This is a genomic window from Sphaerochaeta sp. UBA5849, assembly GCA_002432715.1.
Taxonomy (GTDB): domain Bacteria; phylum Spirochaetota; class Spirochaetia; order Sphaerochaetales; family Sphaerochaetaceae; genus Sphaerochaeta.
In genome coordinates this window covers 1-56,209 of sequence record DJGJ01000044.1, presented here as the reverse complement: position 1 = coordinate 56,209, position 56,209 = coordinate 1, and the positions used below count along the sequence as shown (strand labels likewise).

Genomic DNA, 56,209 nt, shown 5'->3' with positions numbered 1-56,209 from the left:
GCGTATTTGTACGGACTGACACACACTGCTCACCCAATTGGGTATTTCGAATCTCAAGGAATTTGAGGCGCGGACCTTCACCGATGAAATCTATCATTCACATGAGATAGAGGGGGAGATCCTTGAGCAGCAGAGAATCTACTCATCAATCTGCCGAAGGCTCCAAGTTCCCAATGCATCGATGCAGCTTTCCGGACCTCATATTGAAGGTATTGTCAAAACGTTGTTGGAAGCTTTGGAATGTGCACAGTCGCCGCTCTCGCACCAGAGACTGTGGTCTTGGCACAGAACCTTGTTTCCACAGAATTTGAGTGGACCATTCCTCATTCATGCAGGAGCGTACAGAACAGATGCCATTGCAGTGATTTCTGGATCCTCCAAGAATCAGGAAGTTCTGTTTGAAGCCCCCTCCGCAGATCTTGTACATCAAGAAATGGAGGCTTTCATCGCATGGATCGATGAGCCAAGCAACATCCCCGCTTCAATTCACAGTGCTATAGCTCATCTTTGGTTTCTGACCATCCATCCATTTGAGGACGGAAATGGAAGGATGGCAAGAATCATCGGAGACTATACATTTAATAGGCATCATACAAAAAACCAAGTCTTATTCAGCCTTGCCACCCAGCTCAAGAAGCATCAGAGCGAGTATTATGAACAGCTTCGCCAAGCACAAACGGGAAGTCTTGATTGTACCAACTGGATACGCTGGTATCTTGGACAAATTCGCGAAGCCCAAGAACAGGCAATCCAGAGTTGCGAAAAGACGCTGCATGTAAGACACCTGTTTGAGCGACTGACTTTGAATGAACGCCAGCGTTCCATGATCGTGCGGTTGACTACGGATTTTTATGGATCCTTGACAACCCGGAAATGGGCGAAACTCATGCATTGCAGCCATGATACTGCAATGCGTGATATCAAGGATCTAATACATAAAGGGGTGCTCAAGCAATCCGAACGCGGAGGAAGAAGCACCAGTTACGTTCTGGTGCTCCCACAGTCTCTTCAATAGCGGATCGGTTTTCCTTCTTTCTGGCTGCGGTACATGCCCTCGATGAGCTTGACCGTTTCCCTTCCTTCCTCTCCGCTGCTGATCAGCTCCTCTTTGCCAAGGATCGCTTGTGAGAAATGTTCCTGTTGTTTGGTGAAGAAATACGCTACTGCATCGATTGAGTTGAAAAAAGCTGTGTCCTCATCCTTCCAACGGCCCAGGTTCTGCTGCTCACCCTCAATCGTCCACAGGTCGTTGACCGGCGGTTCCAGGATGCTGCTGCGCCCGGCAATGAACATCGCACCCCCATCGGTCTGCACCCCGACCGAGTAGGCCGATGAGCCGTGGACATGCACCTTGGCATGGATGCCCGGCTTCTGGGAGTTGGATACAAGGATCGAGGCCATGGCGCCGCTTGCAAATCTCACTACTGCGACGGCGCTGTCCTCCACCTCGATATAGGGGTGGTTTATGTTGTCCCACTGGGCATACACCTCCTTGACCGGGCCGAGAAACCAGTGCAGCAGATCAAGTTGATGGGGTGCCTGGTTTATCAGGACTCCACCGCCCTCAAGGCTCCAGCTGCCACGCCAGGGATCACTTGCATAATACGCTTCGTCGCGCCAGCCGAGCATGGTAACCTGGCCGAGCATCGGTGTTCCCAATTTTCCGTCCTCGATGGCTTTGTGGATGCGCAGGCTTGCAGGATACCACCGCCTCTGACTGATCACCGAAAGCAATTTCTTCTCAGCCTTGGCTGTCTCGACCATGGCGTCGCAGTCGCTGACAGTGAGGGCCATCGGCTTTTCCACCAGCACATGGGCACCCGCTCTCAGGGCGGCAATGGTGTGTTCCTTGTGAAGCGGGTGTGGCGTGGTGATGATCACCGCATCGACCTTCGCTTCCTTGACCATGAGGTTGATATCTGTATAGGCAAGAATCCCAAACTCCTGGGCAAAGGCCTGAGCCTTGCCCGAATCGCGACCCCATACTGCAACAAGGGTGCTGTCCTTGGCATCCTTGAGGGCCTTTGCGTGGATGGTAGCCACTTTCCCGTATCCAATCAGAGCATATCGTACCGTATTCATTGCATGCCTCGCCTTATTCAGGGAACCAAGACAACTTTCAGCAGGTTGTCCTCTCGGTTGTACAGCTTGTCGAACCAAACTTTGCCTTCCTTCAGGGGAGCGACCTTGCTGATCAGGTCGGTGACGTCAAGCTTCTTGTCCGCCATCATCTTCAGTACCGTCGGATACTCGCCGTTGATGGCGCATGAACCTTGGAGCCTGATTTGCCGGGTTACCACACTTTGCAGCGGCAAATCGATGGTAGGGGTGACATTGCCCACCAGAACAACCGTTCCTCCCTTGCGCACCAGCGAAATTGCCATATTGATCGGGCTGCTGGCGCCGACCGCTTCATAGACGAGCTGAAACATTTCACAGCTCGTGATGGATTGTACCTTTTCAAGCAATTGGGAATCGCGGGGATCGATGGCAAAGTCGGCACCAATTTCAAGTGCTTTCTTTCTCCGTTGTTCATCCATCTCGATGGCGATGATGTTGCCGCTGGTCATCGTCCTGAGCAGCTTGATCACCAGCAGGCCGATCAGGCCGGCACCGACAACCGCCACATCCTCGCCAAGTTTCGGTGCTGCAAGGCTGATGGCATGGGCAGCAACTCCTGCGGGCTCGGCCATTGCAGCCTCCTCGAAGGAGAGACCTTGAGGAAGGTGAAAGAGCACCCGCTCTTCGATGAGGGCGTACTCGGCAAAGATCCCATCCTGGTGATAATCACTGCAGCTGACTCCGAGCACCCTGCGATTATCACACAAGTTGAACAATCCCTGCTTGCAGAACGGGCAGGAGCCGCAGTAGATGGTTGAATCGAAGGTCACCCGGTCACCAACCTTGAAATTGGCAACCAAAGATCCAACTTCCTCAATAATCCCGCTTCCCTCATGTCCCATGATTATGGGGGGCCTGCGTCTACCGGTCGACCCATCATAGCCGTGGACGTCGCTGCCGCAGATGGATGCAGCCTTGATCCTAACCAATACTTGGGTGGGGGAGAGCAGCTTGGGTTTTGCAACTTCCTGAATCTCCAAATTTTTGTATGCTGTCAATACGAGTGCTTGCATGCTTTACCTCTGAATACGGGCGCTGCCGCCTTGGGCAAGAGCCTCGACCTGGGAGAGAGTCGCCATGGTGGTGTCTCCGGGATAACTGGTCAACAGGGCTCCGTGAGCCCAGCCAAGCCTGAGTGCATCTTCAGGTTCCTTGCCTTCCAACAGGCCGTAGATCAAGCCGCTGGCAAAGCCGTCGCCGCCACCGACGCGGTCATACACATCAAGAACGCAGGTCGGTGCCTGATACCCTTTCCCATCAAGGAAGAGCACGGCGCTCCAGCGATGCCTGTTGGTGGACAGTACCTCACGCATCGTCGTAGCGACTGCCTTGACAGTGGGAAAACGCTTCTGCACCGACTCCATCATGCCGTAGAAGGAGGTGGGGTCGAGCTTGTCGGCCTTGACCACCTCAGGACCTTTCAGTCCGAGTCCAAGCTGCAGGTCCTCTTCATTCCCGAGCAGTACATCGACATGTTCGACGATGGATGAGAGGATTTTCTGTGCGTGTTCTTGAGGTTTGTCGGAAAGGGATTTCCAGAGTTTCTCCCGGTAGTTGAGGTCGAAGGAGACCACCGCTCCCTGATCCTTGGCTTTCTGCATCGCCTTGATGATCAAATCGGGGGTGGAGGGGGAGAGGGCAGAGAATATGCCACCGCTGTGAAACCAACGAACGCCTCCTCCAAACAGTTCATTCCAATCAAAGCTATGCTCGTCCAAGAGGGCTGCAGCCTCATTGCTTCGATTGTAAAACACCACAGGAGGTCTCAACCCTTGTCCGCGGTCGCTGTAGACGTGGGCCATATTCGGGCCGCGGACTCCGTCGTGTGCAAACCGCTTATAGAAGGCTTTCACCCCCATTCGACGTACTTCAGCCTCTATTTTCAACCCGATGGGGTAATCGACCATCGCACTGGCGATGGCTGTTCGCTGTCCAAACGCCCTGCTGAGGTTTGCCGCGACGTTGAACTCCCCGCCGGAGACATGTGTTTCCAGCTGGGAAGCATATTCAAAAGGGATGACTCCAGGATCGAGGCGGACCACAAGAGCTCCGAGTGAGAGCAAATCCAGATGGGCATGCTCCTTGGGAATGAGTGCAAGCTGAGCCATACTATCCTCCTCAGGTCAAATGCTGTACGTAGTGGAAGCGGTGTTGCCGCCGCGGCCGGTCCAATTGGTATGGAAGAACTCACCTCTCGGTCGGTCAACCCGTTCATAGGTGTGTGCGCCAAAGTAATCCCGTTGGGCCTGCAGGAGGTTTGCCGGAAGATTCTCGGTGCGATAGCTGTCAAACCAGGACAGTGCTGCAGACAGCGACGGGGCGGGAATCCCGTTCAGTGCTGCAGCGGCAACCACCTGCCGCAATTGCTGGTGGGTCTTGGTCAGGATACTGGAGAAATAGGGGTCGAGAATGAGGTTCTTCAGTGCCGGATCGGAGCTGAAGGCTTGGCTGATCTTATCCAGGAAAGCCGAGCGAATAATGCATCCGCCTCTCCAAAGAAGGGCGATGCCGCCCAGATTCAGGTCCCACGTGTTCACCTCTCCGGTCGTCTTGATCAGGGAGAAGCCTTGGGCATAGCTGATGATCTTCGCTGCATACAGAGCAGAGCGCAGAGCCTCGATGAAGGCCTTGGTGTCGGCAACCGGTGCAGACGGTTTGAAATCGAAGACCTTGCTTGCAGCAATGCGTTCCTCCTTCTGGCTGGAAACGCTGCGGGCAAAGACCGATTCAACAATCAAGGTGAGAGGGACACCTGCATGCAAGGCGCTGATGCCGGTCCATTTGCCGGTTCCTTTCTGTCCGGCGGTGTCCAGGATCTTGTCCAGGAGAGCCGATCCATCCTCCTCCTTGAATCCAAGGATGTCACGGGTGATTTCAATGAGGTAGGAGTTGAGTTCCCCCTCGTTCCACTCGGAGAAGACAGCTTGCATCTCATCGTTGGAGAGTCTGAGCAATTTTCTCATCAGGTCATACACCTCGCCGATGAGTTGCATGTCCCCATACTCGATGCCGTTGTGCACCATTTTGACAAAGTGACCGGCACCGCCGCTGCCGATCCAATCACAGCAGGGAACATCATCCACATGGGCTGATATGCTCTGAAAAATCGGCTTGACATGCGGCCAAGCCTGAACAGAGCCTCCGGGCATGATGGAAGGGCCTTTCAGGGCTCCCTCTTCACCGCCGGATACACCGGTCCCGATGTACCACATGCCTTGGTTCTCGACATAGGCCATCCTTCTTTGGCTGTCCTCATAGTTGGAGTTGCCTCCGTCGATGATGATGTCTCCCTTGTCCAACAGGGGAAGCAGGGCTTCGATGGTGTCATCCACCGCCTGACCCGCCTTGACCATCATCATAACCTTGCGTGGCTTCTCCAATGCTTCCACAAGCTGACGCAGGCTGTGGGTGCCGATGATCTGCTTTCCCTTTGCCCTGCCTTCGATGAACGAATCCACCTTTTCGATGCTTCGGTTGTATACTGCAACGCTGAATCCCTTGCTCTCAAGATTGAGCACCAGGTTCTCTCCCATTACTGCGAGGCCGATCAGGCCGATGGTTGCTTTCATAGCTATTCTCCTCTAGATGCGCCGCTTTGCGATGACACTTCTCATTTTATTCAAATTCTCAACTCCAGCCTCGCCAAGGTGCTCAAGCACCTCCACATAGAGGACATCGATGAGCACCAGGCTGGTGATTCTTGCGGAAAAGGACTCGGCCACCACCGAAGAGGCGGGACTGCTGACACTCAGCACCAGGTTGCCCAGCTTGGCCAGAGGCGAGCGGGTGTTGCTGGTCAAGACAATCAAAAAGCAGCCGTTGTTGCGAAGCTCCTCGGCAAGAGCCAGGGTATCGTGCCCGACTCCCGTATGGGAGATGAGCAGGGCGACATCGTCCGCTCCCGCTTGGCTTGCAAGCATCAGCTGCATATGGTAATCGGATGCGTATTGGCAGTTCAGCCCGGTGCGGATGAGTTTGTGATATGCATCCTGGGCCAGGATGTTCGACCCCCCGAGACCCATCAGAAAGAGTGCGTGTGAAAGGGCAAACCGCTTGGCCGCTTCCTTGAGGATGCTGCGGTCAAGCTTGGTGTAGGTCTCTTCAAGGTTTTTTCTTGCATTGGCAAAGACCATGTCCGCAGGATCTTCGCCTTTGGAGACTTCGGTTTCAAAGAGTTGTTCGCTGGATGGGATGGTCTCCCGGGCCAAGGCGATGCGAAAGCGCTGGTAGCCGCTGTAGCCGAGTTTGCGGGCAAATCGTACCATTGTTGATTCGCTGATGCCGATCCGCTCGGCAAGTTCCTCAATGCTGGGATTCACCGACTCCTTGGGGTGCTCGAGGATGAAGTCTGCGATTTTCTTCTCTTTGGTGCTGAGTGTTGCATACTTGCTGCGGATGGTATAGATGGCACTGACTTCCTGCATCGGATTCCCTCCCCCCTTGCTTCATAGTATAGTATGAAAAAAATATTCAGGCAATCAGAAATAAATATTCATTTATCGCTTCACTTCTGGAAAAAACGGGGTATACTATAAAAAAGGTGTACAAAGTAAAAGGAGTGTAGTGTAGTATGAAAACGAGAAATGTACTGGTTGTCATGGCACTGGTATTCTGCTTGGCCTTCCCCCTGTTTGCACAGGGCACCGCTGAGACAGCACAAAAACAGGAGATCCGCGTTCTATTGGCAAACCATCCCTATGGCGAGCTCTTGAAGACCAAGATTCCTGAATTCGAAGCAAAGACCGGCATCAAGGTCAACTATGAGAGCTTGCAGGAGAGCCAGCTGACCAACAAACTCACCACCGAGTTTGCCACCAAGAGTTCGACCGTCGATGTATTCATGACCCGTCCTTTGCAGGAAGGTCTGATGTTCATCAAGAATGGTTGGTATGAAGGCCTGGATAGCTACAACTTTGCAGACTACCCGGCCAACTCGGTCGATATCGGCAGAAAAGACGGCACAGCCTACATCGTACCGTTGGTAACCGAGTGGCAGGTACTGTACTATCGCAAGGACCTTTTCAAGCAGGCCGGGCTCTCTGTTCCTACGAACTTCACCGAGCTTGAAGCTGCTGCCAAAGCCTTGAACAAGGACGGCGTAGCTGGCTTTGCTTCCCGCGGAAAGGGTGCTGCAGCCGTTACCCAGCTCTCCAGTTATGTCTATAACTTTGGTGGCAGGTACCTTGATGGCGGCAAGGCTGTATTTGACAGCCCCGAGGCACTTGAGGCCATCCGCTACTACGGCAGGCTCTTGGGCAACTATGGCCCGCAGGGTGTGACCAGCATGTCTTGGGAGAATATCATGCCTGTATTCCAAGCCGGCAAGGTTGCCATGTGGACTGATGCCTCGGTCTTCTACGGCCAGATTGTCGATCCCACCAAGACCCAGATTCCTGCTGCCGACATCGGTATCGCCCAGCTTCCCAGAGGCCCGAAGGACGATAGTCCGTTCATCGTCGTATCTTGGGGCATGGCGATGTCCTCTGCTTCCAAGAACAAGGATGCGGCAAAGCAGTTCCTCGACTGGGCGACCAGCAAGGAACTTGCCATCCAAGGCATGCTTTCCAACATCACCATGGCCCGGGATTCTGCATGGGCTGATGCTGAAGTCAGAAAGGTCATGAACCCTGGACTGGTTGAGACCCAGGCCCACGCTGCAAAGAACGGCTATCCGTATGACCGCCCGTTCATGAGCTCTGTCGGCCAGGCCCGCGATCTTATCGGTGAAGTAATCATCGAGTCCATCAACACCAAGGGAACGAGTACCAAGCTTGCGTCTTTGGCACAAGAGAAGGTAAAGGCGGTGAATGAACTGCTGAAGGCCGACGGTGAATACGGGCTGTAGACCTGATTGAGTCATTTTTGGCCGACCGGATACATCGGTCGGCCACTTGTGCGACAAGGAGTTTTCTATGGTGCGACAAGGATTCTTCGAGAAAAATCTGAGGTACATCTTCCCGCTTCCGGCTGTTCTCTTTGTAGTTGTCCTGATGGTATTTCCTGTGGCTTATACCTTCTTTCTCAGCTTTACGGATTGGACGCTCACCAGCGGCAGGCCGCTGTCGGTGGTTGGACTGAATAGCTACCTGCAGGTTCTGAAGGAGCCTCGTTTCCTGGAAGCTTTGGGAAGAACGTTCTATTTCACGTTCGGATCAGTAATCGTGGAAATGTTGCTCGGTACCGCCTTGGCCCTGATTCTCAACCGTAGCTTCAAGGGAAAGGGCGTGGTAAAGACCCTGCTGCTGCTTCCCTTGGTGGCGACACCCGTTGCCATCGGTATTGTGTGGAACCTGTTTTATGATCCAACCATCGGCATTCTGAACTATGTGCTCAGCGTGCTCAAGCTTCCCCAAAGCGGATGGGTCAGCGATGCCAAGACCGTGATGCCTTCGCTGATCATCGTTGATATTTGGCAGTGGACTCCGATGATCACCATCATTGTGCTCGCAGGTCTTGCCGGCCTTTCCTCCGAACCGTATGAGTCTGCCATGGTGGATGGGGCCAACTCCCGTCAAGTGCTCTTTCGCATCACCCTGCCCATGTTGATGCCTACCATTCTCACTGCCGTGATTCTCAGGGCCATCGACGCCCTCAAGACCTACGACATCATCTATTCCATGACCGGCGGCGGGCCCGGCTATGCTTCGGAGAACCTCAACGTACTTGCTTTCAAGTACAGCTTTGAATATTTCAGGATGGGACAGAGTGCGGTGATGCTCGTATTCCTTTTCATCATCGTCCTGCTCTTCAGCCTTCTGGTTATGCGGCTGCGTAGAGCCTTTGAGCTGTAGGGGAGGTGAGTATGAAGGAAAAACGTGTAACAACCATTCTCTACGGCTTCGTCCTGGTCCTGATCATCATCCCCATTCTTTTCCCTTTCATCTGGATGTTGATGAGTTCATTCAAGACCCAGGTGGATATCATCAGCTGGCCTCCGAAGTTCATCTTCAAGCCGGTGATGCAGAACTATAACCGGGTGTTCGTCGAGCAGAATTTTTTGCAGTACATGCAAAACTCCCTGATTGTTTCGGTGGTCAGTGTTTTCTTCTCCCTTTTGCTGGGCCTGCCTGCCGCCTATTCCATCGCCCGCTACAAGCAGAAGAAGCTTTCGGTTTTCATCCTGGTCGCCCGCCTGATGCCCGGCATCTCCTTCTTGATGCCCTGGTACATTGTCTTCTCTCGTCTGGGGCTGATGGACAGCTATGTCGCCTTGATCCTCAGTCATATGCTCATCGCCCTGCCGTTGGTGGTCTGGGTCATGTCCCCGTACTTCGACTCGGTGCCCAGGGAACTGGAAGAGGCGGCCATGGTTGACGGACTTACGCAACAATCGGCCTTTTTGAAGATCCTGCTTCCTCTCTCCGGACCCGGTGTTGTCACGGCGACTACGCTGAGTTTCATTTTCAGCTGGAACAACTTTATGTTCAGCCAGGTGTTGAGCCAACAGAACACGCGTACGCTTCCTATTGCAGTCTACAACTTCCTCTCGTATGTCGAGGTTGACTGGGGTGCGGTGATGGCTGCGGCAGTGACAATCATGGCCCCTGCAATCGTGCTGACGATGTTCTTCCAGAAGTATGTAGTCAAAGGCCTGACCATGGGCGCCGTTAAAGGCTAGGGCGACTGTTCCGTTTGAGCACCAACTCCCGCATTTTGCCTCCGGTATGTTCCACGATCACCTCACATTTGATGATAAAGAGAAAGAAGATGGGTCCACTTTCTTCTGAGAGTGCCTCGAAGTTTCCTTGGCCCTTGCTGATGATCATATCTGCAGCGTGGTACAATTCCAAAAAGGCGGGGTCGGCTTGGCTGAGAACCAAACCCGGGGTCTTGCTGCCGCTGGAAACCACTGTGGCAACCGTATCGAGTCCGCAGTCCAAAGCATCCTTGACCAGCACATCGTTGAGTATCGGGTAACCCCGGGTGACGAACGTGAGCTCAAGATGTGGGAACTGATCTGCCATGGTCTCCAACAGGACCCGGTCGAAGACGATTTCTCCGGCATTGTCGGCAATGTACAGTACTTGTTTTGCAGACTTGAGAGCTTGCTGGAAGGCATCGAACTCAAAGAGCGACGAGTTCGTTCCTCCTAGTTCCTGTTGCAAAATCTTTGTAATTTCCCCTTGCACGTTTATACCGCTGGGAAACGCTCCATAGTCGATGATATTCCCTGCACATGCGAGTTTGACAGCGGTTTTTAGGGGAGTGGATGAGGTGTGCACCATCGTGCGCAAATCATCGATTACCGCTAGGGCTTCCTTGTTGCTCATGGTTTTGACGTCGAGGTAGGGGTCTTCTCGTCCCGTTTTTTCAACAAACAGACGTTGCATATGATAAGCCATCTCAGGCGGACTCAACTCCAAAGGGAAATGCTTCAGTTCATTTCCGATAACATCCATGATTTGTTTGATCGATTCTGAGGAAAGACCCAGCAGTCTTCCTGATTCCAGGATTTGTTTGAAAAAGCAAGGGAGACAATCAAGTGAAGTATGCATACTACCGACTATACCATAATGAGTAGGCGAAGTAGTAGCGTATACGATGGTTTGCATGAAAGGCTGGCGTCCTGCTACTCCCTCTGGTATACTATACAAAAGGGTGGTAGCGGTATGAGAATAGTCGGCATACACTACACCAGATGGGCTTCAACGGCTGAAGCGGATATCGCTTCCTTGGTCCAGAAGGCCAAGCATCTGTCTTATGACCAGCTCGAAGTCGACGGGATCATCCTCCAACAGATGAGCCCGTGGGGTCGTAAGCGCCTTGGCTTTGAGGCGAGAAACTACCGGATTGATATCTCCTACAGCCTGAATCCTCCGCCTGATTACGATCTTTCCTCCCTTGATGAGGATGTAAGGAGGCACGCCCTCACCCAGTTCCAGAACCTTATCCGTACCATCGGAGAAATGGGGGGAGGAAGCCTCAACGGTCCGCTCTATAGCAGTTTTCCGGTACAACCGCACTTGATTCAGGATAATCAGAGGCTGCTTGAACAGAGTATAAAGAGCCTCAGATCGCTGACTACTCTCGCCCAGGACGAGGATGTGATGCTGAACATCAGGCCGGTCAACCGATATGAGCATTTCCTCATTCCTACAGCCAGCGAAGCTCTGGCCTATGTCCATGCAATCAATCATCCGAATTGCGGCATCGACCTCGATACGTTTGAGATGAATCTCGAAGAGGACGATATGAAAGCTGCCATTCTCCAAGCAGGAATATTTCTTCACTGTCTCCATATCCGGGAGAACAACAAGAAAATGGTAGGATTGGGGGCTCTCGATTGGAAAACCGTCCGCAACGCATTGGATGAAATCTATTACAAGGGGCCTTTGGTTCACATGCCGGCGGTGTTGGAAGAAGGGGTGGAAGGACCACAGGAGAGCCAAAGGATTCGAAACCTGCTGTGTGGTGAAGTCGCTCCCATTTGAAGCCGCTTCCCGCCCATCCCCTGATATGATTCCCTTTTCCGGCAGGGTTTTCCCATCTCTTGCCGATATCCTCCTCTCTTGGTACCTTAAAAATGAAGAGAGGAGGCAGCAATGCACAGTACATTTTATCTTCCAACCAAAATCATCTTTGGTTCTCATTCGCTTGCGAAGCTTTCAGAACAGAAGCTTCCTGGCAAACGGGCCTTGATTGTAATTTCGAGCGGCACATCGACGCGTTCATTCGGATACCTGAAGCAAGTCCAGGACCAATTGGATGCTGCAAAGGTGTCGTATGAGGTGTTTGACAAGATTCTTCCCAACCCCATCCTCGCCCATGTTACAGAGGGTGCCAAGCTTGCAAGACAACAGGGATGTGACTTTGTCATCGGTCTGGGTGGAGGCTCGGTCATCGACTCGGCCAAGGCCATCGCAATTATGGCGACCAACGAGGGCAACCTGTGGGACTATGTCAGCGGCGGCAGCGGCAAAGGGAAGCCGATGCAGCACAAGCCCCTTGGAGTGGTTGCCATCACCACCACCGCCGGCACCGGCACCGAAGCCGATCCTTGGCTGGTCATTACCAAGGAAGAGACTCAGGAAAAAATCGGGTATGGCAATGACGATACCTTTCCTGTCCTGAGTATTGTCGATCCCACCCTGATGGTCTCGGTTCCTCCGCACCTTACCGCATACCAAGGCTTCGATGCTCTTTTCCACAGCACCGAGGGATATCTGAACACGATTGCAAATACGTTCAGCGACCAGTACAGCCTCGAGGCGATCAGGCTCATCGGAAAGAGCCTTCCCACTGCCGTCAAGGATGGCAGGAATTTGAAGGCTCGCGAGGATGTGGCGATGGCCAACACCCTGGCCGGCATGGTGGAAACCTTCAGCGGCTGCATCAGCGAGCATTCGCTTGAACACGCAATGAGTGCCTTTCACCCTGAACTGCCCCACGGGGCGGGCCTGATCATGATCAGCAAAGCCTACTACACCCATATTGCCGAAAACCACATTGCTGAAGAACGCATGATCGCCATGGCAAAGGCCTTGGGAAGGGTTGATGCAACACAGGCAATGGACTTTGTACATGCCCTGGTTGACCTTCAGAAAGCTTGTGGTGTGGACGATTTGAAAATGAGTGCTTACGGCATCAGCGAGTCAGAGCTGCCTGCCATGGTGCAGAATGCCCGAGCGAACATGGGAGGCCTTTTTGGTGTCGACCCCATGACGCTCACCGATGAGGACTGCTTGAAAATCTATCAGGAATCGTTCAGGTAACCAACAAGCTTAGAACACAATACCCGCAACCAAGACGGCAAGGACGATCAAGGGAGCGGGTATTTTCTTTGTTGCAAGCACCACGATGGTCAGCCCGACAACGACGATATGCTCTGCTGTGATCCCGATCTTCTGCAACAACAGGATGGCGGCTGTCGTGATAAGACCGCCGGCGACCGCATTGATTCCTTTCAGTGATACCTTCACCGCCTTGATTCTCTTCAATTCCTCCCAGACAGGGTAGATGAAGAAAATGAGCAGTGTACCCGGCAGGAAAATTCCCACTCCACTGATCAAGGCTGCAAGGACTTGGATGACGGGCCCTTCACTTCTGGCTGCCATGCCGCCGGCATAGGCGCTGAAGCTGAACATGGGGCCGGGAAGCCCTTGTACAAGACCGTACCCGGTGAGGAACTGCTCGTTGGTCAGGTAGCCTTTCGTCTCCACGAGCTCTGCAATCATGACCGGTACCACCACCTGTCCGCCCCCGAAGACCAGGTATCCATACCGATAGAAGGCCTCAAAAAGCGTGACCAGAAGATTGTGCGTTGCCAGGGAGAGAAGCAGGCTGCCCAGGGCGAAGAAGACGAAGAGTATCAGATATCCATACGGTGCTCGTATGGTGATCTTGTTGAACAGGTTTTTCTCTTTGCTCGCAATAATGGAAATAGCTCCTCCGATCAGTAAAACGGCGGGGAAAATCCAGGGAGACCGGATAAAGTAGGTGGCCAGGGAGCCAAAGAGAAAAAGGGTAATGGTCAAGCGGTCGACAAGTACTTTCTTTCCAATCCTGAAGGCCGCAAGAAAGATGAATCCAACTGCCATCGCTGCAATGAAGCGAAGGATGTCCTCCGAGATTTGATGGTCCTTGAGAAACTGGTAGAGGAAGGAGAGTGCGGTCATTCCCAGAATGGGAGGGAAAGCCCAGACAAACAGGGTGAGCAAGGCGAGAAGCGGTCCTCCCATCCGATAGCCGACTGCGGTAATGGTCTGGGTGCTGGTAGGTCCGGGGAGAATGCTGGTCAGGGCCAGCAATTCCACCAGCTCTTCTTCGCTCAGATACTGCTTCTTGCTCACCAGGTGATCGAGAAACACGCCAAAGTGGGCTTCAGGCCCTCCATAGGCACCGAGCGAACAGATGAGCACATCCTTGAGGAATTGTCTGTACGATACGTTGTGCATGGCAGCTCCTGTTGCTCGATGTTACAGAATTGCCATGGTTTACTCAAGAGATGGCGGGAATGCAGAAAAACCGTAAGGCTATTCCGGTTTCATGAAGCCCTTGTCGGGGACAGGCAGTGCTCTAGGAGAGCAACAGCGAGGTTGTCGCAAGCGTCTCGGTCATCTTCAGCTTCAGATGTTCCACCTGCATGGCTGCACGGGTGTACTGCACCCGAATAGCCTTCACCACCTCGGATTTGAGAGGGAATGAAAGCAAGACTTCTTCGTATCGTCTGGCAAGTTCTTTCACCTGGGTTTCTGCCTTTGTATACTCCGTTTTCAAGGTGGACAGCTTGGCGAGCACCCGTTCGAGGTTCATCTGCACAGCATGCTGGTAACCCTGTTCAAGCTCTGCAATCAGTGACTTGACCGGTACGATTTTCTTGATTCGGTACCCATTGGTGCCTACAAATACAAAACCGCTTTGCAAGAGGCCCCTGCGGGCATTGTTGAGGGCGATTGAGATGCAATAGTTGGCTTCTTGAGCTTTACAGGAGGAGAGGCACTTCCATGCGCAACGGAAAGGGGGGCGTTTTCCCTCCTCGCTGTCGGTGATGAAGGTGTTGCGGATGGCTCTGCCGGGCATTCCTACAGGGCTCTTGATCAAGCCGATCTGTTCCTTGGTGCAATTGACGTAAGCTTGTTTGAATCGATTATCGGCATCGCACTCATCGGTGGCAACAAAGCGGGTGGCCATTTGAACAGCAGATGCTCCAAGGGAAAGGACTTTGTACACATCCCTGCCGCTGTAGACGCCTCCTCCTGCGATCAGGGGGATTCTACACCCCTTGCTCTCTTCAAAAGGTTTGAGGGCCTCAACAATCTGAGGGACGATGGCTTCCAATTGATAGGAGGGGTCTTCAAGCTGTTCTTCAGTGAAACCGAGGTGTCCGCCAGCCTTGGGACCTTCGAAGACCACTGCATCGGGAGTGTCGTTGTAGAGTTTTGTCCACATGCGGAAGATCATATCGACTGCACGGGCTGAGCTGACAATCGGGGCGACTTTCACATTGGCCTTTCTGAGCGCCTCAACGGGCATGTTCTTGATCGGCAAGCCAGCTCCCATGAAAACGATGTCAACCTTCTCCTCTATCGCTACATCCAGCAACTGATGGAAGTCGTTGACCGCCACCATGATGTTCACCCCGATAACCCCGCTGCTCAGTTCACGAGCCTTGCGGATCTCCCGCCTGAAGGCCCTGAGGTTTGCAGCCTGACCATCCTCATAGTAATCGGGTTCCAATAATCCGATGCCGTTCGCTGCAATGACTCCGATGCCGCCGTTGTTGGCCACCGCACTTGCAAGTGAGGAGAGAGAGATGCCGACACCCATCCCACCTTGGACGATGGGGGTGGGAGCAACCAGGTCTCCAATTTTCAATGCCGGCCAGGTAGTCCTGGAACCGAGAATACGTTGGATTGTCCGCTCGATGGGAAGGTAGGCCTTACAGGCCTGTACTTCTTCCTTTATCCGGTTCAATATAGTCGAGAGAGATGTTGATTTCATTGGCATTCCTTGGGGACGTGCAAGTCCTTGGCCTTAATTTAACATAAATACAAAATTTGTCAAAGTGTATTGCTTAACTATCTGCAAGCTCTCTGAAGCTCTTCACATTCACCTAAGCTCTGAGTTAGTATCGAAGTACCAGGAGAAAAGAAATGGAACCTGTTGCTGACACAGAACGCAGGCATTCGATTGCCTCGCTCGACTCAAGCATCCGAAAGCTGGAAAAAGCCCTCACCAGCGTGCAACAGAACGTCGCTTCGACCACCGCGGTTTCAAAGAGGTTGCAGGCTCTCAAGATTGGTCTTGCCGCTCTTCAGATGCGCTGGGAAAACCAGGGGTACCCGTATTCAGCAGAAGAAACCAAGTATGTATGCAAATATGTATTTCCTCTCAATTGATGCACAATGCTGCGAGGTATGCAAGGGTCATTTTCAGCTTTGGGGAGTGCAAATATACCAATTGGCACGCTTGCCTACTTGGATGACTTCCACCTGTGAAAAGCAGCGGTCCAGTTCTGCTTTGCACTCTTGGAGTTCCCTTTGTGCATGCTTGATGAAATAAAAGTAGTCACCCCCCTCCAGATACTCAATCAGGGAAGTGAGGACAGAGCGGTTTGCGTTGTAGTCGTGGATGATGACGTAGTGCTTTGCCACCCGGCTCATCTGCCGATAGAGGCTCTTTCTCATCTCTTCTCTCATGCCATGGGCGACATAGCTTGCAAGAACAAGATCGAACTCTTTGCCTGAGAAAGGCAGGGTTTTGGTGGCATCGGCTTGGACAAACGTGATTGCTTCATTCTTCCTTCTTGCTATGTCCAACATTCGGGCAGCAGGATCGACACCGGTAACAGACAAGCCTCTCTCGCTGAGAGCACTGCACAATGCCCCGGTTCCACAGCCGACATCGAGGGCTGTCTCATACTTGAGAAATGACTGCATGGCGGCAAGCGTTTTTGCATACCGTCGTTTTTGATAGGTGAAAAACAGGGCGTAAATAGGAGCAATGAAATTGAAGAGGCCGGTGCTGTCCTGACGATTTACGGCTCTTTTTTTCATTGCGGCTTCTTCTTACGGTACGCTGTATCTTGAAGCGGCAACGAGGTACGGAACTTGCCGTCGTAACGGTAGTATGCATTCTGACACGCCGGGGCGGTGGGGATGGTGGTCAACTCTCCCACTCCCTTTATTCCATAAGCAATGGGGTGCTTGCCTGGTCCTTCAACCAGTTTCACCTCAAGCGGGGGAACATCAGTTGAACGCAAGAGGCCGAGGGTTCCATAGCGCACATCAAGCTGTCCCTCCTTGATCGGGAAGTCCTCGGTAAGGCCGAATCCAAGACCCATGACCACTCCCCCCTCTATCTGCCCGGTAAGGGCCTGATGGTTCACCACCTGCCCTACATCACACGATGCAACCACTTTCTCCAGTTTTCCCTGTTCATCCAGAATGACTACTTGAGCTGAGTAGCTGTACGCCACATGGCTGACGGGATGTTTCTTGGTGGAATTGATAGGATCGGTAATGGATGTATACTCTCCACTGAATTCTTGTCCTTCCAGCTCCTCGAGTTTCTTGGTTTGCAGTGCTTCCTTGAGCTTGAGTGAAGCCCGTCGGACTGCTTCTCCGGTGAATACCGACTGGCGGCTTGCCGTGCTGGTTCCCGAGTCGGGGGTGCGACGGGTATCGGGGTCCTCGACTACAATCTGGTCAGCCTTCAAGGAGCATGTCTGGCCAAGCATCTGGGTACAGACGGTAGCCACCCCTTGGCCCATACAGGCTGCACTGGTACGGATATGAACCTTGCCGTGCTCCACCGAGAGAATACAGCGGCCTGTATCAGGAAATCCCACACCAAGCCCACTATTCTTGAATCCACAGGCAATACCGGCACGCGGTGATGAGTAATAAGCATCCTTTACAGCTTCCAGGCATTCGATGATACCGGTGTCCACACCGGCAATCTGTCCGTTGGCCATGGTATCGCCGGGTTTGAGGGCATTGAGACGGCGAATTTCGTAGTAGTCCATACCTAGTTCATCAGCGAGCAGATTGAGATTGGCCTCCACGGCAAAGCAGCTCTGCGTGACTCCGAAGCCTCTAAAGGCTCCTGCTGGTACCATATTCGTATAGATGGCCCGACCAACAACTTCAAAATTTTGGAAATTGTAAGGTCCTGATGCATGGGTGCAAGCTCGTTGAAGAACCGGGCCGCCTAAGGATGCATAGGCTCCTGTATTGGCATCGATGATTGCGCGCATGGCAGTAATGCGGCCGTTTTCATCGCAGGCAGTAGTCATGTCGATACTCATGGGATGCCGTTTGGGGTGAACCGTCAGGCTCTCCTGACGGCTGAGTTTCACCTTCACCGGCTGCTTGAGAACCCACGCAGCGAGGGCGGCATGGTGCTGTACACTCATGTCCTCCTTGCCTCCGAAGCCACCGCCGACAAGCATGCTGTGACAATGCACCTTCTGCGGCGGAAGTTTCAGCATAACCGAGATTTCATGTTGCTCATCGTAAATTGATTGGCCCGAGGTATGAACCAGCACTCCATCTTCACCCTCGGGAAGCGCTACTGCACACTCAGGTTCCATGAAGGCATGTTCGGTATAGGGAGTGGTGTAGACTCGGGTGATTACATGCTTTGCTTTCTTGATTGCCTCGTCCACATCACCGCGCTTGATATGCTCGCTGCTGAGGACATTGCCTCCGGCATGCAGGTGCGGGGCGTCGTCCTTCAAGGCTTCCTGCATGGAGAGTACAGGTTGTAAGACCTCATAGGAGACCGTAACAAGAGAGGCAATTTTCTCAATGGTTTCAGGATCCTTTCCCACCACCAGACAGATGGCATCCCCGGTATAGCGCGTGATTTCTCCAACGGGAATGAAGACCGGCCAGTCCTGCTTGATGTGTCCGATGATGTTGTGTGGAACATCGGCGCTTGTCAGAATGCGGACAAAGTCGGGATGCTTTTCAGCTTCGCGGCTGTCAATGGAAAGCACCCGCGCCCTCGGATGGGCCGAACGTACCGCTTTGGCATGCAAAAGCCCGTCTATGCGCAGGTCATCGGCATAGAGCCCTTTGCCAAGGGCCTTGATTTTTGCATCGACGCGCTGGTAGCGGGTATCGAGCCTGGGCTCTTCGCTGTGATCGGGAACAGTGAGGTTCTCCCGAAAATAGGTGGCGGCCATCAAGATGGCCTCCTCAATTTTCTTATAGCCGGTACACCGGCAGATATTGCCCTTTATTGCTTTTTTTACATCTTCCAGGCTGGGGTCGGCATTTTTATCCAACAAGCTTTTTGCGCTGATGATCATACCCGGGGTGCAATAGCCGCACTGAACAGCTCCTGCTTCTGCAAAGCAATAGGAATACACTTGTTGCTCACGTTCGCTCAGCCCCTCGATGGTGGTTACCGATTTCCCTTCAAGCTTGGAAAGAGAGATAGTGCAGGCTTTCGTTTTTACCCCATCGACCAGGACGGTACAGGTACCACAGGCACCCTCGCTGCACCCATCCTTGGTGCCGGTAAGGTTAAGGTTCTCACGGAGGAATCGAAGTAATTTCTTGTCCTCTCCATCATATTGTACAGGCTTTCCATTTACGCTGAATGCATACATAGCGTGCTCTCCATTGTCTGTTAAGGGTGGGAACAGGTGCTAGCCGCTTAGCGTCAGCATCCAAGAAGGGATGCCACGGTCTGTGATGCTATACGTTCACATTGTTTCGATGTCTTGTTGAAAAGTCAATATCTTGTTGCAGTATAAGACTTTTGTTGCATTATTTTGTTGCAGGAGTTCCAGTGCAAGGAACAAAGGCAGGAAAATGCAACAATCAATCCTGCCTTTGTTTCAAAACCTAAATTCGCTTCTCCCGGTTGAAGGGTTGCCCAAGAGCGGTCGGGCCGAGCAACTGGCTCTCCCTGCTGAAAGCAAGAACAACGATGACCATGACATACGGCAGCATGACGGCAAACTCATAGGGGAAGTTGATTCCCTGTCCCTGAACGGCCAGCTGGAAGGCTTGCGCCAGACTGAACAGCAGGGCCCCTCCCATAATCTTCACCGGATGCCAGTGACCGAAGTAAACCAATGCTACAGCGATGAACCCACGGCCGGCGATGATCTCGTCACTGAACATTTTTGCCTGGCAGAGGCTCAAGTAGGCTCCGGCAAGACCAGCCAGGGCACCACCGACAGCCAAAGCCTGGTAGCGCACCTTGTTGACTTGGATGCCGATCGAGTCGGCGGCCCTGGGGTTTGTTCCTACCGCCCGTACCCGCAGCCCCCAGGGGGTCTTGAAGAGGATGTACCAAGCGGCAGGGACAAAGAGGAACGCAAGATAGACCAGCAAGTTATGACTGAAGAAAATCGGACCGAGGATGGGAATCTTGGAAAGTCCGGGGATTGGAAGGTTGCCGATGCCGGGAACCGATTGCGTTCCGCCGATGAAGTGGCGGAACAAGGTTCCTGCCGTACCGACTCCGAACATCTGCAACCCGATGCCCGCTATACCCTGCGGAGCACGGAAAGTGACTACGACAAACCCGAAAAGAAGGCCGAAGAGTGCACCCACAGCCATCGCCAGCGCCAGGCCGAGAACGTTGTAAATGCCCGGAGTGGGGCCGCCTTGTCCGATGCTGTACGGAATAAGCATTCCCAAAAAGGCCCCCATGGCCATGATGCCCTCACAACCAAGGTTGAAGATGCCGGATCGCTGGTTGAACATCTCCCCCAGGGAGGCGATAAGCAAGGCGACGGAGAAGGGTATGCCCAAGCTTAGGATGTTTACGATGAAGTTCATGCTTCCACCTCCTTGGATTTGCTGCTTCTTTTCTGCACTTTGCGCCAGACCTTCTCCATGAGATAGGGATCGGCGAGAACCATCTTTGTGGCAACGATGACGAGAATGATGATGCCCTGCAGCACATTTACCATGTTTGCAGGTACACCGACCATGCGCTGAGTCATATCGGCTCCAACGATCAGAAGGCCGAAGAAAAATGAGGCGGGAATGATTCCGGCCGGATGCAGGCCTCCGAAGAGGGCTACGACGATGCCCGAGAAACCGTAGCCGCCGGTAATTCCCTCGATGGCCCTGCGGTGGACGCCTGCAATTTCAATGGCGCCTGCCATACCGGCAAAGGCACCGCTGATCACCATGGCGATCACCAAATACCATGTCACGTTGATACCGCCGTACTTTGCCGCCCGGCTGCTGGCCCCTGCTGCACGCATTTTATATCCGTAGCTGGTTTTCCACAGCAACAAGTAGATGAGCAGGGCGAGGATAAGGGCGAAGAACAAGCCGGTATGCAATCGGGTTCCGGGAAGGAATCGGTCCAGCCAGAGATTGCGCGAAAGGCGCATCGACTGGGGGGTGCCGCTTCCCATGGTGAGTTCGGCGGGGTCGAGCATCGGACCGCGCAGCAAAAAGGTATAGAACTGGGCGGCGATGTAGTTGAGCATTACGGTTGAAAGCAGCTCGCTGACCTGCAGCTTCGCCTTGAGAAATCCAGGAATGAAACCCCAGAGGCCACCGCTGATTGCCCCGGCAAGGATTGCCATCGGCAGCAGGACCGGCTTGGGTAGCTCGGGGAAAGCGAGGGCTACAGCAGTGGTTCCCAAAATTCCCATAGCCATCTGGCCTTCAGCCCCGATATTGATGATGCCGCTGCGATAAGCAACCGAGATGCCCAACGCAATAATGGTCAGCGGTATCGCCCTGAGAAGCACCTCGCTGAGCTGCAAGGTGGTTTTCAATGGTTCAAAGAGGATGACCCGATAGGTTTTGACTACATCGGCACCGATGGTCATCAGGATAATCGATCCAATCGTCATTGCTGCCAGTATGGCCAGAATGATGATGGAAACCTTGTAGAGTACCTTAAACTGTTTGGTCATCTTTCACTCCTGCCATCAAGATCCCCAGGCTGCGGCGGTTGGCATCCTTGCGGTCCAGAACCTGTTGGATCTGCCCCTTGAAAATGACAGCGACGCGGTCGGAGAGGTCAAGGATCTCATCAAGCTCTTCGCTGATGAGCAGTATCCCGATTCCCTCCCTTCGTTTCTCCAGAAGCTGCTTGTGGATGAATTCGGCAGCCCCGAGGTCCAAGCCTCTGATCGGGTAGACGGCTATCAGGAACTTTGGTTTTCGGGAAAGCTCGCGGGCAAGGATGACCTTTTGGATGTTCCCTCCCGACAACGATCCTGCTGCCACAGCGATGTTGGGGCTGCGGATATCGAACTTCACCCTCAGATCATTGGCATTCTTGTCGATTGCCTTGTTGTTGAGGAAGGAGTGCTTGGAGAACTCTTCTCGCTCGGCATCCTTGAGGATCAGGTTCTCCTTCAGCGAGAACGAAGGCACAATTCCCTCGGTGTTACGCTCTTCTGGAATGTAGCCCATCCCTGCCTGGATGATGTAGTGCGGACTCTTATTGGCGATATTCTCCCCGTAGAAGATGATCTCTCCGCTTTCCACCTTGCGCAGTCCATTGATGGCCTCGGCAAGCTCGCGCTGCCCGTTGCCTGAGACACCTGCAAGGCCGACAATCTCGCCACAGCGGATCGTCAGGTTCAAGTCCCTGAGGGCCAAAAAGCCTCGATCGCTCTTGACGTTGAGGTTCTTGATATCCAGCACCGGCGTCCCGTTGCAGGAAGCCTCCTCGTTCAGAGGCAGTTCAACTTCATGGCCGGTCATCAAGGCGGCGATGTCGGAAGGGGAGTGCTCATTGGTGTTCCCTTCAAAGACCACCGCTCCATGGCGGAGTATGGTGATCTTGTCCGAAAGGTCCTTGACCTCCTGCAGCTTGTGGCTGATGAAGATGATGGACAGTTCACTGCTCATGCGCTTGAGCAGCACGATCAGATCATCGGTTTCCTGGGGCGTGAGTGCACTCGTCGGTTCATCGAGGATCAGAAAGCGAGCGCCAAGGCAGAGCGTCTTGACCAGCTCGACACGTTGCTGCTCGCCGACGGAGAGTTGCCAAATATAAGCATCGGGATCCACGAAAAGCCCGTATTTTTTCGATATTTCATCAATGCGGTCTCGGACCATAGCCAAGTCGAGCTTGAAAAACGACCAAGCCTGTTTGTAGCCGAGGGCGATATTTTCCAGAACCGTCATATTGGGAACCAGCATGTATTGCTGGTGCACCATGCCCAAGCCTGCGGCAAAGGCATCATTGGGGGAACGGAAGTGTACTTCTTCCCCGTTGATGAGGATTCTCCCCTCATCCGGCTGGTACAACCCCATCAGGATGTTCATCAGGGTGGTTTTGCCAGCGCCGTTTTCGCCTACCAGTGCCAAAACTTCGCCCTCTCCAATGGAAAGGGTGATGTCGTCACTCGCCAAAACGCCGGGAAAGCGCTTGGTGATGTGTTCCATTCTGAGGCTTGTGATCTTCTTTGTAGTGAGTTCCATGGATTACAACCTCCGTGGGGATTCGAAAAACCAGTCATGCAGGGCTTTCCTGCATGACCGGCAGGGATGTACGATCAAAGCTTGGAGTAATCTACGGAAGTGTAGTTGACGGTACCGGCCTTGGCCTTGAAGGAGGCAATAGCTTCGTTGACCTTGTTCTCAATGGCGCCGGTGTACTTGTCCTTCAAAGCAGCGTTGAATTGGAATACGAATCCGCCGTTGTTGAAGTTCATGGGAATGACTTCGCCGCCCTTCACGCCCTTGTCGAGTTTTTCGACAAAACCGACGATGACCGATGCATAGTTGTAGGAGGAAGCTGCAATTACCTTGTAGCCTTCGGCGATGTTGATCTGGGCGATATCCTGACCAACCCACCAGATGTCCTGGTTTCGGTAGTCGGCAACTGCGCGCAGGGCTCCGAGAGCCTGCTGGCTGGAACCGGTCAGTACGTCGGCACCGGCCCTGATCTGGGACTGGGCAATCTCACCGGCCTTCACGAAATCGCTGAAGGAACCTGAGTGAGCGACCATGACCTTGGCCTTGGGATTGACAGCCTGTACGCCGAGGACGAATCCGCGGTTGTACCGGGCGGCATCACCGGCGTCGACGGGGCCGACCAGACCGATGATATTCTTCTTGGTGGTCATGCCGGCGATGAGGCCGGAGAGGTAACCGGTTTCTTCACTTTCGGGCATATAGGTGAAGACGTTCTTCGGTCCAATCTCTGCAGAAGTACCGAAGGCAAAGGAAACATCTGGATACTCTTCAGCCATTTCAAGGATGAGGTTCTTGTACTGTGCCCCGTGGGCGATGATGATGTCATACCCCTGGGCGACATACTGGCGGGCGGCGGAACCTGCATCGACAGGCTTCATCTTCTCGGTGTAGCTGTACTCGATGCGGCCGGGAAGCTGCTTCTGGGCTGCGAGAATGCCATCATGCATGGCCTGGCACCAGCCCTTGTCGTCAATGGTGTTTTCAATAATCAGTGCAACCTTGACTACGTTTGAGTCCTTTGCGGCTGCGGGTGCTGTTTCAGCTGCACCGGCTGCAAAGATTGCAGAGCCAACGAGCGCGAGACAGAGCACGATTGTCAGAATCTTTTTCATACAAGTTCTCCTCTGTAAATATCCATCCCGCCAGAGCGGGATTTGAAGCTTGATTCAGTATAGAGTGAGAAAGTTTGGCTGTCAAAAGAAATTGCGCGTTTTGCAGTAAATAATTATCTAGTTAATTACGCTAAGTATGATTTTTTACCAATAAAATTGCGAAATTTCATAATTTATTGTTGCAAATTTAGCGATTGCTCAATCTGTGAAAAGTTCTTTGCACCAACAATCTGGGCTGAAAACCTAGAAAATCGTACCCGGTCGGACTGTTTTTGCGTTCTTTGTTGCAACCTTTGTTGCGTACTCTACGGCCTGTTGCAAATTTGTACCCTTGTATAAGGACACCGTCAGGGCTGCGCTCAGACTGTCTCCGCACCCAATGGTATTTACTGCATTCACACGCTCAATCGGTACAGAAAAGAACTGGGCTGCCTGCACCCACGCATCCTCTTTGCCCCGAGAGAGCACGGTTGTCGTATGATAGGAGCGATAGATATCTTCCAAAACAGGCTTGATTGAGATCTCGATCGAGGCCGTATCCTCCTGTTCCCCGACAGTCCGACCGAGGAACGTTTGAGCAGCCTCGCTGAGGTTCGGTTTGATGACATCCGGCCCGAAGGGGAGACAGCGCTTCAGGTCTTCTCCCTTCAAATCGAGTAGTACAAACAGTCCTCGTGTTTTTGCTTCCTTGACAAAATCGGCATAGAGGTTGGGCGAGTACCCGGGCGCCCGCGTTCCACAGATGATGAGGGCATCGCTTCTTTGGATTGCTTCGCTGTAGAGGGCTCTGATCGGCTCTTCAGTGCTGCTGTCGACCGCATATGGTTCTTCCACCAGTTCGGTGGCCTTGCCATCGGCAAGTATGGTGGTACAGGTCCGAATCTCACTCTTGCTGTCCGCCCAAATAATTTCCACCTTGTCTTTCCTGCAAAGGTTCAGCATCTCCTCGACCCGCGGTCCTCCGAGGTGGGTGAGCAACATACTCTGCTCTCCCAACTGGCTTACAATGCGGGCTGTGTTCATACCCTTGCCCGAGGCATCGAGATAGTGCTCAGAGGCACGGTTTACTTCCCCGATCTTGAAGGAGGTAAACCTCAGTGTATTTTGAAAGGTGGGGTTCAGGCAGACAGTCAAAACTTTCATTGAAGCTGTACCAGAATGCTGGCATGCGCCGGTTCGAGTTTGCGGTAGGTCACCCCGGTCTGGTCGAACATCCACTTGGAAGCCTTGGTGTTTTCAGCCTCGGCATACTTGTCGGAGAGGTAGACGACCTCCCTGATGCCGCTTTGGATGATTGCCTTGGCACATTCGTTGCAGGGGAAGAGCCCGACATACAGGGAGCAACCCTTGAGACTACTGCTGATGGCGTTTAAAATTGCATTGAGCTCGGCGTGGCAGACATACGGATACTTGGTGTCCAGCCAAGCTCCTTCGCGTTCCCAAGGGACTTCGTCGTCATTCACTCCTATGGGGAAGCCGTTGTAGCCCACTCCCACAATCTTATGATCGGGATTGACGATGCAAGCCCCCACCTGGGTGTTGGGGTCCTTGCTGCGCATGGACGAAAGGACGGCTACGCCCATGAAGTATTCGTCCCAGCTGATGTAGTCCTTACGTTTGGGCATTCTGATTCTCCTGTAAAAACTCCAAAATGGTATCGGTCAGTGATGCTTGGATTGAGTGGTAGGAGAGCAGGGCATGACGTGAGTGGTTGTAGTCTCCCATTTCAGTGGCCAGAAGACGGAAAGCCTTGCTGTTCTGCTCTCGTTCGATGATCTTCAGGTTTTTGAACGGTATGATGCGGTCGTTGACGTCATGAATGCTGAAAAGCGGGCAGGTGATTTTACCCAAGTCTTTTCTTACCTTGCCCATGGCATGGACCAGGCTGATGCCGGGCCGGATGAATAATCCCCCGTAACCGTACCAATTGTCTGCACCATCGTCCCCCTTGCCGTTGCCTGCAACGATATGGGCGTTTATGGAAGCAACGAACAGCGAAAGGGTGCGTGCGAAGTACTGCCGCCAATCGGTGAAAACCCGCTCCTTGATGCTGTTGTAGACCACCGGGGCTGCGATTGTAACCAGCTTGTCAGGTGCTTTGTCCGTGTTGCAGTAGAGCTCGCCGAGCTTGAAGGTCATCATGCCCCCCATGCTGGTGCCCAAAACATACAGTGTTTGATACCTGGATCGAAGGTCCTCGTAATATCTGCAGAGGTAGTCGAACCACTGGGTGAAGGTGGTCTGCTCCAAATCCTTGGGATCGGTGCCGAAACCCGGCAGCAGCGGAACATATACGTCAAACCCTGCCGATTTGAACCGCTGTGCACTATAGCTGTACATCGCAGGAGTGGTCGGAAATCCATGAACCATAAGGATTGCAGTGGTGCTTCCTTGAGCATGGATTATACTTTTTGCCTCTTCGCAGAACACCTTCGATTCATCGGTTGTCAGCATGTGTGTCTGCTTGTCCCGGTACCCGACGAGGGTGGTGTTCCAGAGCACGAACAAAATGAGCAACAATACAATACTGATCCACATACTCAGTACTATACCCTACCACGAGGATGAAGAAAAGCAGGAATTCAGCGGGATGGGGGGAAGGACAGAGCGTAAAAGCGGTGATATGCTGAAATCATGCATACAAAAAGAGTCATTCTGTCTGGTTTTTATTGGTGGCCCTTCTCCTGCCGGTATTGGGTGATGACGTATTTTCTTCGTATGACCAGGCGTTGGGGGTGCAGGCGGGGCGGCTTGCCGGAATCGGAGCCAGCTATCAAAAGTGGTATCCAGCGTTCGGGGTCCAGGTGGCAGGAGGGGCATTCTTCCATCCGAACATGGAGGAAGGACGGGACCGTTATGCCTGCAACATCGGCTCCGAGGTCCAACTGCCCCTGATAAGCCATACCATCAATTCATTTCTAGCCGGACGTGTATACCTGGTTGCTGGTCTTCATCATCGAAGCTATCAAAAAGCCAAGGATGGTGGCGGCGGGACATATGTGCCGGATGAGGTGGTGGTGCAGTTCGGAGCAGGAGCTGGTTTAGCTGTGGAGACGGTGTTGTTCGAGCACTTTTCCCTGACTACCGAGTTCGTCTATGTCGGGCTGTATACCGTAGAAGGGTCTTTGGATCTGGATATGTACCCGCAAGTAGCCATCCGCTATAGATACTAAAAAAAGGCTGTCTCACACCTGGTGGTATGAAACAGCCTTGAGAACTTTTTGGGAGAAACTAAGCCATCATGAACGGCACAACTGCGAGCAGGACACCTGCTGCTACAGCAGAACCGATGACTCCGGCTACGTTCGGGCCCATGGCGTGCATGAGCAAGAAGTTCTGGGGATCAGATTCCTGGCCGACCTTGCTGGCCACACGGGCTGCCATGGGAACTGCAGAAACGCCTGCACTTCCAATGAGCGGATTGACCGGGTGCTTGGGGTCGAGCTTGTTCATCAGTTTGGCGATCAGCACGCCGGCTCCAGTGCCGATGCCGAAAGCCACCATGCCGAGGACCAGGATTCCAAGCGTATTGAGGTTGAGGAAGTGAGAAGCTTCCATCTTCGAACCGACAGAAAGACCGAGGAAAATCGTTACGATGTTCATCAGGGCGTTCTGCATGGTGTCGGAAAGACGGTTCACTACACCACACTCCTTGGCCAGGTTGCCAAACATCAGCGAGCCGATGAGCGGGGTGGCTGATGGAAGCAAGAAGGCACAGGTGGTCAGAACAAGGATCGGGAAGATGATCTTTTCAAGCTTGGAAACCGGCCTGAGTTGTTGCATTTTGATCAATCTCTCTTCCTTGGTGGTAAGAGCACGCATGATCGGGGGCTGGATGATGGGAACCAAGGCCATGTAGCTGTACGCAGCTACCGCAATGGGTCCCAGCAAGTCTGGGGCCAGTCGGCTGGTTACATAGATGGCCGTAGGACCGTCGGCACCACCGATGATGCCGATGGATGCTGCAGCGTACAGGTCGAAGTTGATCCCGGGGATGAAGCTGAGGGCGAGAGCGCCGATCAGGGCGATAAAGATGCCAGCCTGGGCGGCTGCTCCGAGGAGCAGGGTCTTGGGGTTTGCTATGAGCGGACCGAAGTCGGTCATTGCTCCAACACCCATGAAGATCAAAATCGGGAAGAGACCGGTGTCGATACCCATGTCGAAGAGCAGCTTGATGAAGCCGGCAGCCCCGGTTGCGGGGTCGACGCTGGCGATGAACCCCATGGGGATGTTCGAGAGGATACAACCGAACCCGATCGGTACGAGCAAGAGGGGCTCGAAGCCCTTCTTGATGGCAAGATAGAGGAGGATGAAGCCGACCAGTATCATGACAAGGTTGCCGACACCGAAGCCTTCCACCATCCCCATGAATCCGTACAGTCCGGTGGACTGCCAGAGCTGATTAAACGCAGAACCAATCATCTCAGAGTCTCCTTTAAGCGATCACGAGCAATTCGTCGTCGCTCTGCATCTGCTGGCCTTGGCTTACAGAAATCTTGGTTACCACACCATCGCACGGTGCGAAAATTTCATTCTCCATCTTCATGGCTTCCATGATCATCACGACCTGGTTCTTGGAAACCTTCTGTCCTTCCTTCACCTCAATGCGGAGGATCAAGCCGGGCATCGGAGCCTTGACTGTGACTGCTTCGTGTGAGGGGGCTGCAGCAGCTGCGGGAGCATCGGATGCAACGGCCTTGGAAGCCTCGATGGCTTTCTCATCGATGCCGAAGCCGACGTTCAACGGATAACTCACCCCATTGACGGTGGCATTGTCCTTGCCGAGCTTGACGCCGTATGCCTTGCCGTTGACGGTTACGGTATACTCGCCCTTCTTCTTGGCGGCTTCCTCTTCGCGGTTGATCTTGTACATGCCGTTCACCTGTGACTTGCCGGTGAGGAAGAGGATTCCCTTCTCCTTGCAGGAAGCTGCGATGAAAATATTCTCGTCGGTGATGGGCAGGCCTTCCTTCTCAAGCATGGCCTTTGCAGCGGCAACGCCCTTCTTGGGATCTTTCTCGTTGATGTCCACTACTTTCTCGGTGGTGGGCTTCAGGCCCATGGCTTCGGAGCAAGCCTTCACAACTTGTGGATCGGGAGCGACGGGGGTCTTGCCGAAATAGCCGAGCACCATCTTTCCATAGCCTTCTGCAATCTTCTTCCAAGGTCCGAACATGACGTTGTTGAAAGCCTGCTGGAAGTAGAACTGGGAAACAGGGGTAACGGAGGTTCCGTAACCGCCCTTTGCAACCGTTTCAGCCATGGCTTCAACGATGGCAGGGTACTTGTCCATCAGGTTGTTGTCCCTCAGCATCTGGGTGTTTGCAGTAAGTGCGCCGCCGGGAAGCGGGGAGAAGACGATTTCGGGAGTGACGGTCATGGCTTCGGGGGGGATGATGTAGTCTTTCATGCAATCCTGGAATACAGCCTCGGCTTCACGGATCTTCTTGATATCGATGCCAAGATCGAAGTCGGTGTTGCGCAGGGCATGCCACATGGTGATGATGTCGGGCTGGCAGGTGCCGCCGGAAACAGGCATCATGGACAGGTCGACCTGGTCGGCACCTGCTTGGAGGGCGCTCATGTACTGCTGGATGCAAACTCCGGCGGTATCATGGCTGTGGAATACAATGTTCATGTCCTTACCCAGCATCTTGCGGGCGCGCTTGATGGTTTCGTAGACGTACGCAGGAGTGGAGGTGCCGCTGGCATCCTTGAAACAGACGGACTGGAATTCAATGCCGGCATCAAGAATCTGCTTGAGGGTTGCTTCATAGAAGTCGGGGTCGTGTGCGCCGGTGCTTCCCGGGGGAAGGCTCATCATGGTAACAACCACTTCGTGTCTCAGTCCGGCATTGACGATGGATCGGCCGCTGTCGATGAGGTTGTTGACATCGTTTAAGGCATCAAAGTTGCGGATGGTGGAAATGCCGTGCTTTTTGAAGAGCTTGGCGTGGAGGTCGATGATGTCCCTGGGGTAGGAGTCAAGTCCAACGACGTTGACACCGCGCGACAGTGTCTGCAGGTCTGCATCGGCTCCGGCTACTTTGCGGAACTCGTCCATCATTTCGAAGGCGTCTTCATTTGAGTAGAAGTACGGTGACTGGAAACGGGCACCGCCGCCGGCTTCGAAGTGGGAGATGCCAGCCTCGCGGGCTGCAGCTACTGCAGGCATGAAATCCTTGGTGAATACGCGTGCGCCATAGACAGACTGGAAGCCGTCACGGAACGCGGTGCACATAAACTTGACTTGTTTTTTCATTTGGAATTGTCCTCCGGGTGTTACTTATTCTTTCGACTTGGCGAATGCGGCCACGATGGCGGCTGCAATTTCCGCCTCACTGGCAGGGCTTGCAGAAATGGTGGCGGCAGAGGGACTCACGACGACTGTCGGTTTCTTTGCAGGTGCTATCTTTTTTGCAATGGCGCTCATGCCTTTGGTAAGAAAGACCAGCAACGTAAGAAACACAAACACCGTAGCGATACCCAGAACCATGAGGATAACCCCATTTTCGAGCTGGGCTATTAGCTGCTCTTTCGGTAGTTGCGCTAAGAATACCATACGAACTCCTAAAAAGGTTTATAGTGACCGTAGCCAAGGACTACGAGAAATGCACTAGTACTGAGTATATCGGAATCAGAGGTGGTGTTTCAAGTAAAGGTAGGATAAATGATTAGGTTAATTCTGAAAAACTTGGAACACAATTGCAACAATCCGCAATTTTCACGAAGAGTTTTTCAGTCGGCTCAAGGAATTTTTCTAGTCTGTGAAAGTAGTTGTTCTGTCATACATATGGAGGGACTATCGATTTTCTTACATTTTTGCTTGCTTGTGCAAAGCCGGGTGGGCTTGCAAGCGGCCAGCCTGCCAAGGAGTTCTCTTGTCTGTTTTGGCGGTTTATCGTAAGGTACAAAGGGCTGGATTGCCGAAGGAGAACGAATAAGGAATGTCTGAAGGTGTGGATTTTGCACAGAGGATTGCCGAGGACAAGGCAATCAGAAATCATCTGGATAAAATAGGGCGGAAGATTTTGATCATGAGTGGAAAGGGCGGAGTCGGCAAGACCACGGTAACGGTAAATCTTGCCAATGCCTTGGTCGACAGCGGCTGTACCGTGGGCATCCTCGATACCGACCTGCATGGGCCGAACGTGGCAAAAATGCTGGGTTGCGAAGCAGGAATTCTCACCACTGAAGACGGAGGAGAGACTTTCTATCCCGTAGAGGCTCGTCCGGGTTTGAAGGTCATGAGCCTGGCCTTTGCCATCAGTGAACCGGACAGTCCCATTGTCTGGCGTGGTCCGATGAAAATTGCTGCAATCCGTCAGTTCCTTGCCCAGGCCGACTGGGGCGAGCTGGATTACCTGCTCATTGACTCTCCTCCGGGAACCGGAGATGAGCAACTTACCGTCTGCCAGACCATACCTGAGTTGACCGGCACCATCATTGTTACCACGCCTCAGCAAGTGGCCATTCTCGATGCGCGGCGCAGTGTGAATTTCTCGCGCAAGATGGGTGTCGCCATTTTGGGTGTGGTTGAGAACATGAGCGGTTTGATCTGCCCGGGCTGCAACACCGAGATTCCGATCTTCGGCATCGGCGGCGGCAGGAAAATGGCCGATCAGATGAACGTTCCATTCTTGGGCAGGGTTCCCCTGGAGGTTCCTCTCATGGAAGCAGAGGATGCGGGAAAGAGCTACTTGAGCCTGCAACCCGAGAGCGTTTCGGCCAAGGCAATCAGGGATATCGCCCTTCTGATCAATAGCGGGACTGCAGTTTCTTCGCACCGCAGTACTGAGTTCGCAGGAACCGCTTCCTGCGCCCCTTCGGCCTGCTCGAGCTGCAGCAGCAACTGTCCGTCAAGAAAAGGAGTGTGAGCCATGTTTGATCCGTTTACCCATGATGAGGGAAAGTCCAATACTCATTTACTGTGGAAGTCAGGCAAGCGTGAACGGGTCTTCAAAGGTCCGATCTTTGATATTTGTACGGTACAACGCACCAGCAGTGATGGGCGCAGTTCCACCTTCATCGAGGTTGACTGCCCGAAATGGGTAACGATTATTCCTTGGTTCCGTAACGAGGAGGGCGTGCCGATGTTTGTCATGGTGGATCAGTTCCGCCATGGCTCGGCAACCGTCACCCGGGAGTTCCCGGCCGGGGTCGTGGAAAAGGACGAGGACCCCATGGATGCAGGCCTCAGGGAGCTGAAGGAAGAGACGGGCCTGGTAGGACAGAGGGTGACTGCACTGGGAAATGTGAGTCCGAATTCCGCTTTCATGAACAATAGGTCCTATTTCTATTTGGTTGAGGATGTGAAGCATATCAGCGGTCAGGAGCTCGACCCGAATGAGCAGCTCGAGGTACTCTCCATCCCGGTGCAGACTGTCATCGACCGGATGGGTACGGGAATCTATGACAATGGGATTATGATGATCGCCTTGGGATATTTTCTGCGAGAAGCAAAGAAACGACCTGAGTTGGTCACCATCCAACAGTAAGGAGAGACAATGAAACAGAAACACTTCGCGGTAATCGGTCTTCTGGTTGCAATCGCCCTGCTTTTCAGCTCGTGCATGTCCAACAAGGATTTGGTGCGGACCATCGAGGTGTCGGCAACCGGGGAAGTAACCCTTGTTCCCGATATCGCATCCTTCTCCATCCAGGTCAGCGAGTTGGGAAAAACCACCAGTGAAGCCCAAGCCTTTGCCAATGAAAAAATGGTCCGGTTGCTATCTGTCATGAGAGCCAATGGAATTGAAGAGAAGGATATAAAAACCACCATGCTGAACCTCAGGCCCAGTTACCAGTGGATTGAGGGAAAGCAGTATTTGGAGGGTCAGATCGCCAGCCAGACGCTTTCGGTAACTCTGCGCAAACTGGAAAACCTGGGGACCTTGATCGACCAGCTTGGAGAGGTGAGCGGCATCTACTTGAACTCGGTCATGTTGGACAAGGAAGATAAATCGATAGGTTTGGAGGAAGCTCGACAGCAGGCTGTCCAAAAGGCTCTGTCGAAGGCCGAGCTCTATGCAAAAGAGGCTCGGATGCAGGTCGGAAGACCCATCACGATCAGCGAATATTCAACTGCATCAAACCCCTACAATACCCGGCAGAAGATGGCTATGGCTAGTGAAGCAGCCTATGACATGGCTACAGAGATTCCTGCCGGTACCATGACGGTCACTTCCACGGTCTCAATGGTCTTGGAAATGTATTAGAATTGCATACGCAATTGTTTTTTCTGCAAGCTCTTAGAAATTTTTTGAAAAAAGGCTTAACAGAACATGCAATTGCTGATATAGTGTAGTAGTCCGAACGGTTAGGCGATTGACTTATGTCATGAATGACCTACCGAATGTCCTGTTCGTTTTTTTCCCCCTCATATCTGAGGTAACGGCAGGTACACTCCCGCGCTATTGCGGAACTCCTTCAAGGGTGCAAGCTTGAGGGAGTTTTTTTTTGGCTCTAATCTGCCTAAATATGGTCTTGCGGGGTTATTGTAACGTATATCGTGTCACAATACGTTCCCTCCGGAACAGAATCGACTTGTGATGCAGAGATGCCTTTGACGTATACATTCTGATAATACGTAGTATTGTTGCCGTAAAAACCATCCCACAAAATCCTCTGGCCGCCGATCACATCTTGTCCCAGAAAAAGCAGGTAGTAGTCGATTCCATAGTCACCAATATTATCGTTCCTATGCATACAGAAAGTTTGCGAATTAACATAGTTTGAAAATGTAATATATACTCCATAAGAAATTGCTGTGTTATATGGACTTACTTCTGTAAGATATAGTTGGAATTGGGCTATTTTGGCCTTGCCTGTGGACAATACTTCATCAAGAGAGAATGGGAAGTTGTTTAGAATTGTGAGTATGTATCGCTCAGGATGAAACTCAACAGTACCGGAATCGACTCCTATATAGGGGCTGGTCGCAGAAGGAGAAAGCCCAATAATTGGAAGATCAATCCTCCCGGGGTCCCAGATGGTTTTATTTGGAGCTGCAATTGCAACGGTGAAAGTTCCAAAATCTCCTTCGTCGATGATGTACTTTCCATTGGGTTTCAATTGTGATCCTGAAAATTGTGGATCAACATTTGCTACATAGAGATCGACAATGAATGTAGACTCGTCAATACCGTTGCTACCTGTAGTTGTTAGCGGGACTTTCCCTGCATTGGGTGAAAGTCTATTCAACACTGAGGATCCATCAAGGCGGTATACAGCGTGTGGATATAGATTAATGGTGTAGTTATTGTCATACACCGGGCCGTACGCGTTCGACCACCATGAGTACGGCCCGGTAATATTCCATGTGTTATTAGTTGCTATGGCAATTAATGATGGATCGTAGATGGGTGTTGTATCATCGGCACTACGTTGGAATGTCAATGTTCCTAAATGAGCACCGAAGTTCTGGGGCTCAAATGGCGGAGGCAGTGAGGCTTGAAGGACCAAAGTGGGTTCCATGTCATATGTGACTGTGACAGTAGAAAACAAAGAAGTAGTAATACACAGCAAAATGACAATCAAGTGTATTGACTTTTGCATCCTTCAATAGTGTTGTGATGCCTGCTATCTGTCAATATTATGACTCATAATTTGCATGATTTAGCAAACAATTTCAGATATGGAACAACTATCCACGTTTTACTCTCAATTCGAATACGGTTGTACGAAAGGCTAGCTTCTTATATCCCGTTAGGTTTGTGAAAAGGTTGCAACTCAACGATATGGGTTTGTAAGCGTATTTTCTATCGATATTCACAATGGAAAGGAATCAGCAAGTTACACGCTGTTTCGCTTATAGGCGTTATGCATTTTCCACAGGTGGGCGAACATGAACTTCTCCCCCTGGGCAGTGTCGCGTGCGTCGAGGTAGGCGAGAATTTTCCGGTGTTCGTCCTGTGTCAGTATTTTCCCTTGGTTGGATAACCTCTGGCAAAAAAGCAGGCTGTTGGTGTTCAGGTTCAACCTGCTGAACGTGGTCAACAGGATTGCGTTGTCTGAAGCACGTACCATTTCCAGGTGGAATTGAAAGTGCAGATTGCTGAGGCGCATCACCTCATCTGGTTTGTCCATATGGCAGCGAAGGGGGCGATGTCCACTTCATTCTCGCAATTGAGGCGGAAGGCCAGGCTTTCGAGATAGGTTCGCACCTCCGCAATATGCTGATAATCCTTGAGCGTCAGCTCCTTGACATAGCTGCCGCTCTGGGGGAGGACGGTGACAAAGCCGTCCTATTCAAGACGCTTGATGGCTTCACGCACCGGCGTGCGCGAGCAGTTGTAGTCGACCGAGAGGAAATTCTCGCTGAGCTTGCTGCCCGGGATGTACTCGTTTTTCAGTATCTTGTTCCTGATATCATCGTAAATCTGATCGATTGCTGCAGTCCGTGTTGCCATAGTTTCCTTACCATAACACTGTTGTGCACACTTCTCAAAGACGACTTCTGTGTATTTGACAACAAGGATGCCCCCAGGGCTATAGCAACCATGAAATTGTTATCGACCAAACAGTTGCAGGAGCCTTCCCATATGATCATATTCTGCGTGCTTAAGCATCTGTAGACCCAGCCGGTCCAATGGCAAGGCCCCATTTCATCACTGAGATGGGGCCTTCTTGAATTTAGGCAAACACCGCTGCCATATAGTCGTTGATGCTTTCACCCTCATACATCAACCGATACAGGGCCTGCACCAGGGGATACTCATCCTGCACGCCCTGCTGCCGGGTGGTTTCTCCCATGAGCTTGACGGTTCTGCTGCCTTCGATGACGGTTGCCGAGGTCCCGCTGTTGTCGATGGAGAAGCCCTTCCCCATGAGCAGGCCGAGGGTTCGGTTGCGTGACAGGTCGTTCAGGCTGGTAAGCCCGAGGTCTCCGATACCGCAGTAGCAGAAGATGGTATCGGTACTGCATTCGAAGAGGGCAAGGAACTTCCTCATCTCAGAGACTGCCTTGGTGTAGACAAGGAAGTCGACGTTTGGGGAGTTGAATCTTCCACTGACCAGCCCGATTGCAATGGCGTACATGTTCTTGAGGATGCTCATCAGCTCAACCGAGCGGATATCGCTGGTGTAGTCCAGGTACAAGCCTGTCCCCTTGAGAATGCTCTCCTTGAGCACCAGGTAGTCCTCTTTCCTGCCTCCAAAGGTGAAGGAGGAGGGAAGGCCGTGCAGAACCTCGATGGCGAAGGTCGGACCCTTCATGCTCGCGGTACGGGTGAAGGGAATCTGCTCGGTGATGAAGGCACCGTCGTCGCTCATTCCCTTTGCCAGGTTGATCACCATGCAATCGGGTTTTGTCAGGGCTTTGATCTCTTCGGTGAAGGGGACAATCGCCTTCGAGGGGATGACCAAGAGAATGCAGTCGGCCGAACGGAAGATCTGCTTGTCGCTTGTGGCCCTGATGCTGGTATTCAGAAAGTGCGTGGGAAAATATTTGGTGTTCCGATGATTTTTGTTGATGTCTTCAACAACGTCCTCCTCGATGGACCAAAGGATGACGGTGTTGGTCGTATTCCACGAGAGCCGTTCGGCCATGGCCGTGCCGAAGACACCGGCTCCCGCGATTATGATGGTCTTGTGATGGTACAAGGCAAAACTCCTTTTCCGTGCGGCCAGATCATGGTTTTATGGGGAATGTCAGCTTCGTAAAAGATTGTTTGGTTTTCGGCGACGAAGCCAAGACGTTGGTAGAACCCTTCGCTCTGCACCTGGGCATGGATGTATACCTGCCCCTCGGCCAAGGCCAAGGCACAGCGTACCAGCAACTTTCCCAAACCCTGCTTGCGGTACTCCCGAAGGATTGCAATCCGCTCGAGCTTGGTTCCCTTGCTGGTTGTCCTGATGCGAAGCGTCCCAGCCGCTTCGTCGCCGAAGAGGAGCAACAGGTGTGCACATGAAGGATCGTTTCCATCGAAATCGATGGCTTCACTGACACCTTGTTCTTGTACGAAGACAGAACGGCGTACCTGCTGGCACAGGGCAAGGTACGCTGCATTGGTTGGGAGCGAGGCGGTTCCTGCTTCCAGATATATGACAGTCTGTTCCATTCTGTCCATGATACCGGGAAGCGCCGGTTGCTGGCAAGAGATGTGTCAGTGGAAAAGACCCGGGTAGGCAGGTTCGGCTACGCTCATGGGAATGGTGATTGAGGCGTTGGGATGGTTTTGCAGCAGTGTCACTGGAAAGGTGGCTGTTACTGTCCCACACAATGCTTGCCGCACTACGGCACGGTGCCAATCACGGAAACAGGCAAGATAGATTCGCTTTGCACCGAGTATTTGCTTCATGCCGATGGTCACGCAACGTGTAGGCATGGCCTTGATGGCCCCGTTCAGGTCTCCAACACTGTTGATCGTCCGAGTCTCGGCGGAAATGGTCAGCACCCGTGTAGACCGTTGGCCGAACTCCTCTACTGATACATCCTCTGGTTCGTTGAACGCTACATGACCGGTGATTCCGATCCCCCCGTAACATACATCGATTTTCCCCAACGCTTCCAATTGCCTGTCCAGGGCTGCCGGATCTGCTGGATCGGGAAAGAGCCGCTGCGACGGGGGCATGACCAGATTGGATTCGAGTGCTTCATAGACATGCTTGTTCATGAAGGAGCGGAAACTGAGCCGATGATTGAGAGGCAGGTATTGATCCTTTTCGTCCAGATACTCATCCATGTTCACAAACCACACTCGGTTGAGGCTTAGTTTTTTCCCATTGACCATCTCAACAAAGAGCGGATAGTGTCCCACCGGTCCAACCGGGACTATGAAAACAGTCGGCTCATCCTTGGCATTGTTCTGTTCGATGGTGGTGACCATATCCAAAGCCATTGCATGAAACACCTGCTGTGCAGTGTCAAGAATGGTAAGGTTCATTGCAGCATGTTCTGCGAGCTCTTTGGCGTTATAGGTGAAATAATCGATCATCCTTTTCCCCCTTGCCTAGTGGCTGGATGGACAGCACATATCTTCGGCCACGGTGGCTTGGGACCCTTTCATGCATAGATGCACACTTGCGGTCTTGAATGTTTTCGGCAGGGCCAGTATTGCGGGATTCTCTGGTGTGTACTTTCTCGCATCCAGCAAGGCTTCCTCAAAGGTGGCTCGCGTTTTCATACCCATCGCTCGTGCATACCCGGGCTCCTGAGCTCCTACGATGTATATGGCAGCACACTGCTTCTCAGCAATATGGCCGCAACTGATCATGGAGAAGGCGTGGAATGGATGATATCCATATCCATACCGATAGGCGTCAATATATTCCTTGCGCATCGACATGGACTCTCCGAACCGCTCAATCTCGGGCAGTGTATTGGCATAGTTCTTCTGGAACAGCTCGTAGGTTTCTCGATAGGAGGGGAACTCCTCGTCATGAAAGTATCCGTTGCAGGTGGAGCTGCAGATGATGACCGGATTGTCGCTGAGAATGCGCTTATGCCGGATGATCTGTGCCGAGATTGCCTGCAGCATCAGGATCGGGTTGGTTCCCATCCCATTGCCGTAATGGAATGCTTGGGGCATCCCGAAAACCATGACATCATATTTCTTCTCAGCCCAGTGGACATACGTGCGTTTGTCGGCGACCTTCCACGAAGCCTGCTGCACCAAGTCAGCCTTTCCGGCAAAGACGGCAATCTGGCGCTGGTTGGTATCCAAAACAGCATCACAGACAAAGAAATCTTTTCCCATCATTTGTTCCATGTGCTTGCCGATGGCATCGAACTTGGAACGCATCAAGCTGTTCGTGCTAACCGGTACAAAGTCGCTTCTGTGCATGACGCTGGGATTGTGATGCGCCCCGATGCATTTCCAATGAGTGATGCCGGTGGCACAGTGCTTGTATCCCCCGGAATACCCGCCATAGGGATTGCCTAAGGCGTGCCCGACAAGGATGGCCGCATCGGCATCATAGACTTCCTTGTTCATGATGACACGGGCATTGTATTGTTCCTCGTAGCCAAGGTCCACCAGGTTGTCCCAGTCCTCGCTGTCGTGGTTTGTGATGTTTCCAAGGTCCCAGAACCGATTGAAAATATCATCGCCAAGTATTGAGCGGATCTCCTCCTTGGTGTTCTTGCGGTGAAGGCCGTTTGAGCAGATGAGTTTTATATTGCGATCGCTGACGCCGGCTTTCGCACACTCCTCGATGAGGATGGGGATGGAGACCTTGCGGTGGGAATCGGCTTGAAACCCGCCTTTGACGCGGTCGGGGAAGATGATGACAACCTTGCTGTCGGCATTGACCTGTTCCCCCAACCTTTTCATCCCCATCGGGTGCTCAATTGCTTCTCGTGTTGCAGCCTCGATATTGGGAAGGAACGGGGGGTCTTGTACCGTTTCCCCTGGAATGAAAACATCGGTGGTATCGGGAAGGGTGGCATCCATCAAGCCTTGACCGTATTCGAATGAAAGTTTCATATGTTGTTTACTCCTCCTATATAGTTGCGCACAATTTCCAGGTATTCATCGGGGTAAAACCCAATCTCCCCGCTGAATCGGGTCAAGGCGATTAGTCCGCCATCGATTTCCTCTATGGCTCCGATGGAAGCCGCGTTCTCTTTCTTCAATCCACCGCCGTAGACCAAAGGAGCCGAGTAAAGCTTTTTGACCAAAATAGCGATTTCGCGGATTTTCTCGGCACTAGGGGGTGTTTTCCCAGGCCCGATGGCCCATATGGGCTCATAGGCGAGTACTATGCTGTTGGGATCCACATCCTTCAATCCCTGTCGAAGTTGTTCTACAAGTACTGATTCTGTTCTGTTCACCTCATCAGCTTTCTCCCCGATGCAAAAAAGCACCTTCAACCCGGCTTGCACCGCTTGCTTGACCTGCTGGTTCAAAATCTGATGGATGGCGTGACTGCCATCACAGTGGGCAAGCTGATACATGGCTGCCAGCTTTGAACGCTGCTCGCTGTGACCGATCAGCGTCCAACTGCATCCAAGCTCGACTGCAGCATTGGCAGGAAGACTTGTGGTAAATGCCCCAAAGTTGCCTCCGGCCATCGTGTCCTGGGTATGTACCGATTGACATCCAATTTCAATGGGGCAGGGGACATCAGGTTGTTTGGCTTGGGCGGCACCAAGCAGATGTGCTTCCGGAAAGAACACGGGAAAGACGAAATCCTTGGGCATGCCGGTCAACCGGGACAGTCCCTGCTCAAGTGAGGAGACAATGGTTGAAGCCCAATACTGCATCGGGGCAAGCCTGTTGACACCGGCATGTNNTTTTCCGCCATAAAAAAATTTGGATAAAAGTTGCTGTTTGGATACCTGTGGACAGTATAGGGCTACAATTGTTATGTGTCAAAGAAATATTTGCTAAATAAAAAGAATTTTGTTTCGATTTTTCTTTACAAATACAAAATCTCAAGTAATAATTTCCTTAGGATTGGATTTAGGTAATCCAAATAATTGGATAAAGATTTCACTCAATTGGCAGGAATTTTCACAGCAAGTACTGCCAAAGAAAGGAAAACGGTATGGATAGTACTGCATCTGAAAAGCCGCAACAGAAAGCGCGCAAGCTCAAGGACTTCTCCGATGGAACCAAACGATATCGGTATACCTTGATGGTTGTCTCCATTATCGGAGGGTTTCTGCTCTGGGCTGTCATAACCCTCATTCCGACAATCAATACCTTTTTAGCCAGCCCGAAGCAGGTGTTCGCCGCCTTGATTGCTGAATCAATGGCAAACGGTCGGTATTTCAAGGACATCAGCATTTCATTGCAAAGAGTGCTGGTGGGCTTCGGACTCGCCTTCATTTGTTCGATCCCCGTCGCGTTCCTGATGGGTTGGTATCCGACGGTCCGCAACCTTGTTGAGCCGTGGATTCAGTTTATGCGGACCATTCCCCCGATCGCCCTCATTCCATTGGTAATCCTTGCCATGGGCCTGGGAGAACCACCGAAGTACACCATTATTTTCATTGCCGCCTTTCTGGTCATGGTGGTCACTATCTATCAGGGCGTCAAGGAAGTGGATAAGACCCTGATCAGGGCGGCCTATACCTTCGGCGCTTCAGACAAGGACCTTTTTTTTGATATCGTCATTCCCGCCTCGTTTCCCTACATTCTGGTCGGAGCGCGGTTGGGGATGGCAGCAAGTCTGACCACCCTGATTGCAGCGGAATTGACAGGAACAACATTCGGCCTTGGAGCCCGCATCCAGGGAGCGCAACAGTTCATGGATACCTCGATAGTGCTTTTGGGAATCATCACCATCGGCATCATCGGGTTCGTCCTGGACAAGATACTCCTTCTCATCGAGAAGAAACTCACCAAGTGGAAGTAGGCATATGGCAGAAGCATTGATCAGCATCAAACGTGTCCATAAAGAGTACAAGGTTGAGAAGGGTGCAAACGTAAACGCACTGAACGGGGTGACACTCGATATCGAAAAGAATGAGTTTGTCTGTGTAGTCGGACCCTCCGGTTGCGGAAAGACTACGCTGCTGAACATTATTGCAGGCTTGGAGACCTTTGACAGCGGGTCTGTGTCCATGCATGGTCAGCCCATTGTAGGACCGGCTCCCGAACGTGGTGTCATTTTCCAGCAATATGCACTCTTTCCTTGGATGACCGTACGAAAGAACATCGAATACGGACTGAAGTTCATCCGCAAGCCCGTTCAGGTGGAGCAAACCGATGCATCAGGGAAGAAGGAAATTGTTACGGTAATGCAGAAATTTACGACCGAGGAGAAGCGCAGGCTTTCCGACCACTACATCAAGATGGTCAACCTGAGCGGTTTTGAGAATAGTTTTCCCAAGGCGCTTTCAGGCGGCATGAAGCAACGTGTCGCCATAGCCCGCGGGTATGCACTCAACCCCGAGGTGTTGTTGATGGATGAGCCTTTTGGCGCACTGGATGCCCAGACAAGGGCACAGCTTCAGGAGGATCTGCTCAAAACCTGGGAGAAGGAGAAAAAGACAGTTTTCTTTATCACCCACGATGTGGATGAGGCTGTACTTCTTGCAAGCAAAGTGGTGATCATGAGCGCCCGTCCCGGTCAGATCAAGGAGATTGTCGACATCGATCTTCCCTATCCCCGAACTCAAGCGACCAAACTTGAAGAAGGCTTTATACGCTACAAGAACTATGTATGGGATACTGTATACAAGATGTATTTGGAGATCCCTAAATAAAAGACAGGCACTCCCCGGATGATGGGGAAGTCTATAGATGATCGGAAACAAATTGGAGGACGTAATGAAAAAGACACTACTTGTGGCCCTGATGATCGTAGGTGTGGTTGCATCCGTATGGGCGGCAGCTACTCCTGAAAAGAATGGCAAGGAATTGACCACGGTAAGAATCGGTATCCATGCCAATGAAGGTGGAGCCCCGCTTGCGGCTGTAGCCCAGGAACAGGGGTTTTTTGAAAAACATGGAATTAAAGTCAACTTCACCGTTGTGGAAAGCGGTCCTGCTGAAATGACTGCCATGCGCGCAGACAATCGCACTCTCGATGTTGGATACATCGGAGCCGGTGTTGCCTGGAATCCGATTGACGGCAACGGCAATGGGCTTTCTTTCGTATTCCTCGATTGTCTGAGCAATGCTGAGATGTTCATCGCCAAAAAGGGCTTGTTTATCGATGCAAATGCCAATGGTCGTTTTGATTTTGATGAGATTTACACCGGATTGAAGGGCAAGAAGGTGTATATCGAAGTCGGTACCACTCCCGGCGGCTGGTTCAAGGCTTTACTTGAACTGATCAATGCCGGTAGACCGGTTGCCGAGCAGCTCTGGATCCACAGCGAAACCAGCTCCTACATGGCTGGATACACTGCCCCGAACAGCAATGTTGCCAACCGAATCGAGGTCATCAACACGCTGAACTCCAACCTTCCCGCCGGAATGGCTTCAAACGGAGGAATGGATGTAGTGGTAGGATTCTCTCCAGCTACCAGCACAATTCTCAAAACCAACAAGAACGCCGAGTTGATTGCCACCACTGTAAGTCACTTCCCACCGGAGAAATCTTTCCCCTCCACCTGGGTTGCAAGCAATGCATGGCTGAAAGAAAGTCCAGAAGTCGCCCAAGCGTTCATCAATGCGTTGTATGAAGCTGCTATCTGGAGAGCTGAGAATATCGATGAAGCTATGCGTGCCGGTGAGCGGATCTCCCAGAAGCCTGTTGGAAGTTTCGATCCCACCAACTTGGTTGCTCCCACCAAGGCTATGTATCAACAGTGGTTTGCTTCCAAGGATTCTTTGGGGTACCAGTACATGAAGGCACTCTATCAAGCAAGGGTTCCCAACGTACCGGCCGGCAATAAGGTAAAGAGCTTCGAGGAGTCTTTCGATGATTCCTATCTGCTCAACGCTCTGAAGAGTTTCTAAGAGCTACTGATTGAATGTGAAGGGGCTCGATGAGCCCCTTCCATACTTATAGGAGAAATTGATGACCATCACGTGCAATGTACGCCCTGCCTCCTTTTTGGTAAGCAGGGGTGAGATTCAAGCTGCCATAGAGAAGCACACCACCCTCATTTCAGAGGTGCAGAGGGGAGAGGACCTGTATCGCACTTCGCTCGGCTGGCTTGATGTCGGGACACAGAAAATCGATGAGCTTGTACATGTGGCAAAGCACGTCAACCAAATTGCCGAAGTGATGATAGTCATCGGGATCGGGGGGTCGAATCGAGGAGCGGCAGCCGCTCTTGAGGTTCTCAAGAGGACAACTACAAGTCCCACAACCTTGTATTTTGCCGGGGATACCCTCAGTGAAACCCGCCTTGCCGATGCCATGGAAGTACTGAAGACCAAGTCGGTGGTGCTCAATGTCATCGCCAAGGATTTCAATACCGTTGAGCCGGGTATCACCTTTCGCATGCTGCGCAGAGCAATGCAAGCAAAATATGGGAATGCCTATGCTCAGCGCATTATTGTAACAGGAAGCAAGGGAAGCGGCCAACTGTATGAAGTTGCCCGGCAGCACGGCTACACCTACCTTCCATTTCCCTCTGATATCGGAGGTCGATTTTCCGTCCTTTCACCGGTAGGACTCTTTCCCCTTGCTGTAGCAGGGGTAGATATAAGAAATCTTCTAGATGGTGCCTATGCCATGCAGCAGAGGGTGCGGACAGAACAAGGTGAGGACAATCCTGCAATCCTCTATGCAATCTTCCGTTCCTTGATCAGAAAGAAAGGGATAGCCTTGGAAAGTTTGGTGACCTTTGAACCGGATCTGCAGCACTTCATCCGATGGTGGATACAGTTGTTTGCCGAGACCGAGGGCAAAACCGACCAGGTTCTCTTTCCTGTCGGCTTCTCCTACTCTGAAGATCTTCATGCCGTCGGCCAGTATGTGCAGCAGGGACCGAGAATCTTGATGGAGACCTACCTGGATTTGCAGTATGAAGAAAATGGTTGTGTGATTGGCCCCTCGAAGGATGTAGTCGATGGTTTTGACTATCTGGACGATACACCGTTTTCCCGGCTCAATAGGACGGTATATCAAGCCGCCCTCCAAGCACATTCAGATGATGGTATTCCCTGCATCGAGCTGAAATGTGACAGCTTCCTGGGTGCGGCTTCGCTTGGTGGTGTGTTTTACTTTTTTCTCTTCACTGCTTACCTGTCGGCACGTCTGCTTGGAGTCAATCCGTTCAATCAGGAGGGGGTGGAGCAGTACAAGAGGAACATGTATGCTGAATTGGGAAAACCAGGATACGAAAAGTAGGATGGCAGGAGGCAAACAATGTCGGTTAAGTTGAAGGATATAGCCAAGGAAACCGGGGTTTCAATCTCCACGGTGTCACGAATTCTCAGTCACGATACCTCACGAAAGGCCAACGACCAGACAGTGACTAAAGTGTTTGAAGCGGCCGAGCGCCTTGGCTATTTCTCCCATAAGCTCGCCAATGCACGATACATGGATTACAAAGCCGGGGACAAGACATTCTCGGTTGCCTGCATTCTGACCAGTGAGCATGAGACCTACGTCTCGCCCTTCTTCTCAGCCCTGTTGGCCGGTATACAGCAGGAAGTAATCAACCAAGGGGCGAACTTTCCCCATAATTTCTTTGTAACCTATATCAAAGATCCCGGCTTTATGCACTTTATCACCAATACCCGCCTCGATTGCGCCATTATGCTCGGTCGGACGACCTTGGAAAACATCCAGATGCTCAAAAGTCTGATTCCCTATCTCGTGTATGCCGGAGTCAACCAAATCGGTAACAATATTGATGAGGTGATCTGTGATGCTCATGCTGCTGTTATGAGAGGAGTGGAGTACCTCATCGGTCTCGGGCACCGGGACATCGGTTTCATTGGGCCGACGCAGGTGAAACATCAGGTGTTCAATGAGCACCGCTATCATGGCTATCTCGATGCCATGCAAGCCCATGAAATCACAGTTCGAAAAGACTTGGTTGTCGACACCATCCTGACCGCCAATGACGGATACGAAAGCATGAAAACGTTGATCAGGCGCAAAACGCTCCCTTCAGCGGTCTTTTGCGGAAATGACACGGTTGCCATGGGAGTGATGAAAGCCCTCGATGAACACGGCATTGTGGTGCCGAAGGAAATTTCGGTGGTTGGGTTCGATAACATCGAGACGGGAACCTATCTCAAGCCAGCTCTTACCACCATCGATATTCCCAAGAAAGAGTTGGGACGACTTGCAGTAAAGGTTCTGCTCGACCGTCTTGAGACGAACAGGGGCTACAGTATTCGTGTACAGCTTCCCTTTACTTTGTTGGAGCGGGAGAGCTGCAGAAGGATCGGTCCATGACCATGCACATTACAGGAGCCCAAGTGCTCCATAAAGGAATTTTCAAGGCATTGGATTTGCTTATCGAAGGCACTCGCATAGTTGCCATGGACGAGCAGCTTCTTGTTCCTGCGGGTACTGCCGTTATTGACGCAACCGGCTTGTTTCTTGTCCCAGGTTTTATTGACGTACATACTCATGGGGCGTTGGAAAGTGATTTCAATCATGCCAACGCAGAGCAAGTAGCAAAGATAAGTAGCTTTTTTGCCTCTCGTGGTGTTACTACCTATCTGCCCACCATTCTTACCGACACTCCCGAGACCATGCTCAGGCAACTTGATGTATTGTCTGATCCCTATGTGTTGGCGGCCAATCCAACGATTGCGGGCATCCATTTGGAAGGACCGTTTCTCTGCCCTGCCTATAAGGGGGCCATGCCGGGGCGTCTGCTCAGGCAATGCGATGTTTCCTTGTTCCGGGAGCTGTACGCTGCTTCAAGAAGCACCATGAAAATAATTACCCTCGCTCCCGAACTGGAAGGGGCGATTGCACTGATTGAGGAGGCAGTCTCCTTGGGGGTGAAGGTCTCTTTGGGCCATAGCAGTGCCAGCTATGAGCAAACAATGACCGCCATCCAGGCCGGGGCGACTGGGGCTACTCATATCATGAATGCCATGAAGCTGCTGCACATGCACGACCCAGCCATTCTTACTGCAGTGTTGGAACAGGATGTATATGCAGAGATGATTTGCGACGGATTTCATCTTCATCCACCGATTGTCAGACTTCTTCTCAAGATCAAAGGCTATGACCGAATGCTTGCAGTCACCGACAGTCTCAGTGCGACCGGGTGTCCCAATGGGTCCTACCAGCTTGGAGTGCAGACCATCGTGGTGAAGGATGGTGATGCTAAGGTCGCCGATACCGGCGTGCGGGCCGGAAGCACCCTGACCATGGATCGAGCACTCAAGAATCTCATGAGTTTTACCGGCAAGCCGACAGAACAACTCTCCGCCCTGGTAAGTGCCAATGCAGCCCGTATGCTGGGCTTGGAGGATATCGGTGAATTGGAGATAACAAAGCGCGCCGACCTTGTCGCCCTCGATGCTGATTGCAGGGTGCAGTACACCACAGCCGGTGGATCGATTATCCATAGGGGGGAGCGGTATGCATGAAAATTTGTTGATTGTCCATGGCGGAGCACCGACTGCGGTGATGAACGCATCCCTATATGGGGTGATCGCGCAGGCCAAGGATTCGGGGGTATGTAGGCATGTCTATGCAGCGAGAGGCGGCACGCAAGCCGTCCTTACCGAGGATTTCATCGACCTCTTGGCCATTGACGAACAAACCATTGCCCAACTGCCCCATACTCCTGCTTCGTGGATCGGCACCAGCCGTTTTCATGTACGCGACGAGGATTATGCGAGGATGGTTGAAGTCCTGCTTGCCTATGATATCACCGGCGTATTTTTCAATGGCGGCAATGGCTCGATGGATGCCTGCGGCAAGCTGGCCCGCTCTGTCAAGGCTCATCCGCAAGCAAGGGAAAAGGGCATTAGGATAGTGGGAATACCTAAAACCATAGACAACGATTTGGCCATCACCGACCATGCCCCGGGTTTTGGCAGCGCTGCACGCTATCTGGCCTCTTCTGTACAGGAGCTCAGCCAGGATGTGGCTTCCCTTCCCATACATGTCTGCATCATCGAGAGCATGGGACGCAATGCAGGCTGGCTTACCGCTGCTGCAGCATTGGCGAAGACAGAGGAGCATGTAGGCCCCCATCTGATTTATGTGCCGGAAGTGGCTTTTGATGAAGAGCAGTTTCTCGATGAGGCGAAGACACTGTATAAGAAGTATGGGGGCGTTGTAGTGGTCGCTTCCGAAGGATTGCGAACCAAAACCGGCGATCCCATTGTGAAACCGATATTCCAAGTGGGACGATCGGTCTACTACGGGGATGTTTCGGCACATCTATGCAATCTGGTGATCCAGAAGTTGGGAATCAAAGCCCGCAGTGAGAAACCAGGAATCCTTGGGCGCTGTTCGATTGCATTTCAATCGGAAGTAGATTGCGAAGAAGCGATTCTCGTGGGCAAGGAAGCTGTTAAAGCCATGTTGGAAGGAAAAAGTGAAGTGATGGTAGGGTTTGAACGTATCAGCAGCAAGCCATACCTTTGTAAACCGATTCTCATTCCGCTAGAAGAAGTTATGCTGCATGAGCGCACCTTGCCCGCAGAGTATATCAGAGATGTCGGCAGGATCGATGATTCATACCTGACTTGGTGCAAGCCATTGCTCGGGCGTGCCCTTCCTTCTTTTCCCAAGCGTGGGGTGTAACATATGGATATAGTGCGAATCAGTTCCCAATTGAAGGGCTTTCCCTGGGGAAGCCGAGTTTTTCTCCAGTCACTGGTGCAACAGCCTGACAAGATGGGAGTCCCCATCGGGGAGTTATGGATGGGAGTCCATCCCAACGCACCGTCAACGGTATTGGAAACGGGCGAGAATTTAGCTTCCTTTCTTGCAAACAATCCACAGTTTCTTGGTGATTTGCATGAGTTTCCCTTTCTGTTGAAGGTCATGGCCATCGAACGGCCGCTTTCCATCCAGTGTCATCCCGATGCAGTTCAGGCTCAAAAGGGTTGGGAAAAGGAGGCTCCGAAACGCAAAGTCCTGGACCGTGCGGTATGGAATTATCAGGATGCCAATCCCAAGGCGGAGATGCTGGTGGCCCTCACTGAGACAACAGCAATGTGTGGCTTTCTCCCTGCCAAACAGATTGAGAATAATCTGAGGAAGGTATTACCCAAAAGTTATCACAGTATGTTTTCGCATTGTGAACATGCATCCGATCCTGTCCGCTGTTTCGTCCAGACCCTATATCGGCTGGATAAGGCAACGCTTGCAGCTGTGGTTGCCGAGTATCAAGAGTCTTTGGAATCGCTGGATGGGAAGCCGAACCCTCCGTTTCTCACTGTGTCTGAGATAGCCCGTCAGGTGGTAACTCAGTATGGTGCCGACCCCGGCGTGTTCGGTCCGTATCTTTTGCAGGTTGTCCACCTCAAGCCGGGTAATGGAATCTTTCTAAAGCCCGGGGTGGTTCATGCCTATGTACAAGGCAATGGCATTGAACTGATGAACAACTCCGACAATATCCTGCGTGCGGGACTTACCGACAAGCATGTGGATTATGAGGAGCTCTTCTCCATCATGGATACCAGCTGCCAACGTGTTGAGGAGATTCCGACAATCACAGAAGGTGGCCGGTACTGTTACCAGACGGATGACCCGTTCTTCTGTCTATACCGCTTTGAGAGTGGTAGCTACGATGAAGGGCAGGTACCTGTTTCCCTGCTGCTCTGTATTGAAGGAACCGTTACAGTAACGAGGAATTCCCAAAGTTTTTCCATTGGAAAAGGTGAGTGCCTGCTCTTGGGTGCCAACCTTGAGAACTATCATCTGGAAGTCGAAGGCTGTGCCTATCGTGCTTCCTATCCCAGAAAGAGGTAACGTATGCCCTTGATTCCCCTCCGCCCTATACTCGAAACCACCGATCGCTACGGTTATGCCCAAGGGGCATTCAATGTAAATATGGTTGCCCAAGCAGAGGCCGTTATTCAAATTCACAATCTCTTCCGTTCTCCCGCCATTCTGCAAGGTGCGGACCTTGCAAATGGTTTTATGGGCGGTTGCACGGATTTTTTTCATGCAACGCTGGAGGACAAGCGGAAAGGAGCGGCCAATATTGCAAAGGCCGTACAAGTTGCAGCTGAAAACGCCTCAATACCCATTGCACTCCATCTCGATCATGGAAGAGATCTGGACAGTGTAAAAGCCGCAATCGACGGTGGGTATACTTCCGTTATGATTGATGGGTCATCACTCCCCTTGGAACAGAATATTGCTTTGACCCGTGAGGTGGTCAAGCTGGCCCATGCAGTAGGTGTGACGGTGGAAGGGGAGTTGGGAGTCCTTTCAGGGGTTGAGGACCATGTATTCTCCGAGCATGGCTCTTATACCCATCCACTCGATGCCATCAGGTTTTTTAAGGAGACCAAGGTCGATGCATTAGCGATAAGTTACGGGACGATGCACGGTGCGAACAAAGGCCAAAATGCCAAAGTGCGTAAGGAAATTGCGATTGCCATCAAGGAGTGCCTGAGGCATGAGGGCATCTTTGGTGTATTGGTCAGTCACGGATCCTCCACTGTTCCCACATACTTGGTGGAGGCTATCAACTCTCTGGGAGGGGCCATCAGTAATGCCCATGGGATTTCGCTGGAACAACTTAAGGAAGTTGGCAGGCTTGGCATCGGTAAGATCAACGTCGATACTGATATCCGCCTTGCCGTCACCCGAAATCTCCGTGAGCTCTTCCTCCTGAAGCCCGAGCTCACTGGAGATACGAGGCTGAACCAAATGTACCAACTGCTCAAGGCAAAGCCTGAAGCGTTCGACCCCCGTGTCTTCTTTCCTCCTATCATGGATACCGTCATGTATGGCACCATCCCAAACAAAGCAACGGAAGCGGTGGTGAATGCCGTGAAGCAGGGTGTGATGGAAATGGTTGGTTCGCTGATTGTCGAATTTGGTTGTGTGGGCAAGGCTTCGTTGGTAGAGGATGTTAGTCTTGGGCAGATGGCTGATCGATATCGAAAGGAAGGCATCTGATTCTGGACACGCTTGGGCTTCTTGCGTTAGCCTCTAGAAATTCGGGAGGCCAAGCATGAATGTGATAGTAATCGGAAACGGGGTGGCCGGGGCGACAGTTGCTGCAAAGCTTGCAGCAAAGGGTGTGTCCGTGCAGCTTTTCAGTGAGGAACCGGTGGGCTTTTACAGCCGGGTTCTGCTTCCCCAAGCACTGTGCGACAAGGAAGCCCTGCAGGATTTGATCGCCAAGAGCGATCCTCCCTACCTTCAGAAGCGTGCAGCCACAGCCATCGATCCCGTCAAAAAACTGGTCTACAGCGGAGCTGCAGCTTTTCCCTATGATAAATTGGTCATCGCCACCGGCAGCCGGTCGCGCATGCTCGACATTTTCTCCTGTACCGATGGAGCTTGCGCCCTGAGGACTTTCAGTGATGCCCAGAATATCAGTGATACCATCGAAAACCCGGTTGTTGTCCTGGGTGGTGGGTTGCTTGGGCTGGAAACCGCCCTCTGGGTGAAGAGAAAGGGTTTTGAGGTAACCGTCCTTGAAGCGGCCGATCGGATTCTCGTCCGTCAGCTGGACACCGAAGGGGCCTCGATCCTCAAGGCGCACTTGGAAGGACAGGGATTGGTGATCAAGGAAGGAGTGAAGACCCGGGCACAGAAGGTGGACCTGGGTGGCCATATCAGGGCTTTGGTGACAGAGGGAGAGGATGAAGTACCCTGTCGTACGCTCTTGCTCTCCTTGGGAGTATTGCCTGAGATCACCTTGGCAAAGGCTGCAGGGCTGAAAACCAATCGCGGTATCGTGGTCAACCAATTCCTGCAAACCAGCGACAGCGACATTCTGGCCATCGGTGACTGTGCCGAGTATGAAGGCCAGGTTCCCGGCATCATACCCGTCGCCCTTGCAATGGCCGAGACTGCTGTTTCCAACCTTCTGGGTGAGCAGAAACCGTATCAGACGCCGGTGCTCTTCACCCGTTTCAAGGGTGACGGGCTCGATGTGGTCAGTGTGGGTTCCATCGAAGGACCTGCACACAAGAATCGGAACGGAAATCGCTATGAGGCGTATTGTGTGCAGGACGGCATGCTGAAGGGGGCCATTCTGGTGGGAAGCACCGCCCATTTGGGCTTTGTGCGTTCCCACTATCAGAAAGAGGTCTCGGATGAGGAGATTGCAACCCTACTTGCTTTCTAGGTTGATCTTCTTGAAGATGTAGATCCTGTTGCCGAAGTCGCCCAGCACCCGGGTCATGGCATCGTAACCGGTGCCGCCGAACTGCTGGTTCAGCTTGATGCCGCCGTAGGCTACCTGCTCACCGCTGACACGGTAGTGCTCGATTTCACTTTCCAGAGAGATGGCCTTGCTGATCGTATCCTGGGCAAAGCCTCCTTCAGTGATGGGAACAGGACTCACCCTGTTGAGCAGATCGCCGAACATCTTGATGTCGATCTTCTGCTGGCGGGGGAACACCTCATAGACGGCGTTCACATCAACAGCTTCCACCCTCAGTTTGTCCGAGCCGGGGTTGGGCATGTTGAGTTTCTGGGCGAAGAGTACGAGCAGCTCACTCTTGTCGTGGCTGGCAACAGCCCAAACCACTTGGTTGGAGTGGCTGTTTGCCAGCTTGATGCGGGTGAACGTCCCATATTGAAGCAGTGACCGATGGGCTTTGTAGAACGCAATTTGGCTCCTGATCGCCTCCTTCTGCTGTCTTTTGAGCTTGGTGACATCAAGCTCATACCCAAGCACTCCGAATGCGGCCACGTTGAACCGTGCTTCGAGGTCGGTTCTTCTGAGCGTCTGGTGGTTGGGTGATGAACTGACATGGCTGCCCATCGTCGAGAGGGGGTATCCGCAGCTTGTTCCTTCCTGGATGTAAAGCCTGCACAGGGCGTCGGTATTGTCGCTGGTCCATGTCTGGCTCATATAGCAGAGCATGCCCAGGTCGAAGCGGTTTCCTCCGCTTGCGCATGATTCGAAGAGAACATCGGGGAACGCCTGAGTAAGCTTTCCAAGCAGGTCGTAAAGCCCCAACACATACCGGTGGAGGAATTCACCATGGTTGCGAATCTCGGCATTGGTGCTGTAGATATCGCTGAATACACGATTCATGTCCCACTTGATGTAGTTCACATCGGCCAGGTGCCAGGTCTCGGAAAGGCTCTTGAACAGGTAGTCCCGAACATCCTGCCTGCTCAGGTCGAGGATGTACTGGTTGCGTCCGACACTCGGCCTGCGGCCGGGGATTGCGATCATCCAATCGGGGTGCTTCTTATAGAGCTGGCTCTCGATGCTGACCATCTCAGGCTCAACCCAGAGGCCGAACATCATCCCGAGGCGGTGCACTTCCAAACTCAGTCCTGCAAGCCCCGAAGGGAGTTTCTTCGGGTTCACCGTCCAATCGCCGAGGCTGGTCGTGTCGTCGTTGCGCAGGCCGAACCATCCGTCATCGAGGACGAAGAGCTCGATGCCGAGGTCGGCACTCTCTTTTGCAAGGCTGAGCAGCTTGTCCTCGTTGAAGTTGAAGTACGTGGCTTCCCAGTTGTTGATGAGTACCGGGCGCTCACGCATTTTCCAGGTTCCCCTGACGATGTGGTTGTTGATGAAGTGGTGGAAGTTTTGACTTGCTCCGTTCATGCCTTGGTGGGAGTAGGTGAGTACCGCTTCAGGGGACTGGAACCGGTCCTGGGGACTGAGCTCCCAGCTGAAGGTGGCTGGATTGATTCCGGTCATCACCCTGATCTTCCCATACGGGGAGACTTCGACCAGCTCCCGGTGGTTCCCGCTGTAGATGAGATTCATGCCGATGCACTGTCCGTCGTCCTTCTTGAGGAATATGCAGGGGTTGTGGTCGGCACTGGAGACACCGGTTTTGCTATCGTTGATGTAGATGCCCGGCAGCAGGTCACGTTCGTTCATGTATCGCTCTCTGGCCCAGGCTCCATCGAAGGTGACCAGCTTCCAGTCATCAGCGTCGAGGTCGAGCTGGGCCGAGGCAAGGCCCTTGATCCGAATGCTGCTGGTGCTGTCGTTGTAGATGGTCGCCCTTCGGGTGATGACGTCACTGTCTTCAAAGATGGTGTAGGTAAGAGTCATGCGAAGCGGCAGGCAGGTCTCCTTCAGGGTGATTTCCAAGGTGGTGCAGGTGTTCTTGTCCCCGTAGGACTCCGGCAGTCCGCTGAAGGTTCTGGGCTTTCCAGGAAGGATCCGGTAGCTTTTCACAATGAAGTCGAGGGTTTGCATACCCCGTGAATATTCAATATTGACCGAACACTCTCGATAGTCACCCTTTCCCATGGTAGAATATTCCATACAGAGGTTTGTGAGGTACAGTGTTGGGTGGTCGCTGTCGTAGGCGGTGCTGGTTCCGATGTTCAGGCTTCGCTTTTCTGCAAGGGCATCGACACTGATGGTGGGATTGGAAAGGAGCCTCCCGTAATACAGGTGCTCAAGATGACCGGTTTCGGTTATTGCAAACAGATAGGTGGTATGCTTGGTCGAAAGGTTGAACAGTCTGTCTTTCTTGGAAATCATGAATCTGCACTCCTTGCATAAGTCGGCGGTTACTGGTACCAGTATACTGTTATTATATGGTTTTTAACACCATGAATAAGGAGAAACGAGATGGATATCCGTCGTCTGAGATTGTGGGAGAGCCGCAATGCTACGGTGTTGTCGAACGACTTGATCAGGGTCTTGCTTGAAGACCAAGGCGGCATGGTGCTTGAGCTGAGCGCCATCACCCCTCAGGGCGGCAGGCTCAATGCACACCTCATTCCTCACTACCGGGGGACCGGAACGTCGGTTTTCAGCGATGAGAACGCCGAGTATTGGAAAAACAGCCCCTACCTCTACCAGAAAAGTGGTTCCTACTTCAGCTTTCCCAACTATGGACCGGCTTACGAGTCGGACCAGGGTACCCAGGAGCAAAGCGGCTTCACTGCGTCTTCCTACTGGATGGTGGAGCGCTATGGAACCGACCCGGAGTTTGGCGGGGTGTGGCTGATGAGCATGGTCCGCAACCGTAAGGCGCGTTGGACGGTACGCAAGATTGACATGCTGTTGCCCAACCAGCCGGTGCATTATAGTGCGCTCTTCATCACCAACAATGCCCAAGAGGACCTCATTGCAAATACAACCTGGAATAATGAGCTTGGTTCCCCGTTCCTGGAGTCGGGGTGCGTGCTCAATGCCAGTGCCGATCTCTGGGCAACCGGCAGGGACGACCAACTCATCGGGGCTTCTTCCCGTCTCGTTTCAGAAGTCCAATTTGACGATTGGAAGAAGGCTCCGCTGAAAAGCGGGGGGACGGTCGACTTGACCGAAGTCCCGCCTCCGATTGGGAAAACCGACTTCATCTCCGGTGTTGTCCCCCGGACAGCCAACTTGGGTTGGACGAGTGTCATCAACCCGCGACAGCAGATGGTGTACTTTACGTTCTTCCCTGGTCCTGCAGCTCTGGAAGAGGATATGCTTCCGATCAACTTCAACAACTTCCTTTTTGACTGGGGCGGGAGAAATGAAACGCCGTGGGCTTTCTACAGCGGTGGGATGAGCCAGCAGTATTCACTGAACTGCGGATCGGGTACCAACCATCTCTACAACGGCCTCAAGGATGCTCAAAACAGCGATGCCCTCCTGGGAGCAGAGACCACAGTGCTGATAAAGCCGGGTGAGACGAGAAGCCTCTACTATGCCAGTGCCTTCTCCCAGTATGACAACAACCGCATCGGGGGTAATTTCTACACGGTAGAACAGATTGTGGAGGGTATCGTTCTGAAGAGAACCAAGTCCTATGCTTTCATCCCTGCAGACTCAACCTTCCACTGCTTGAAGATGCTGTGCAAGCGATTGCTTACTGCCGAGTAACAATGCAAAAAGAGAAATCATACACGAGGGAGCCAAAAGGCTCCCTCCTTCTATGAGAACAAAAGAGAAGGCCACCTGCGGGAGAGGCGGCCTTGGGCAGACAGGTTTGTATTGTTAGTTTGCGTAGTATTCTACATACACGGTTCCGTTGTAGTTGCCGGCGGTTGCAGCTGCGGCATCTACGGCATTGAGCTGGATCTTGATCGGATACCCGAAAACGGTCCTGCCGGTGATGCCGGTAACGGTGTCGATGGTTACTGCCTCTTCGGCTGTGCTGGTGTTGTACAAAGCACTTCCGATTTCTACAGAGTAGTTCAGCAGTGCATAACCCTCGCCGCCATTTAGCTTGTCAGCTCTGAGCTTCAGGGTGTATCCGTTACGGTTGTTGGTCTGGGTGAGCACATACCCGATTGCAGTGCCGGCAGTGCCAACAGTTTCGGTTCCATTGATGGAGTAAGAGCTCAGATCGCTGGCTGCATTGTACTCGGCAACATTGGTTGCAGTTGCAGTTGCAAATTTCACAAGGTTGCTAGGGCCGATTGCCGTGGTGACCTGGAAAGAATCTGAAGTGGTCGGATCGACTGCGAAGGCTGCTACGGTGGAGAGGGCGATTACCAGAAGTACGGCTATGATGTTCTTTTTCATGTTGTGATCCTTTCGGAGCTTTCCGCTCCGGTGCAAGTTATGTATTTTCCTGTGCCTTTTTCCTAAGCACACTTGTACTATACTGAAACTAGAGACTTATGTCAATAGATATAAAATAAATCCTGATAAAACCTGATGAATTCTTTAAAAATATATGATAAAACTATATAAATATATATAATAAAAGTAAATAAGTATAT

52 protein-coding genes are annotated in these 56,209 nt (G+C 52.3%); 22 read left to right on the top strand and 30 right to left on the bottom strand.

The genetic code is table 11. From position 1 onward, the window contains the following. Positions 1–37: 37 nt before the first annotated feature. Positions 38–1,015 carry a Fic family protein gene (locus tag B3K89_RS07645; protein WP_345907231.1) on the top strand — a complete coding sequence of 326 codons (978 nt, stop codon included), beginning with the start codon at positions 38–40 and terminating at the stop codon, positions 1,013–1,015. On the opposite strand, the gene B3K89_RS07640 is transcribed toward B3K89_RS07645, so the two are convergent. Genes B3K89_RS07640 through B3K89_RS07620 form a run of 5 tightly spaced genes read right to left on the bottom strand, consistent with a single transcriptional unit; the run spans position 1,009 to position 6,545 of the window. After that, entirely contained in the window at positions 1,009–2,082 is a 1,074-nt protein-coding gene (locus B3K89_RS07640; RefSeq protein WP_293892236.1) for a Gfo/Idh/MocA family protein, read from the bottom strand. The two genes, B3K89_RS07645 and B3K89_RS07640, sit on opposite strands and share 7 nt — an antisense overlap. A 17-nt stretch (positions 2,083–2,099) precedes the next feature. After that, positions 2,100–3,134, bottom strand: a complete 1,035-nt coding sequence (locus B3K89_RS07635) for a zinc-dependent alcohol dehydrogenase (protein WP_293892239.1) — start codon at positions 3,132–3,134, stop codon at positions 2,100–2,102. A gap of 3 nt (positions 3,135–3,137) precedes the next feature. After that, entirely contained in the window at positions 3,138–4,229 is a 1,092-nt protein-coding gene (locus tag B3K89_RS07630) for a sugar kinase (RefSeq protein ID WP_293892242.1), read from the bottom strand. Between the two features lie 15 nt (positions 4,230–4,244). After that, positions 4,245–5,690: a decarboxylating NADP(+)-dependent phosphogluconate dehydrogenase gene (gene gnd, locus B3K89_RS07625; RefSeq protein ID WP_293892245.1), complete on the bottom strand. Its 1,446-nt coding sequence runs from the start codon at positions 5,688–5,690 to the stop codon at positions 4,245–4,247. A gap of 12 nt (positions 5,691–5,702) precedes the next feature. Then, positions 5,703–6,545 carry a MurR/RpiR family transcriptional regulator gene (locus B3K89_RS07620; protein ID WP_293892247.1) on the bottom strand — a complete coding sequence of 281 codons (843 nt, stop codon included), beginning with the start codon at positions 6,543–6,545 and terminating at the stop codon, positions 5,703–5,705. Between the two features lie 146 nt (positions 6,546–6,691). On the opposite strand from B3K89_RS07620, the gene B3K89_RS07615 reads away from it, so the two are divergent. The 3 genes from B3K89_RS07615 (at position 6,692) to B3K89_RS07605 (ending at position 9,739) form a co-directional block, all read left to right on the top strand. Then, positions 6,692–7,966: an ABC transporter substrate-binding protein gene (locus B3K89_RS07615; protein ID WP_293892249.1), complete on the top strand. Its 1,275-nt coding sequence runs from the start codon at positions 6,692–6,694 to the stop codon at positions 7,964–7,966. 67 nt (positions 7,967–8,033) lie between these two features. Beyond that, positions 8,034–8,912: a carbohydrate ABC transporter permease gene (locus B3K89_RS07610; RefSeq protein WP_293892251.1), complete on the top strand. Its 879-nt coding sequence runs from the start codon at positions 8,034–8,036 to the stop codon at positions 8,910–8,912. 11 nt (positions 8,913–8,923) lie between these two features. Further along, complete coding sequence (locus tag B3K89_RS07605; RefSeq protein WP_293910750.1) at positions 8,924–9,739, top strand: carbohydrate ABC transporter permease; 816 nt, start codon at positions 8,924–8,926, stop codon at positions 9,737–9,739. Here B3K89_RS07605 and B3K89_RS07600 read toward each other — a convergent pair. Beyond that, entirely contained in the window at positions 9,729–10,616 is an 888-nt protein-coding gene (locus tag B3K89_RS07600) for a damage-control phosphatase ARMT1 family protein (protein WP_345907230.1), read from the bottom strand. The two genes, B3K89_RS07605 and B3K89_RS07600, sit on opposite strands and share 11 nt — an antisense overlap. Before the next feature lie 114 nt (positions 10,617–10,730). Here B3K89_RS07600 and B3K89_RS07595 point away from each other — a divergent pair, with 114 nt between their 5' ends. Then, on the top strand, positions 10,731–11,552 hold the full coding sequence (locus B3K89_RS07595) for a sugar phosphate isomerase/epimerase family protein (RefSeq protein WP_345907229.1): 822 nt from the start codon (positions 10,731–10,733) through the stop codon (positions 11,550–11,552). 111 nt (positions 11,553–11,663) lie between these two features. Then, entirely contained in the window at positions 11,664–12,833 is a 1,170-nt protein-coding gene (locus B3K89_RS07590) for an iron-containing alcohol dehydrogenase (RefSeq protein ID WP_293892262.1), read from the top strand. Between the two features lie 9 nt (positions 12,834–12,842). On the opposite strand, the gene chrA is transcribed toward B3K89_RS07590, so the two are convergent. Together chrA and B3K89_RS07580 are read right to left on the bottom strand one after the other, a co-directional pair. After that, positions 12,843–14,015 (bottom strand): chromate efflux transporter, encoded by a 1,173-nt coding sequence (gene chrA, locus B3K89_RS07585; protein ID WP_293892264.1) that lies wholly within the window; start codon positions 14,013–14,015, stop codon positions 12,843–12,845. A 121-nt stretch (positions 14,016–14,136) separates the two neighbouring features. Then, a complete protein-coding gene (locus tag B3K89_RS07580) occupies positions 14,137–15,561 on the bottom strand; it encodes a nitronate monooxygenase (protein WP_345907228.1) in 1,425 nt (474 codons plus the stop codon). A gap of 152 nt (positions 15,562–15,713) precedes the next feature. On the opposite strand from B3K89_RS07580, the gene B3K89_RS07575 reads away from it, so the two are divergent. Further along, complete coding sequence (locus tag B3K89_RS07575; protein ID WP_345907227.1) at positions 15,714–15,959, top strand: hypothetical protein; 246 nt, start codon at positions 15,714–15,716, stop codon at positions 15,957–15,959. Between the two features lie 33 nt (positions 15,960–15,992). Here the strand turns inward: B3K89_RS07575 and B3K89_RS07570 are convergent, their stop codons facing one another. The 9 genes from B3K89_RS07570 to B3K89_RS07530 all read right to left on the bottom strand — a co-directional run bounded on the left by B3K89_RS07570 (position 15,993) and on the right by B3K89_RS07530 (position 26,632). Further along, positions 15,993–16,616: a class I SAM-dependent methyltransferase gene (locus B3K89_RS07570; RefSeq protein ID WP_293892275.1), complete on the bottom strand. Its 624-nt coding sequence runs from the start codon at positions 16,614–16,616 to the stop codon at positions 15,993–15,995. Next, on the bottom strand, positions 16,613–19,180 hold the full coding sequence (gene xdh / locus B3K89_RS07565; protein WP_345907226.1) for a selenium-dependent xanthine dehydrogenase: 2,568 nt from the start codon (positions 19,178–19,180) through the stop codon (positions 16,613–16,615). The genes B3K89_RS07570 and xdh overlap by 4 nt, the downstream gene beginning before the upstream one ends. A gap of 238 nt (positions 19,181–19,418) precedes the next feature. Continuing rightward, on the bottom strand, positions 19,419–20,363 hold the full coding sequence (locus tag B3K89_RS07560) for an ABC transporter permease (RefSeq protein ID WP_293892283.1): 945 nt from the start codon (positions 20,361–20,363) through the stop codon (positions 19,419–19,421). Further along, positions 20,360–21,463, bottom strand: coding sequence for an ABC transporter permease (locus B3K89_RS07555; protein ID WP_293892285.1), 1,104 nt, complete (start codon positions 21,461–21,463; stop codon positions 20,360–20,362). The genes B3K89_RS07560 and B3K89_RS07555 overlap by 4 nt, the downstream gene beginning before the upstream one ends. Then, positions 21,447–22,985, bottom strand: coding sequence for an ABC transporter ATP-binding protein (locus B3K89_RS07550; protein ID WP_293892288.1), 1,539 nt, complete (start codon positions 22,983–22,985; stop codon positions 21,447–21,449). Before B3K89_RS07550 ends, B3K89_RS07555 begins: the two co-directional genes overlap by 17 nt. Before the next feature lie 74 nt (positions 22,986–23,059). Continuing rightward, entirely contained in the window at positions 23,060–24,094 is a 1,035-nt protein-coding gene (locus tag B3K89_RS07545; protein ID WP_293892290.1) for a BMP family protein, read from the bottom strand. A 243-nt stretch (positions 24,095–24,337) separates the two neighbouring features. Beyond that, positions 24,338–25,237: a 1-phosphofructokinase family hexose kinase gene (locus B3K89_RS07540; protein ID WP_298503890.1), complete on the bottom strand. Its 900-nt coding sequence runs from the start codon at positions 25,235–25,237 to the stop codon at positions 24,338–24,340. Beyond that, positions 25,234–25,719, bottom strand: a complete 486-nt coding sequence (locus tag B3K89_RS07535; RefSeq protein WP_293892295.1) for a deoxycytidylate deaminase — start codon at positions 25,717–25,719, stop codon at positions 25,234–25,236. Before B3K89_RS07535 ends, B3K89_RS07540 begins: the two co-directional genes overlap by 4 nt. Continuing rightward, positions 25,706–26,632 (bottom strand): alpha/beta hydrolase, encoded by a 927-nt coding sequence (locus tag B3K89_RS07530; RefSeq protein WP_293892297.1) that lies wholly within the window; start codon positions 26,630–26,632, stop codon positions 25,706–25,708. Before B3K89_RS07530 ends, B3K89_RS07535 begins: the two co-directional genes overlap by 14 nt. Before the next feature lie 155 nt (positions 26,633–26,787). On the opposite strand from B3K89_RS07530, the gene B3K89_RS07525 reads away from it, so the two are divergent. Further along, positions 26,788–27,267 (top strand): hypothetical protein, encoded by a 480-nt coding sequence (locus tag B3K89_RS07525; RefSeq protein ID WP_293892299.1) that lies wholly within the window; start codon positions 26,788–26,790, stop codon positions 27,265–27,267. A 58-nt stretch (positions 27,268–27,325) separates the two neighbouring features. Here the strand turns inward: B3K89_RS07525 and B3K89_RS07520 are convergent, their stop codons facing one another. From B3K89_RS07520 to B3K89_RS07510, 3 genes are read right to left on the bottom strand one after another with little or no spacing between them, the layout of a single operon-like run. Further along, positions 27,326–28,516 carry a sodium ion-translocating decarboxylase subunit beta gene (locus B3K89_RS07520; protein WP_345907225.1) on the bottom strand — a complete coding sequence of 397 codons (1,191 nt, stop codon included), beginning with the start codon at positions 28,514–28,516 and terminating at the stop codon, positions 27,326–27,328. A 13-nt stretch (positions 28,517–28,529) separates the two neighbouring features. After that, entirely contained in the window at positions 28,530–30,356 is a 1,827-nt protein-coding gene (locus B3K89_RS07515; protein ID WP_293895883.1) for a biotin/lipoyl-containing protein, read from the bottom strand. Positions 30,357–30,380: 24 nt separating this feature from the next. Continuing rightward, positions 30,381–30,656 (bottom strand): OadG family protein, encoded by a 276-nt coding sequence (locus tag B3K89_RS07510; protein ID WP_293895880.1) that lies wholly within the window; start codon positions 30,654–30,656, stop codon positions 30,381–30,383. A 385-nt stretch (positions 30,657–31,041) separates the two neighbouring features. Between B3K89_RS07510 and B3K89_RS07505 the strand changes: the two genes are divergently transcribed. Genes B3K89_RS07505 through B3K89_RS07495 form a run of 3 tightly spaced genes read left to right on the top strand, consistent with a single transcriptional unit; the run spans position 31,042 to position 33,312 of the window. After that, a complete protein-coding gene (locus tag B3K89_RS07505; RefSeq protein WP_293895877.1) occupies positions 31,042–31,971 on the top strand; it encodes an Mrp/NBP35 family ATP-binding protein in 930 nt (309 codons plus the stop codon). 3 nt (positions 31,972–31,974) lie between these two features. Beyond that, positions 31,975–32,592 (top strand): NUDIX hydrolase, encoded by a 618-nt coding sequence (locus B3K89_RS07500; protein ID WP_293895874.1) that lies wholly within the window; start codon positions 31,975–31,977, stop codon positions 32,590–32,592. Between the two features lie 9 nt (positions 32,593–32,601). Then, complete coding sequence (locus tag B3K89_RS07495; RefSeq protein WP_293895871.1) at positions 32,602–33,312, top strand: SIMPL domain-containing protein; 711 nt, start codon at positions 32,602–32,604, stop codon at positions 33,310–33,312. 256 nt (positions 33,313–33,568) lie between these two features. On the opposite strand, the gene B3K89_RS07490 is transcribed toward B3K89_RS07495, so the two are convergent. From B3K89_RS07490 to B3K89_RS07455, 8 genes are all read right to left on the bottom strand, one after another. Beyond that, positions 33,569–34,570, bottom strand: coding sequence for a hypothetical protein (locus tag B3K89_RS07490; protein ID WP_345907224.1), 1,002 nt, complete (start codon positions 34,568–34,570; stop codon positions 33,569–33,571). Between the two features lie 318 nt (positions 34,571–34,888). Then, entirely contained in the window at positions 34,889–35,182 is a 294-nt protein-coding gene (locus B3K89_RS07485; RefSeq protein ID WP_345907223.1) for an FCD domain-containing protein, read from the bottom strand. 158 nt (positions 35,183–35,340) lie between these two features. Then, entirely contained in the window at positions 35,341–35,505 is a 165-nt protein-coding gene (locus tag B3K89_RS07480) for a winged helix-turn-helix domain-containing protein (RefSeq protein WP_293892458.1), read from the bottom strand. Positions 35,506–35,728: 223 nt separating this feature from the next. Continuing rightward, complete coding sequence (locus B3K89_RS07475) at positions 35,729–36,697, bottom strand: NAD(P)H-dependent glycerol-3-phosphate dehydrogenase (RefSeq protein WP_293892455.1); 969 nt, start codon at positions 36,695–36,697, stop codon at positions 35,729–35,731. Next, complete coding sequence (locus tag B3K89_RS07470; protein WP_293892452.1) at positions 36,673–37,155, bottom strand: GNAT family N-acetyltransferase; 483 nt, start codon at positions 37,153–37,155, stop codon at positions 36,673–36,675. The genes B3K89_RS07475 and B3K89_RS07470 overlap by 25 nt, the downstream gene beginning before the upstream one ends. Before the next feature lie 45 nt (positions 37,156–37,200). After that, positions 37,201–38,031: a 6-phosphogluconolactonase gene (locus B3K89_RS07465; protein ID WP_293892449.1), complete on the bottom strand. Its 831-nt coding sequence runs from the start codon at positions 38,029–38,031 to the stop codon at positions 37,201–37,203. Positions 38,032–38,046: 15 nt separating this feature from the next. After that, positions 38,047–39,522, bottom strand: a complete 1,476-nt coding sequence (locus B3K89_RS07460; RefSeq protein WP_293892446.1) for a lactate racemase domain-containing protein — start codon at positions 39,520–39,522, stop codon at positions 38,047–38,049. Continuing rightward, the gene (locus tag B3K89_RS07455; RefSeq protein WP_345907222.1) at positions 39,519–40,301 is read right to left on the bottom strand and encodes a triose-phosphate isomerase family protein; all 783 of its coding nucleotides are present in this window, start codon (positions 40,299–40,301) and stop codon (positions 39,519–39,521) included. The genes B3K89_RS07460 and B3K89_RS07455 overlap by 4 nt, the downstream gene beginning before the upstream one ends. Positions 40,302–40,585: 284 nt before the next feature. Between B3K89_RS07455 and B3K89_RS07450 the strand changes: the two genes are divergently transcribed. The 10 genes from B3K89_RS07450 to B3K89_RS07405 all read left to right on the top strand — a co-directional run bounded on the left by B3K89_RS07450 (position 40,586) and on the right by B3K89_RS07405 (position 51,689). Next, a complete protein-coding gene (locus B3K89_RS07450; RefSeq protein ID WP_293892440.1) occupies positions 40,586–41,398 on the top strand; it encodes an ABC transporter permease in 813 nt (270 codons plus the stop codon). A gap of 4 nt (positions 41,399–41,402) precedes the next feature. Further along, entirely contained in the window at positions 41,403–42,251 is an 849-nt protein-coding gene (locus tag B3K89_RS07445; protein WP_293892437.1) for an ABC transporter ATP-binding protein, read from the top strand. Positions 42,252–42,315: 64 nt separating this feature from the next. Beyond that, positions 42,316–43,452 carry an ABC transporter substrate-binding protein gene (locus tag B3K89_RS07440; protein ID WP_293892434.1) on the top strand — a complete coding sequence of 379 codons (1,137 nt, stop codon included), beginning with the start codon at positions 42,316–42,318 and terminating at the stop codon, positions 43,450–43,452. 61 nt (positions 43,453–43,513) lie between these two features. Continuing rightward, entirely contained in the window at positions 43,514–44,794 is a 1,281-nt protein-coding gene (locus tag B3K89_RS07435) for a hypothetical protein (protein ID WP_345907221.1), read from the top strand. Between the two features lie 18 nt (positions 44,795–44,812). After that, positions 44,813–45,853, top strand: coding sequence for a LacI family DNA-binding transcriptional regulator (locus B3K89_RS07430; protein WP_293892428.1), 1,041 nt, complete (start codon positions 44,813–44,815; stop codon positions 45,851–45,853). Beyond that, complete coding sequence (nagA, locus tag B3K89_RS07425; RefSeq protein ID WP_345907220.1) at positions 45,850–47,007, top strand: N-acetylglucosamine-6-phosphate deacetylase; 1,158 nt, start codon at positions 45,850–45,852, stop codon at positions 47,005–47,007. The genes B3K89_RS07430 and nagA overlap by 4 nt, the downstream gene beginning before the upstream one ends. Next, positions 47,000–48,175 (top strand): diphosphate--fructose-6-phosphate 1-phosphotransferase, encoded by a 1,176-nt coding sequence (locus B3K89_RS07420; RefSeq protein ID WP_293892422.1) that lies wholly within the window; start codon positions 47,000–47,002, stop codon positions 48,173–48,175. Before nagA ends, B3K89_RS07420 begins: the two co-directional genes overlap by 8 nt. Before the next feature lie 3 nt (positions 48,176–48,178). Next, positions 48,179–49,348, top strand: a complete 1,170-nt coding sequence (gene manA / locus B3K89_RS07415) for a mannose-6-phosphate isomerase, class I (RefSeq protein ID WP_293892419.1) — start codon at positions 48,179–48,181, stop codon at positions 49,346–49,348. Positions 49,349–49,351: 3 nt separating this feature from the next. Beyond that, a complete protein-coding gene (locus B3K89_RS07410; protein ID WP_293892417.1) occupies positions 49,352–50,509 on the top strand; it encodes a class II fructose-bisphosphate aldolase in 1,158 nt (385 codons plus the stop codon). Positions 50,510–50,564: 55 nt separating this feature from the next. Continuing rightward, entirely contained in the window at positions 50,565–51,689 is a 1,125-nt protein-coding gene (locus tag B3K89_RS07405) for an NAD(P)/FAD-dependent oxidoreductase (RefSeq protein WP_293892414.1), read from the top strand. Here the strand turns inward: B3K89_RS07405 and B3K89_RS07400 are convergent. After that, a complete protein-coding gene (locus tag B3K89_RS07400) occupies positions 51,675–54,029 on the bottom strand; it encodes an alpha-galactosidase (protein ID WP_293892411.1) in 2,355 nt (784 codons plus the stop codon). The genes B3K89_RS07405 and B3K89_RS07400 overlap by 15 nt on opposite strands. A 90-nt stretch (positions 54,030–54,119) precedes the next feature. Here B3K89_RS07400 and B3K89_RS07395 point away from each other — a divergent pair, with 90 nt between their 5' ends. After that, on the top strand, positions 54,120–55,364 hold the full coding sequence (locus B3K89_RS07395) for a hypothetical protein (protein ID WP_293892408.1): 1,245 nt from the start codon (positions 54,120–54,122) through the stop codon (positions 55,362–55,364). Between the two features lie 114 nt (positions 55,365–55,478). Here the strand turns inward: B3K89_RS07395 and B3K89_RS07390 are convergent, their stop codons facing one another. Continuing rightward, positions 55,479–56,009 (bottom strand): hypothetical protein, encoded by a 531-nt coding sequence (locus tag B3K89_RS07390; protein ID WP_293892405.1) that lies wholly within the window; start codon positions 56,007–56,009, stop codon positions 55,479–55,481. Positions 56,010–56,209: the final 200 nt, after the last annotated feature.

What these genes read in the sequence shown, in the direction of transcription:
- B3K89_RS07640 (WP_293892236.1), bottom strand. Translation starts at nt 2,082, where the DNA reads ATGAATACGGTACGATATGCTCTGATTGGATACGGGAAAGTGGCTACC.
- B3K89_RS07635 (WP_293892239.1), bottom strand. Translation starts at nt 3,134, where the DNA reads ATGCAAGCACTCGTATTGACAGCATACAAAAATTTGGAGATTCAGGAA.
- B3K89_RS07630 (WP_293892242.1), bottom strand. Translation starts at nt 4,229, where the DNA reads ATGGCTCAGCTTGCACTCATTCCCAAGGAGCATGCCCATCTGGATTTG.
- gnd (WP_293892245.1), bottom strand. Translation starts at nt 5,690, where the DNA reads ATGAAAGCAACCATCGGCCTGATCGGCCTCGCAGTAATGGGAGAGAAC.
- B3K89_RS07620 (WP_293892247.1), bottom strand. Translation starts at nt 6,545, where the DNA reads ATGCAGGAAGTCAGTGCCATCTATACCATCCGCAGCAAGTATGCAACA.
- B3K89_RS07615 (WP_293892249.1), top strand. Translation starts at nt 6,692, where the DNA reads ATGAAAACGAGAAATGTACTGGTTGTCATGGCACTGGTATTCTGCTTG.
- B3K89_RS07610 (WP_293892251.1), top strand. Translation starts at nt 8,034, where the DNA reads ATGGTGCGACAAGGATTCTTCGAGAAAAATCTGAGGTACATCTTCCCG.
- B3K89_RS07605 (WP_293910750.1), top strand. Translation starts at nt 8,924, where the DNA reads ATGAAGGAAAAACGTGTAACAACCATTCTCTACGGCTTCGTCCTGGTC.
- B3K89_RS07600 (WP_345907230.1), bottom strand. Translation starts at nt 10,616, where the DNA reads ATGCATACTTCACTTGATTGTCTCCCTTGCTTTTTCAAACAAATCCTG.
- B3K89_RS07595 (WP_345907229.1), top strand. Translation starts at nt 10,731, where the DNA reads ATGAGAATAGTCGGCATACACTACACCAGATGGGCTTCAACGGCTGAA.
- B3K89_RS07590 (WP_293892262.1), top strand. Translation starts at nt 11,664, where the DNA reads ATGCACAGTACATTTTATCTTCCAACCAAAATCATCTTTGGTTCTCAT.
- chrA (WP_293892264.1), bottom strand. Translation starts at nt 14,015, where the DNA reads ATGCACAACGTATCGTACAGACAATTCCTCAAGGATGTGCTCATCTGT.
- B3K89_RS07580 (WP_345907228.1), bottom strand. Translation starts at nt 15,561, where the DNA reads ATGAAATCAACATCTCTCTCGACTATATTGAACCGGATAAAGGAAGAA.
- B3K89_RS07575 (WP_345907227.1), top strand. Translation starts at nt 15,714, where the DNA reads ATGGAACCTGTTGCTGACACAGAACGCAGGCATTCGATTGCCTCGCTC.
- B3K89_RS07570 (WP_293892275.1), bottom strand. Translation starts at nt 16,616, where the DNA reads ATGAAAAAAAGAGCCGTAAATCGTCAGGACAGCACCGGCCTCTTCAAT.
- xdh (WP_345907226.1), bottom strand. Translation starts at nt 19,180, where the DNA reads ATGTATGCATTCAGCGTAAATGGAAAGCCTGTACAATATGATGGAGAG.
- B3K89_RS07560 (WP_293892283.1), bottom strand. Translation starts at nt 20,363, where the DNA reads ATGAACTTCATCGTAAACATCCTAAGCTTGGGCATACCCTTCTCCGTC.
- B3K89_RS07555 (WP_293892285.1), bottom strand. Translation starts at nt 21,463, where the DNA reads ATGACCAAACAGTTTAAGGTACTCTACAAGGTTTCCATCATCATTCTG.
- B3K89_RS07550 (WP_293892288.1), bottom strand. Translation starts at nt 22,985, where the DNA reads ATGGAACTCACTACAAAGAAGATCACAAGCCTCAGAATGGAACACATC.
- B3K89_RS07545 (WP_293892290.1), bottom strand. Translation starts at nt 24,094, where the DNA reads ATGAAAAAGATTCTGACAATCGTGCTCTGTCTCGCGCTCGTTGGCTCT.
- B3K89_RS07540 (WP_298503890.1), bottom strand. Translation starts at nt 25,237, where the DNA reads ATGAAAGTTTTGACTGTCTGCCTGAACCCCACCTTTCAAAATACACTG.
- B3K89_RS07535 (WP_293892295.1), bottom strand. Translation starts at nt 25,719, where the DNA reads ATGCCCAAACGTAAGGACTACATCAGCTGGGACGAATACTTCATGGGC.
- B3K89_RS07530 (WP_293892297.1), bottom strand. Translation starts at nt 26,632, where the DNA reads ATGTGGATCAGTATTGTATTGTTGCTCATTTTGTTCGTGCTCTGGAAC.
- B3K89_RS07520 (WP_345907225.1), bottom strand. Translation starts at nt 28,516, where the DNA reads ATGATTGGTTCTGCGTTTAATCAGCTCTGGCAGTCCACCGGACTGTAC.
- B3K89_RS07515 (WP_293895883.1), bottom strand. Translation starts at nt 30,356, where the DNA reads ATGAAAAAACAAGTCAAGTTTATGTGCACCGCGTTCCGTGACGGCTTC.
- B3K89_RS07510 (WP_293895880.1), bottom strand. Translation starts at nt 30,656, where the DNA reads ATGGTATTCTTAGCGCAACTACCGAAAGAGCAGCTAATAGCCCAGCTC.
- B3K89_RS07505 (WP_293895877.1), top strand. Translation starts at nt 31,042, where the DNA reads ATGTCTGAAGGTGTGGATTTTGCACAGAGGATTGCCGAGGACAAGGCA.
- B3K89_RS07500 (WP_293895874.1), top strand. Translation starts at nt 31,975, where the DNA reads ATGTTTGATCCGTTTACCCATGATGAGGGAAAGTCCAATACTCATTTA.
- B3K89_RS07495 (WP_293895871.1), top strand. Translation starts at nt 32,602, where the DNA reads ATGAAACAGAAACACTTCGCGGTAATCGGTCTTCTGGTTGCAATCGCC.
- B3K89_RS07490 (WP_345907224.1), bottom strand. Translation starts at nt 34,570, where the DNA reads ATGGAACCCACTTTGGTCCTTCAAGCCTCACTGCCTCCGCCATTTGAG.
- B3K89_RS07485 (WP_345907223.1), bottom strand. Translation starts at nt 35,182, where the DNA reads ATGGACAAACCAGATGAGGTGATGCGCCTCAGCAATCTGCACTTTCAA.
- B3K89_RS07480 (WP_293892458.1), bottom strand. Translation starts at nt 35,505, where the DNA reads ATGGCAACACGGACTGCAGCAATCGATCAGATTTACGATGATATCAGG.
- B3K89_RS07470 (WP_293892452.1), bottom strand. Translation starts at nt 37,155, where the DNA reads ATGGAACAGACTGTCATATATCTGGAAGCAGGAACCGCCTCGCTCCCA.
- B3K89_RS07465 (WP_293892449.1), bottom strand. Translation starts at nt 38,031, where the DNA reads ATGATCGATTATTTCACCTATAACGCCAAAGAGCTCGCAGAACATGCT.
- B3K89_RS07460 (WP_293892446.1), bottom strand. Translation starts at nt 39,522, where the DNA reads ATGAAACTTTCATTCGAATACGGTCAAGGCTTGATGGATGCCACCCTT.
- B3K89_RS07455 (WP_345907222.1), bottom strand. Translation starts at nt 40,301, where the DNA reads ATGCAGTATTGGGCTTCAACCATTGTCTCCTCACTTGAGCAGGGACTG.
- B3K89_RS07450 (WP_293892440.1), top strand. Translation starts at nt 40,586, where the DNA reads ATGGATAGTACTGCATCTGAAAAGCCGCAACAGAAAGCGCGCAAGCTC.
- B3K89_RS07445 (WP_293892437.1), top strand. Translation starts at nt 41,403, where the DNA reads ATGGCAGAAGCATTGATCAGCATCAAACGTGTCCATAAAGAGTACAAG.
- B3K89_RS07440 (WP_293892434.1), top strand. Translation starts at nt 42,316, where the DNA reads ATGAAAAAGACACTACTTGTGGCCCTGATGATCGTAGGTGTGGTTGCA.
- B3K89_RS07435 (WP_345907221.1), top strand. Translation starts at nt 43,514, where the DNA reads ATGACCATCACGTGCAATGTACGCCCTGCCTCCTTTTTGGTAAGCAGG.
- B3K89_RS07430 (WP_293892428.1), top strand. Translation starts at nt 44,813, where the DNA reads ATGTCGGTTAAGTTGAAGGATATAGCCAAGGAAACCGGGGTTTCAATC.
- nagA (WP_345907220.1), top strand. Translation starts at nt 45,850, where the DNA reads ATGACCATGCACATTACAGGAGCCCAAGTGCTCCATAAAGGAATTTTC.
- B3K89_RS07420 (WP_293892422.1), top strand. Translation starts at nt 47,000, where the DNA reads ATGCATGAAAATTTGTTGATTGTCCATGGCGGAGCACCGACTGCGGTG.
- manA (WP_293892419.1), top strand. Translation starts at nt 48,179, where the DNA reads ATGGATATAGTGCGAATCAGTTCCCAATTGAAGGGCTTTCCCTGGGGA.
- B3K89_RS07410 (WP_293892417.1), top strand. Translation starts at nt 49,352, where the DNA reads ATGCCCTTGATTCCCCTCCGCCCTATACTCGAAACCACCGATCGCTAC.
- B3K89_RS07405 (WP_293892414.1), top strand. Translation starts at nt 50,565, where the DNA reads ATGAATGTGATAGTAATCGGAAACGGGGTGGCCGGGGCGACAGTTGCT.
- B3K89_RS07400 (WP_293892411.1), bottom strand. Translation starts at nt 54,029, where the DNA reads ATGATTTCCAAGAAAGACAGACTGTTCAACCTTTCGACCAAGCATACC.
- B3K89_RS07395 (WP_293892408.1), top strand. Translation starts at nt 54,120, where the DNA reads ATGGATATCCGTCGTCTGAGATTGTGGGAGAGCCGCAATGCTACGGTG.
- B3K89_RS07390 (WP_293892405.1), bottom strand. Translation starts at nt 56,009, where the DNA reads ATGAAAAAGAACATCATAGCCGTACTTCTGGTAATCGCCCTCTCCACC.